Here is a 57,671-nt window from a genome sequence, read left to right on the forward strand (position 1 = left end):
GCCCCCACCCGGGGCTCCGCCCCCGACCCCGATACGTGCGCTCCGCGCCCGTGCCCTCAAACGCCGGGCGGGCTGAAATCAGCCCCGCCGGCGTTTGAGGCGCGGGGGTCCGGGGGCGGAGCCCCCGCGGGGTCCGGGGCGGAGCCCCGGGAGCGGCGACCGGGCGGCTAGCCCGCGTTGGTGTCCACGACCACGGTCCGCTCGGCCGCGGTCTTGCCGCGCAGGGCCTTGCCGAGGGCGCCGGCGATGTCCTGCGGGGTGACCGCGGTCTTGGCGCCGGTGCCGCGGGTGATGGTGATCCCGTCGAAGGTGTTCCCGTAGGTCTCCTTCAGGGCCTCCAGGTCGAATTTCTCGACGAGGTGCCCGTCCACCGCCTGCATGCTGAGGATCTTCGGCAGGGACTTGCTGCCGAAGGCGATGGACTTGCTGCCGACCTTGACGACGGCGTTGGCGGACATCGCGGGCTCGGCGAACTCCTTCATCGCCCGGGTCAGTTCGGCCTCGTCGATGACCGGTGCCTTGGTGGTGACCGGCAGCTCGATCACGGCCGCCTTGCCGGTGGCGACCATGTCGCGGAAGGCCTTGGTGACCTGGTCGGCGGAGGCGTCGGCGTCGAGGGTGGTGCCGGGGGTGCCCGGGACGGCCACGGCCTTGCCCGTGTCGAACTTGATCGTGCCCTCGGTGGCCGTACCGGCGGTGCCGGCCAGCTCCTGGAGCGCGACCTGGAGCTTCTCCTCGTCGACGGGCATCACGGCGTCGGCCGTGCGCTCGTTGCCCAGGAGGGAGCCGATGACGGTGATCGGGTTGTAGTCGCTGCCGGCCGCGTTGCGGACGGTGGTCTGGGTGTCCAGGGTCAGGCCGGCCTTCTCGGGCTTCAGCTCGACCTGCTTGCCGCCGACGCTGAGCTGGAGCGGGGCGGTGGCGCGGGTGCCGAAGGCCGTCTGGAGCTTGGTGACGGCCTCGTCGCGGCTGCCGCTGATGTCGACGTCGAGCACGGTGGTGCCCTTGGGGACGTCGGAGTGGTTCAGGAGCAGCCCGGCGCCGTAGGCCACGCCGACGAGGGCCACCAGGGCGCCGCCGAGGAGGACCAGCTTGGAGCGGCCCTTCTTGGCGGGCTTGGCGGTGGCCTTCTGCTGCGCGGGGACCGGGCGGGGGGACGGGGGCCCCGGCTGGGGCCGGGAGGCCCCGGACACGGGGGGCCGCACCGAGGCCGGTCCGGGGCCGGGCATCTCGGGTCCGGGCCAGCGCGGCGCCTCGTCGGGGTGGGCGCCGACGGGGCCGGTCCCGTAGCCGGGGCCGCCCGTGGGGCCGGCGGGGCCCGTGGGGCCCACGGGGGTGCCGCCGGGCGGGGTGCCGTAGACGGGGAACGCCTCGGTGACGGGGCCGGCGTCGTCCTGGCCGCCGGAGCCGTACGCCGGGAAGCCCTGGGTCGAGCCGACACCGGGGCCGCCGGGGACACCGGGGTGCGGGGCCGCGGGGGCGCCGGGCTGGGCGTAGCCCTGGCCGTAGTCGGAGGCCGGCGGGGCGGGGGTGCGCACGGGCGGGGCGAAGCCCGCGCCGGGTCCGGCCGGAGGCCGGGGGGCGCCCATCCGGGTGCCGGGGGCCGGAGCCGGAGGCCCGGCAGGGCCCGCTCCCGGTCCGGGAACCGGAGCCGCGCCCATGCCCATGCCCGGCGCCGGAGAAGGCGCGGGCGGCGGTGTGGGCGCGGGCGCCGGGGCGGCCGTCTTGCGCGGGGCGAACCAGTTGCTGGCGGGCTCCTCGGCCCCGGCCTGGCCGCCCTGCTCGCGGGCCGGCTCCGGCTCGGCCTGGATCCGCGTCGGCAGGGGCTTCGGCCGCTGCGCGAGCGGCGGCTCGGACGCCCGCCCCGGGCCGTAGGCCGACTCGGGCGTCGGCGCGGGCCCTTGCTGCGCCGTCGGGCCCGCCTCGGGCTCGGCACTCGGCGAGCCCGAGTTGCTGCCCACGGCCTTGCGGACGACCACCGGCGGGATGGGCCGCGAACCCGGGATGTTGATCCGGATCCGGGTCGTCAGGGTGGTCTCGGTCTTGGGCCCGTCGGAATCGGGCGTGGACGGCTTCGAGGTCACAGCGTTCTCCTCCGGGGTGTTCGCCGCAGCGTCCGTGGACGGGTACTGGCCGGTTCCATACGGCGGTGTACCCGAGGGGTAGGCGGCTCCACCGCGCCCCTGGGGCCCGGAGGACGAACTGTCAGTTTCACGACTCAAGGCAGGTTCTCCCGGTTGGCTCCGCCGCCCGTCATACCGTGCGCGGGCAGCTCGGCGGCCCGTCCACCATACTGGCCGCCGCCCGTGCGCAACTGACCCCCGGGAATCAGGGGTTCCTCATCACCCCCGCCGGGCGGCGTGCGAGCGCCCCCCGAGCCCCCCGCGCGCCCCCCTGGGCCGGTCCCCCGACGGGGTCCGACACCACGTCACTTGGCGGGCCGGGCGGCCGAAACCGGTCGATCCAACGGCCCACGCATCGTGGCGCACATCACAGCGAAGACCGTTCCCCCCAAAAGGTATGCGTACATACCGATTCCGGACGAACTGAGCAGGAAGTCCCCCTCGGGGCGCGGAAGGCTGAGCACCACGTACGAGAGGAACCACCCGGCCGCGGCGCCGCCCACCCCGAGCCCGACCCCGAGGGCGATCCGCCCTCCGAGGAACAGCCCGAGGACGGCGAGCAGCCCGAGCACGAGGCCGCCGGGGAACCACAGGTCCACCACCAGCCAGCCGGCGGCGCCGGTCAGCGCGCCCGCGACCAGCAGTCCGAGACAGGCGGCGATCCGCCCGGGCGTCAGCGCCTCGCTCATGCCGCCACCCCCGCGAAGAGGTCGTGCTCGCGCTCGCCCGCCGGTACGCCCGGGTGGCCCGCGACGAGTTCGTAGTACTCCCGGGAGAACAGCGGCTGCGCCAGGTCGTTGGAGAGGGCGAAGAAGGGCCCGTCCACGGCGATCTGGGTGGCGTGGGCGCGCATGGCGGCCGCCTTCGCCGCCACGAGCTCCTCCGGGGCGTCGATCTCGGCGGTGATCCGCTCGTCGGCGACGACCCCGGGCACGTCCTGCGGCGAGGCCAGCCCCGGGAAGGGCGCGTCGGCCCCTGCCGCGCGCAGCTTGGCGAAGCCCTCCTCGACCACCGAGAGGGGCACGCGGTTCCAGTAGACCTTCCCGATCGCGTGTGGCTCGCCGAGGTCGCGCCGGTACGCGGATTCCGCGGCCAGTTCGGCGGCGCGCATGGCGACGCGGTGGGCCTGGATGTGGTCGGGGTGGCCGTAGCCGCCGTCCGGGTCGTAGGTGACGAGCACCTGCGGGCGCACCTCGCGGATCACCTCCACGAGGTACGCGGCGGCCTCGTCCACGTCGGCGGACCAGAAGGCCTCCGGGCGGTGGTTCTGCGGGGCGCCCATCATCCCGGAGTCCCGGAAGCGGCCGGGGCCGCCGAGGAACCGGTGGTCGGTGACGCCCAGTTCGGCCATCGCGGCGGCGAGTTCGCCGACGCGGTGGGGGCCGAGCGCGTCGTCGCGGCCGGCCGCCAGGTGGGCGAGCCCGGGCGGGATGACCTCCCCCTCCTCACCGAGGGTGCAGGTCACCAGGGTGACGTGGGCGCCCTCGGCCGCGTACTTGGCCATGGTGACGCCGTTGTTGATCGACTCGTCGTCCGGGTGCGCGTGCACGAGGAGCAGACGACGGGCGGGAAGACCGTTCATGGGGCCAGCCTAGGGGGTGCCTGGGCGGTCAGGCCGGATCAGGGAGCGGCGGCCGGTGCGTGCGATGGCAAGGCCGAGGAGGGAGTCGACGCGTGGGGGCACCTCCCAGCGGTAGCTGGGGGAGTCGGCGACCGACGAGAACGCGGCCAGCGTGCGTGCCGGCCGCCGCGAGCCCGGCCTGACCGCCCAGGCACCCCCTCCGGAGGCTGGGTCAGAACTTGAGTCCACTGATCATGCTGGCCACGTTGGACGTCAGCTGGCTCAGGGTCGGGGCGATGGTGGAACTCGCCAGGTAGAAACCGAGGAGCACACAGACCACCGCGTGTCCCGCCTTCAGGCCCGACCTGCGGACCAGCAGGAATACGATGATCGCCAGCAGCACCACGGCCGAGATCGAGAGTGCCACGGCGTTTCACCTCCACGTCGAGCGGACATCGGTACGCGTATCAGTGCTCGGCGAGAGTCATACCCACCGTGCGCTACGGATCATAACTTTCCGTGCCAGCGCATCGATCGAAATCCGGCAGCACGAGGGGCGCACGCCGCGCACGGACAGGGTCACGGGGAGGGCCGGCCGGAGGTCTGTACGCCCCTCCGGCCGGCTGTCGGCACCCGCACGGCCGCACGTCACCCAGGCTGCATGCCCCAGATCTCGGGGCAGAAACGGTCAAGTTGCCCCCGTGTAAACGGCATTGAGCCGCATTGAGCGGCATATCCACGGGTGGCGAAAAATAATCGGTCCGTCATTCCTTGGTCAGCGGGGTCGGCGGCGGGCCCGGCGGCGGCTCCGAGGGCGGGACCACCTGCTTCTCCGCCGCGAAGTGGCAGGACGAGGGGTGGGCCGCCGGACCCGACGGGAAGACCGCCGGGACCGCCAGCAACGGCACCTCCACCACGCACCGCTCCTGCGCCTTCCAGCAGCGCGTGCGGAAGGGGCAGCCCGACGGCGGGTTGGCCGGGGAGGGCACGTCGCCGGAGAGGATGATCCGCTCGCGGTGGGCGCGGGCCTCCGGGTCGGGCACCGGCACGGCCGAAAGCAGCGCCTGCGTGTACGGGTGGGTGGGGTGGTCGTAGATCTGGGTGTCCGAGCCGATCTCGACGATCCGGCCCAGGTACATGACCCCGACCCGGTCGGAGATGTGCCGCACGATCGACAGGTCGTGCGCGATGAACACGTACGACAGGTCGAAGTCGTTCTGGAGCCGCTCCAGCAGGTTGATCACCTGGGCCTGGACGGAGACGTCCAGCGCGGAGACCGGCTCGTCGGCGACGATGATCTCGGGCCGCAGGGCCAGGCCGCGGGCGATGCCGATGCGCTGGCGCTGGCCGCCGGAGAACTGGTGCGGATAGCGGTTGATGTATTCGGGGTTGAGGCCGACGACGTCCAGCAGCTCCTGGACCTTGCGCCGCCGGTCGCCCTTCGGGGCGACCTCGGGGTGGATCTCGTACGGCTCCCCGATGATGTCGCCGACCGTCATGCGCGGGTTCAGCGAGGTGTACGGGTCCTGGAACACCATCTGGATGTTGCGGCGCACCGCCTTCAGGGCGCGCCCGGACAGCTTGGTGATGTCCTCGCCCTTGTACGAGATCGCGCCCGCCGTCGGCCGTTCCAGGTTGACCAGCATCTTGGCCACGGTGGACTTCCCGCAGCCGGACTCGCCGACGATGCCGAGCGTTTCGCCGGCGCGCAGGTCGAAGGAGACCCCGTCGACGGCCTTGACCGCGCCGACCTGCTTGCGGAAGACGATGCCCTGGGTCAGCGGGTAGTGCTTGACGAGGTCCTTCACTTCGAGAAGGGACTCAGCCATGGAGGCACTCCTTCCAGAAGTGGCAGGCGCTGGTCCGGGGCACCGGCGACTCGGTCACCTCGTAGAGCGGCGGGACGTCCGTACGGCAGACGGCCTGCCCAATCGGGCAGCGCGGATTGAAGGCGCAGCCGGGCGGGATGGCGAGGAGGTTCGGCGGCAGGCCCTTGATGGCGTACAGCTCCTGGCCCTTCTGGTCGAGCCGCGGGATGGAGTCCAGCAGACCGCGCGTGTACGGGTGCGCGGGCGCCTTGTAGATCTCGTGGACGGGGGCCGCCTCGACGATCCGGCCCGCATACATGACGGCGATCTTGTCGGCCACGTCCGCGACGACGCCCAGGTCGTGGGTGATCAGGATGAGGCCCATGTTGAGCTCCCGCTGGAGCTCGGCCAGCAGGTCCATCACCTGGGCCTGGACGGTGACGTCCAGGGCCGTGGTGGGCTCGTCGGCGATGATCAGCGAGGGCTCCAGGGCCAGCGCCATCGCGATCATGATGCGCTGGCGCATGCCGCCCGAGAACTGGTGCGGGTAGTCCCCCACCCGCTGCTTGGCCGCCGGGATCTTCACCCGGTCCATCAGCTCGACGGCCTTGGCCTTGGCCTCCTTGCGGGAGGTCCCGCGGTGGACCTCGTACATCTCGCCGAGCTGCGCGCCCACGCTCAGCACGGGGTTCAGGGAGGAGAGCGCGTCCTGGAAGATCATGGCCATGTCGGCCCCGCGGATCTTGCGGCGCTCGTCCTCCTTCATCTTCAGCAGGTCCCGGCCCTTGAAGAGGATCTCGCCGCCCGCGATCCGGCCGGGCGGCATGTCGAGGATGCCCATGACCGCCTGCGCGGTCACCGACTTGCCGGAGCCGGACTCGCCGAGCACGGCGAGGGTCTCGCCCTCGTCCACCGAGTAGTCGACGCCGTTGACCGCCTTCGCGACTCCGTCGCGCGTCTTGAATTCCACGTGCAGGTCGCGGACTTCGAGCAGCATGTGCGGGGCTCCTCAGCGCAGCTTGGGGTCGAGGGCGTCGCGCACCGCGTCGCCGAGCATGATGAAGGCGAGCACGGTCAGGCTCAGCGCGCCGGCCGGATAGAGCAGCATGTGCGGGGCGTTGCGGATCTGCGAGGCCGCGTTGGAGATGTCGATGCCCCAGGAGACCGTGGGCGGGCGCAGGCCGACGCCGAGGAAGGACAGGGTGGCCTCCAGGGCGATGTAGGTGCCGAGCGCGATGGTGGCGACGACGATGACGGGGGCGACGGCGTTCGGCGCCACGTGCCGCATCAGCATCCGGCCGTTGCCCGCGCCGAGCGCCCGGGCGGCCTGGACGTAGTCGTTCTGTTTGGCGGTGATCACCGAGCCGCGGGCGATGCGGGCGAGCTGGGGCCAGCCAAGCAGCACGATGAAGCCGACGACGGGCCAGACGGTGGTGCTGGTGACCACGGACAGGAAGACCAGGCCGCCGAGGATGACCGGGATGCCGAAGAAGATGTCGGCGACCCGGGACAGCAGCGCGTCGCCCCAGCCGCCGAAGAAGCCGGCGAGCCCGCCGAGCGCGGAGCCGAGCAGGGCGGCGCCGAGGGTGGCGCAGACTCCGACGGTGATGGAGGCGCGGGCGCCGTAGACGGTACGGGTGTACACGTCGCAGCCCTGGGTGTCGTAGCCGAAGGGGTGGCCGGGGGCGGAGCCCTGCTGGGATTTGGACAGCTCGCAGTGCAGGGGGTCGCCGCTGGCGATGAGCTGGGGCCAGATGGCGATGATCACGAGGAAGAGGATCATCAGCGAGGAGACGATGAAGACGGGGTTGCGCCGCAGCTGGTGCCAGGCGTCGGACCACAGCGAGCGGGCCCGTCCGCCGGAGGCGGCTGATGGATACAGCTCGGAGGGGCCGGGGCCGCCCGGCGCGCCGTGGACCTTCTCGATGCCCTCGACGCTCTCGGCCTCTTCCAGGGCAAGATCCATGGCTCCGCCCTGACCGGTGGGGGACATCGCCTCGCGCGGGCGGGGGCCGACGGGGTCGTAGCCGCCGGGGCCCTCGGAACGCTCGGGACGCTCGGGGTCGGGCTCAGGCATAACGGATCCTCGGGTCCAGGACCGCGTAGAGCAGGTCGACGAGCAGGTTCGCCAGCAGGAAGACGATGACGAGGATGGTCACGAAGCCGACGACCGTGGGCGAGTTGTTGCGCAGGATGCCCTGGTAGAGCTGGTAGCCGACGCCGTGGATGTTGAAGATCCGCTCGGTGACGATCGCGCCGCCCATGAGGGCGCCGATGTCGGTGCCGATGAAGGTGACCACCGGGATCAGGGAGTTGCGCAGCAGGTGGCGGGTGATGACCCGGCGGCGCGGAAGGCCCTTGGCGACGGCGGTGCGGACGTAGTCGGCCTTGACGTTCTCGGCGATGGAGGTCCGCGTGAGCCGGGTGACGTAGGCGAGGGAGACCAGCGCGAGCACGATGCCGGGCAGGATCAGCTCGTTGAAGGGGGCGTCCGGGGAGACCGTGGGACGCACCCAGCCCCATTTGACGCCGAAGACGAACTGCAGCAGGTAGCCCGTCACGAACGTGGGCACCGAGATGACCACGAGCGTGAGCACCAGTACGGAGGTGTCGATGGCCTTGCCGCGGCGCAGGCCGCTGATCACGCCCAGGGTGATGCCGACGAGGATCTCGATGAGGATCGCGACGACGGTCAGGCGCAGGGTGACGGGGAAGGCCGAGGCCATCAGCTCGGTGACCGGCTGGCCGTTGAAGGCGGTCCCGAAGTCGCCCTGGAAGATCTGGCCCATGTAGTGGAGGTACTGCTCCCACAGGGGGCGGTCGAGGTAGAGGTCCTTGCGGATGCGCGCGGCGGTGGCGGGGTCGGGGGCCTTGTCTCCGAAGAGGGCCGCGACCGGGTCGCCGAGCGCGTACACCATGAAGAAGATCAGGAACGTGCTGCCGATGAACACCGGGATCATCTGGAGCAGCCGCCGGATCACATAACGTCCCATGGACTGCTCCAGGATCGATCCGTCGGAGGGGTCAGCTGACCTTGATCTCGTTGTAGACCGGGACGCTGAACTGGTTCAGCGCGACGTCGGAGATCCGCTCGGAGTGCCCGGCGCTGCCGTTCTGGTACCAGAGCGGGATGGAGGGCATCTGCTCGGCGAGGATCTTCTCGGCGTCCTGGAACTTCGCGATGGCCTTGGCGGCGTCACTCTCCTGGTTGGCCTCGTCGACGAGCTTGTCGAAGTCCGGGTTGCTGAACTTGCCGTAGTTGGAGGAGGCGCCCGTGTAGTACAGCGGCTGCAGGAAGTTCTGGATCAGCGGGTAGTCGGCCTGCCAGCCGGAGCGGAAGGGGCCGGTCAGCTTGAAGGCGCTCTGCTGGTTGCGGAAGTCCGCGAAGGTGCCGATGGGGTTGACCGTGCAGACCGGCCCCTCCTTCAGCGCGTTGTTGATGCTGTTGCAGACGGCGTCCATCCAGTCGCGGTGCGAGCCGGTGTCCACGTTGGACGTCAGGGTGACCTTGCCGCCGGGCAGCCCGCCGGCCTCCTGGATGAGCTTCTTGGCCGCCTCGGGATCGAACGTGCAGGCGTCGCCGCAGAGCGTGGCGTTGAAGCCGCCCTTCTCGCCGAGGGCGGGCGAGGTCCAGTCCTTGGCCGGGGTGCGGGTGTCCCGGAAGATCTGCTTGGTGATCTCGTCGCGGTTGATCGCCATCGAGATGCCGCGGCGGACCTTCTCCGTGCCCTCCTTGCTCCACTGGGGGTCGTACAGCGGGAAGGTGAGGGTCTGGATGATGAGGGCCGGCTGGTTGATGTACCGGTCGCCGAGGTCGTTCTGCACGTTCTTCAGCTGCTGCGCCGGCACGTCGTCGACGAGGTCGAGGTTGCCGGAGATCAGGTCGGTGTAGGCGGTGTTGTTGTCCGTGTAGACCTTGAGGTCCACGCCGCCGTTCTGCGCCTTGTCCTCACCGGGGTACGCGTCCCACTTGCGCAGCTTCATGCCGGTGCCCTTGGTGTACGAGTCCACCGTGTACGGGCCGTTGCCGATCGGCTTGGCGAGCCAGCCGGAGTGGTCGGTGAAGAAGGCCTTGGGCAGGGGGGAGAAGGCCTGGTAGCCGAGGGTCTCGGGCCAGGTGGAGAACTTCGACTTCAGGGCGACCGTGAAGGTTTTGGGGTCCTTGACGACCAGGCCGGACATCGTCTTCGACTTGGGCTCGCCGGAGGCCGGGTGCACGTCCGCGTAGCCGACGATGTCCGAGAAGAACGGGGAGTTGTTCTGCTTGTTGCGCACGTCCGCCGCGTAGTTCCATGCGTCCACGAAGGACTGGGCGGTGACCGGCTCGTCGTTGCTGAACTTCCAGCCGTCCTTCAGCGTGATCGTGAAGTTCTGGCTGTCGGTCGTCTCGATCTTCTCCGCGAGGAAGTTGTTCGCCTCGCCGGTCTTGGGGTCGTACCGCTTCAGGCCCCGGAAGAGCATGTCGAGGACCTTGCCGCCCTGCACCTCGTTGGTGTTGGCGGGCTCCAGCGGGTTCTGCGGGTCACCCCACGAGGAGCTGACGATCCCCGCGTCGCCACCGCCTCCGCCGCTGTCGCTTCCGCCGCCGCAGGCCGTCGCCGCGAGGGCGACGACCATTGCACATGCGGCCCACTTGGCGTGGGTGGCTCCGCGCATGGAGTGCCTCCTAGGGATCCCAAGACTCGCTTGGGGTCACTGTCACCCCAAGTGAGGGATCACACACTCCCGGTTGGCCCAATTGCGCCCGCGCGTCACGAGCCTTTCACCCCTCCGAGTGCAAAGGCAGCTCCCAGGTGTCCACCGCGTAGTGCAGGCGCATGCCGTGCGCCTCGTAGAGCGCGAGTGCGCCGGTTTCGTTGGCGGTGTCCACGCCCAGGCCGACGGTGTCGCGGCCGCGGGCCGCGTAGGCGGCGAAGCCGTGGCGCAGCAGGAAGCCTCCGATGCCGCGGCCGCGCAGGTCCTGCCGTACGCCGATGTGGCTCATCCAGCCCATGCTCGTACGGTCGTCCCGGGTGAGCAGCACGGCCACGTCGCCCTCGCCGGGCAGGGAGGCGATCCATACGAGGGACCAGTCGAGCTTGCGGGCGTCGAGGTGGTCGAGCCAGGGCTCGTACGCGCGCTCCACGTGGCCGAAGTGGGCCGCGAAGGTCTCCTCGACCAGGGCGTGGGCCCGGCGGCGGTCGGCCTCGTCGGTGCCGCAGTGGCGCAGGGTGAGTCCGGCGGGAGGGGCCGGGGGGAGGTCGGTGGCCGGGGCGAGGGCGCGGGTCATGACCTGGTAGCGGCGGACGGTGCGGTAGCCGCGCGCGGTGAGCAGGGAGAGGTCGAGGGTGGGTTTGATGTTGAGCTGGAGCCGCAGTCGGCCCTGCGCGGCCCCGGCGGCCAGTTCGCGGGCCCGGGCCTCCATGAGCTCCAGCAGCCGGACGGCGGCCTGCGGGTGGTCGGGCAGGACGTAGTGGTCGCCGTCGACGCGGCCCGGCCCGGAGTCCGTCCAGACGAGGGCGTAGGCCACGAGCCGGCCGTCCTGGAAGGCGAGCCAGGAGTCGGTGGCCAGGTCGACTTCGGGGTGGTTGAGGTCCGCTTCGACGGTGCCGAGGTCGGTTTCGGGACGGCCGATCTCGATCACGTCGACGGCGTTGAGCAGGGCGCAGATGTCGGACGCGTCCCCGGGCCCGGCGGGTCGGACGGTCAGCGGGTACGTTTCTCGCATCCGCTCACTGTCACGGGGCTCGGCCTGTCCGCGCAACTCCCTTTCGGGCAGCGCCTCTCCGTCCGATCTTGAGCCTCGCCGGCGATTGAGGCGCGGGGGCTCGGGGGCGGAGCCCCCGCGACGGCGCCGCACCCGCGGCCCCCGCTCCCCCGCAGGGGAAACGCCAGGGCGCCCGGGCCGGATGGTGATCCGGTCCGGGCGCCCTGGTGACGTACGGCGGGGGTCAGACGGCCAGAACGGCCCTCTCCTCCGCGAAGTGGCACGCCGACTCGTGCGCGGCCGGGGTGTTCACACCCTGGAAGCGCGTCGGGATCGCCAGCAGCGGCTCCTCCGTGGCGCACTTGTCCTGCGCCTTCCAGCAGCGGGTGCGGAAGCGGCAGCCCGACGGCGGGTTGGCCGGGGACGGCACGTCACCGGTGAGGATGATCCGGTCGCGGCCCTCGCGGGCGTCCGGGTCCGGCACCGGCACGGCGGAGAGCAGCGCCTGGGTGTACGGGTGGGTGGGGTGGTCGTAGATCTCGGCGTCGGAGCCGATCTCGGCCATCTTGCCCAGGTACATGACGCCCACGCGGTCCGAGATGTGCCGGACGATCGAGAGGTCGTGCGCGATGAAGAGGTAGGACAGGTTGAACTCGTCCTGGAGCTTCCCCATCAGGTTGATGACCTGCGCCTGCACCGACACGTCGAGCGCGGAGACCGGCTCGTCGCAGATGATGATCTCCGGGTTGAGCGCGAGGCCGCGGGCGATGCCGATGCGCTGGCGCTGGCCGCCGGAGAACTGGTGCGGGTAGCGGTTGATGTACTCCGGGTTGAGGCCCACGACGTCCAGGAGCTCCTGGACCTTGCGGCGCCGGTCGCCCTTGGGAGCCACCTCGGGGTGGATCTCGTACGGCTCGCCGATGATGTCGCCGACCGTCATGCGCGGGTTCAGCGAGGTGTACGGGTCCTGGAACACCATCTGGATGTTGCGGCGGACGGCCTTGAGGGCCTTGCCGGTCAGCTTGGTGATGTCCTGGCCCTTGTAGAAGACCTCGCCGGCCGTGGCCGTCTCCAGGCTCATCAGCAGCTTGGCGACGGTGGACTTGCCACAGCCGGACTCGCCGACGATGCCGAGGGTCTCGCCCTGGTACAGGTCGAAGGAGACCCCGTCGACGGCCTTGACCGCGCCGACCTGCTTCTTGAACAGGATTCCCTGGGTCAGCGGGAAGTGCTTGACCAGGTTGCGCACCTGGAGGATCGGCTCGCCCTTGGGCTTGGTGAGCTCAGCCATGGATCTGCTCCTTCCAGAAGTGGCACGCGCTGCCGCGGCCGGGCAGCTCGGTGCCGTCCTGCTCGGTCACCTGGTGCAGGACGGGAACGTCCGTGCGGCAGATGTCCTGTGCCATGGGGCAGCGCGGGTTGAAGGCGCAGCCCGAGGGGATGTTGAGCAGGTTGGGCGGCAGGCCCTTGATCGCGTAGAGCTCCTGGCCCTTCTGGTCCAGGCGCGGGATCGAGTCGAGCAGGCCGCGGGTGTACGGGTGCGCGGGGCGCTTGTAGATCTCGTGGACCGGGGCGTTCTCGACGATCCGGCCGCCGTACATGACGGCGATCTTGTCCGCGACGTCGGCGACGACGCCGAGGTCGTGGGTGATCAGGATCAGGCCCATGTTCATCTCGCGCTGGAGCTCCGCGAGCAGGTCCATGACCTGGGCCTGGACCGTCACGTCGAGAGCCGTGGTGGGCTCGTCGGCGATGATCAGGTCGGGCTCCAGGGCCATCGCCATGGCGATCATGATGCGCTGGCGCATACCGCCGGAGAACTGGTGCGGGTAGTCGCCCACGCGCGCCTTGGCGGCGGGGATCTTCACCCGGTCCATGAGCTCGACGGCCTTGGCCGTGGCGTCCTTCTTGGAGAGCCCGCGGTGCACGCGGAACATCTCGCCGAGCTGGGCGCCGACGGTGTGCACCGGGTTCAGCGAGGACAGCGCGTCCTGGAAGATCATGGCGATCTTCTGGCCGCGGACCTTGCGGAACTCCTCGGCGGGGAGCTTGAGCAGGTCGGTGCCCTGGAACAGGATCTCGCCGGACGGGATCTTGCCCGGGGGCATGTCGAGGATGCCCATGATGGCCTGCGCCGTCACGGACTTGCCCGAGCCGGACTCGCCGAGGACGGCGAGGGTCTCGCCGGCGTTCACGGAGTACGAGACACCGTTGACGGCCTTGGCGACACCGTCGCGGGTGTGGAACTCGACGTGCAGGTCGCGCACTTCGAGCAGGGGGGTCCCCTCCGGCGCCGAACGGGGCGCGGGGACGTTCGAGGTCTTGTCGATGATGGTCAACGTACGCCCTTCCTCAGCGCAGCTTCGGGTCGAGGGCGTCGCGCACCGCGTCGCCGACCATGATGAACGCGAGCACGGTGATGCTCAGCGCGGCGGCCGGGAAGAGGAGCACGTGAGGTGCCTGGAGCCAGCGGTCCTTGGCGTCGCTGACCATCAGGCCCCAGGAGATCTCCGGCGACTGGACGCCGATGCCGAGGAACGACAGGGCCGCCTCGGCGGAGATGTACACACCGAGGCTGATCGCGCCGACCACGATGACGGGGGCGACGGCGTTCGGCAGGATGTGCCGCAGGGTGATGCGCAGCGTGCCGGCGCCGAGGGCGCGGGCGGCCATCACGTAGTCGTTGTTCTTGTTCTGCAGCACCGAGGACCGCATGATGCGGAAGATCTGCGGCCAGCCGAGGGTGGCCAGCACGACCGCGACCGTCCAAGCGTTGCCCTTGCCGAGGCCCGACATGATCAGCATGCCGCCGAGGAGCAGCGGGATGGCGAAGAAGATCTCGGTGAAGCGGGACAGGATGCTGTCCACGAAGCCTCCGGCCCAGCCGGCCAGCAGGCCGAGCAGACCGCCGACGACCAGCACCAGGGTGGTGGTGACGACACCGACGATGACCGAGTTCTGGGCGGCCCAGATGGTGCGGGTGTAGACGTCGCAGCCCTGGATGTCGAAGCCGAACCAGTGGTCGCCGCTCGGCGGCTTCAGGGAGTCCTGCAGCGTGCAGGCGCCGGCCGTGAACGGGCTCCCGTCGGTGAACCATCCGGGGACGGCCGACAGGACCAGCAGGAACAGCACCACTGCGGCGCCGATCAGGAAGATGGGGTTGCGGCGCAGGTCCGAGACGGCGTCCGACCAGAGGCTGGCCTCGCGGTCCTTCTTGGGCTTCTTGCCCGCGCCCTTGGCGACCGTGCCGCTCGCGGAGGGAGCTCCGGCGGTCTGGGTGTCGGTCAACTCATCACCCACCGTAGTTGTGTCACGCATAGCGGATCCTCGGGTCGAGCACGGCGTAGAGCATGTCCACGATCAGGTTGGCGACGAGATACACGATGATCAGGAGCGAGACGACGCCCACGATCACGGTGCCTTCCTTGCGGTAGACCGATTCGGCCAGCAGGCCGCCGATCCCGTGGATGTTGAAGATCTTCTCCGTGATGACCGCGCCGCCCATCAGCGAGCCGAGGTCGGCGCCGAGGAAGGTGACGATCGGGATGAGCGCGTTGCGCAGCGCGTGGTTCACGACGACGCGGCGGCGCGGCAGGCCCTTGGCGGTCGCGGTGCGCACGTAGTCGGACCGCATCGTCTCCATGAGGCTGGTACGGGTCAGTCGTGCCACGTACGCCAGCGAGGTGGAGGCGAGCACCAGCGCCGGGATGAGGTACGCGATGAGCCCGTCGTTCTCGTTGAAGGAGACCGGGAACCAGTCGATGCCCCACTCGGTCTTCAACTTCACGCCGAGGGCCAGCTGGAGCACGAAGCCGCTGACGAAGACGGGGATGGAGATGACCAGCAGCGTCGAGAGGAGTACGAGCTGGTCGAGGAACTTGCCGCGGCGCAGCGCGGCCATGATGCCGGCCACCACGCCGACGACGGCCTCGATCAGGAAGGACATGAGGGCGAGGTTCACCGTGTACGGGAAGGCTTCGGTGATCTTGTCCCAGACGGAGCGTCCGGTCAGGGTCTCGCCGAAGTTCCCCTGGAACAGATTGGAGATGTAGTTCCAGTACTGCAGCAGGAAGGAGTCGTCGAGGTGGTACTTCTCGCGCAGCATCGCCGCGACGATCGGGTCTGCCTTCTTCTCGCCGGCCAGTGCCTGAATCGGGTCACCGGGGAGCTTGAAGGACAGCCAGTAGATGAGGAACGTGGCACCGATCAGAACAGGGATCGCCTGTATGAGTCGGCGGATGAGGTAGCGGCCCATCAGACCTCCAACAGAAGAGCAGGGGTAAGGGGCAGACAGGCGGAATGATGTCTTCCGCCTGTCCGCCCCCGGATTCCCTTGGTGAAGAGGGGTGTTAGTTGAGCTCGACCTTGGCCAGGTCCATGCGGCCCTGGGCGTCGACCTCGACGTTCTTCACGGTCTTGGAGTAGGCCGAAGAAGACATGTAGGTGAAGACCGGGATGTACGGCAGGTCCTTGACGAGGATGTCGTCGGCCTGCTGGTACAGCTTCTGGCCCGCAGCCGCGTCCGGGGCCTTGTCGGCCTCGGAGAGGAGCTTCTCGAAGTCCTCGTTCACGTAGTGCCCGTAGTTGGAGCCGTTCTCGATCGCGACCTTCGAGAAGATCGGACGGAGGTAGTTCTCCATGGCCGGGTAGTCCATGACCCAGCCCATACGGAAGGCGCCCTTGTACTTCGAGGCACCCAGGTCGTCCAGCATCTCGCCGAACTTGGTGAACGGCTTGGCGGTGACCTCGATGCCGAGGTTCGTCTTCAGCTGGTTCGCGACGGCCTCGATCCACTCCTTGTGGCCGCCGTCGGCGTTGTAGCCGAGCTCGATCTTGTTGCCGGGGACGCCGCCCGCCTGGGTGAAGAGTTCCTTCGCCTTGGTCGGGTTGTACGTGCCGGCCTCGCCGAGCGCACCCTTGCGGTAGCCCGGGATGATCGGGCTGACGAAGTCGTCGGCCGGCTTACGGGTGTTGTTGAAGATCGTCTTGGTGATCGCGTCCCGGTCGATGGCCATCGAGATGGCCTTGCGGATCTCGACCTTGCCGAACGCCTCGGGGTTCTGCGCGAGCGGCAGGCCGATGTAGCCGACGCCGGACTCGGGCTTGTAGATGTAGCGGTCGCCGAACTCCTGCGAGACGCTGGCCATCGCGGAGACGGGGAGCTTGTCCGTGATCTGGATGGTGTCGGCGCGAAGGTCGTTGTACGCCGTGTCCAGGTTGTCGTAGATCCGGAAGGTGACGCCCTCGAGCTTGGCGCGACCCTCGGCCGGGTACTTGTCGTACCGCTTGACCTTGATCTGCTTGTTGTGCTCCCAGGCGCCGTCCATCTGGAAGGGGCCGTTGCCGATCGGCTTCTCGCCGAAGGCCTTCGGGTCCGCCTCGAACGCCTTCGGCAGCGGGTAGAAGGCGTTGTAGCCGAGCATCGTCTTGAACTGCGAGAAGGCTTCCTTCAGCGTGACGGTGAAGGTCATCTCGTCGACGATCTTGAGGCCCTTGAGCTCCTTGGCCGTGGGCTTCTTGTCCTTGCCCGGGGCCAGCTCGTCGGCGCCCTCGATCTTCGAGAAGAACGGCATGCCCTCGGCCGCGTTCTCCTGGTTGGCGCCCCAGTTCCAGGCACGGACGAACGACTGCGCGTCGAGCTTCTCGCCGTTGTGGAAGGTGAAGCCGTCCTTGACCTTGATGGTCCAGGTCTTCGAGTCGGTCGTGGTGATCGACTCGGCGGCCGCCAGCTGGACGTCGTTGGTCTTGTTGTCGTACGAGACCAGCGCGGTGAAGACCGCGTTCAGGACCTCGGCGCCCTCGGACTCGGCGGTGTTCTGGCCCACCAGTCCGTGCTGGGGCTCACCGAGCTGCACGGTGATGTTGCCGCCGCCGCTCTTGGCGTCGTCCTTGCCGGTACCACAAGCCGTGGCCGCCATCGCCACGATGACGGCACCCACGACCCACTTGGCGCTCGTTGCTCCGCGCATGGGTAACTGCCTCCTCAGGAGTCACTGTCGATACGTGAAGGGCCCGGCGCCCGCTGACACCCCTGACAGCGAATTCCGGCCCCATCGTGTGTGCTCGTGAGTCGGCGCTCCCCACAGCGCGTGACCCATTGACCCGAGCTCAATGGAGCCATCCTCAGGGACGCCCAGACCGTAAACCACACTTAAGTGGTCTCGTTTTCACAACATCACCGCATGTCGAAAACCCGAAATCCGGACAAACGGATAGGAGACAGACACGTGCGAAACGGACGGTTAGCTCACCTTCCGGAGTGTCACGGTCGGTATGCGGACACCAGAACGCAATAATCCGCTTGACAAAAGCGAACAGCCCCTCCCGTCACGGACTCCGTGACGGGAGGGGCTGCTGCGTTCTGTGATGATCCGGCCAACCCGGCCGCCGCCCTAGCGGCGACTGGGAGGGAACCGGGTACTACTTGGCGGACTTGGCGCGCGACGCGGTGCGCGAGCGCTCCTTCTGGTCCAGGACGACCTTGCGGATGCGGACGGCCTCCGGGGTCACCTCGACGCACTCGTCGTCGCGGCAGAACTCCAGGGACTGCTCCAGGGAGAGCCTGCGCGGCGGCACCACGTTCTCGGTGTTGTCCGCGGAAGCCGCACGCATGTTGGTGAGCTTCTTCTCCTTGGTGATGTTCACGTCCATGTCGTCGGCGCGCGAGTTCTCGCCGACGATCATGCCCTCGTACACCTCGGTGCCGGGCTCGGTGAACAGGACGCCGCGCTCCTGCAGGTTGATCATCGCGAACGGCGTGACCGAACCGGAGCGGTCGGCGACCAGCGAACCGTTGTTACGGGTGACCAGCTGGCCGAACCACGGCTCGTGGCCCTCGTGGATCGAGTGGGCGATACCCGTACCGCGGGTGTTCGTCAGGAACTCCGTACGGAAGCCGATGAGGCCGCGGGACGGGACGACGAACTCCATGCGGACCCAGCCGGAGCCGTGGTTCGACATGTTGTCCATGCGGCCCTTGCGGACGCCCATGAGCTGCGTGACCGCGCCCATGTGCTCCTCGGGGACGTCGACCGTCATGCGCTCGACCGGCTCGTGCACCTTGCCGTCGATCTCCTGCGTGACCACCTGCGGCTTGCCGATGGTCAGCTCGAAGCCCTCGCGGCGCATCTGCTCGACCAGGATGGCGAGCGCGAGCTCACCACGGCCCTGGACCTCCCAGGCGTCCGGGCGCTCGGTGTCGAGCACGCGGAGCGAGACGTTACCGATCAGCTCGCGGTCGAGGCGGTCCTTGACCTGGCGCGCGGTGACCTTGCGGTCCTTGACGGCGGACTTGGCGTCCGCGCCCTTGCCCGTGCCGCCGCGGCCGACCATCGGGGAGGTGTTCGTACCGATGGTCATGGAGATCGCCGGCTCGTCCACCGAGATCAGCGGCAGGGCGATCGGGTTCTCCGGGTCGGCCAGGGTCTCGCCGATCATGATGTCGGGGAAACCGGCGACCGCGCAGATGTCACCCGGGCCCGCCACCTCGGCCGGCTTGCGGGTGAGCGCCTCGGTCATCATCAGCTCGGTGATGCGGACGTTCGACATCGTGCCGTCACGCTTGATCCAGGTGACGGTCTGGCCCTTGCGCAGCTCGCCCTGCTCGACGCGGACCAGGGCGATGCGGCCCAGGAAGTTGTCGGCGTCCAGGTTGGTGACGTGGGCCTGCAGCGGCGCCTCGTCGTCGTACACCGGGGCCGGCACGTGGGCCAGGATGGTGGAGAAGAACGGCTCCAGGCTGTCGCTGTCCGCGGGGACGGTGCCGTCCTCCGGCTTGGTCAGCGAGGCGACGCCGTCACGGCCACAGGCGTAGACGATCGGGAACTCGATCTGCTCCTCGGTGGCGTCCAGGTCCAGGAAGAGGTCGTACGTGTCGTTGACGACCTCGTCGATCCGGGAGTCCGGGCGGTCCGTCTTGTTGATGCAGAGGATGACCGGCATGTTCGCCTGCAGGGCCTTGCGCAGGACGAAGCGGGTCTGGGGCAGCGGACCCTCGGAGGCGTCCACCAGCAGAACGACGGCGTCCACCATCGACAGACCGCGCTCGACCTCACCACCGAAGTCGGCGTGGCCGGGGGTGTCGATGATGTTGATCGTGATGGGCGCCCCGCCGTCCTTGGGGTGGTACTTCACCGCCGTGTTCTTGGCGAGGATCGTGATGCCCTTCTCACGCTCCAGGTCGTTCGAGTCCATCATGCGGTCGTCGAGGTGCTGGTGGGCGGCGAAGGCACCGGCCTGCTTGAGCATGGCATCGACGATGGTCGTCTTGCCATGGTCGACGTGGGCGACGATGGCGACGTTACGGATGTCGTGGCGCGTGGGCACTTCGGCGCTTCTCCCGGGATAGTGGATGGCGTCGCGTACGGTCCGGCACGCTCGCCTCGGCCGGGCGAAAACCTGCCACGGCCTTACCCCATGGTACGTCGCGCAGCGGGAACCGCCTGCCGGGGGGTCTGTCAAGAGGCCGGACGAATGAGTGCGGGCCCGTGCGGGGTGGGGTGCACGGGCCCGATCCTGCGGGAGATTCATGTGGGCCAATGGGTACCCACGACCCTGCCCGCCGGAGCTCCGGCGGGCAAGGGACTTGAGTCACATCTGAGGTTTTGAATCCTCCCCGTCCGGAGGGAAGGGGATTCCTGACTCACGCCGCCTGACGCCCACGGCGGGACACCAGGTCTTCCACGATCAACGCCAGCCGGGTTGAAACCAGCCCGGGCTACACGTTGCGTAATCTAACACGAGCGGTGCGTAGCGACGCCACTACTTCTTCTTGTCCTTGGCGGTCGGCGGCTTCTTCCAGCCGATGTCCTGGTAGCGGGGGGCGCCGAGGCCGAAGGCGCCCGCGTTGGCCAGGGCCGGCTTGACCGCCACCAGCTCCGGGCGCTGGTAGAGCGGGACCGAGCCCGCGGCGGCCCAGATCCGGGCGTCCGCCTTGCGCATCAGCTCCCGGGACTGCTTCTCGTCCAGCTCGCCGACCGCCTGGTCGAAGAGCTGGTCGATGTGGTCGGTGCCGACCCGGGTGTAGTTCTGTTCGACGAGGAGCGAGCCGTCCGCGGCCGGCTCCGGCTTGGCGAAGATCGGCCGGGCGTCGGTGGCGGGGTAGGCGGTCGCCGGCCAGGAGTAGAGGGCCAGGTCGTACTGGCCCGAGGCGATGTGGTCCTTGAAGAAGCTCTCGTCGGCCACCTTGGTGATCTCGGTGCTGACGCCGACCTTGTGGAGCATCTGGGCGATCCGCTCGCCGACGCTGCGCAGGGCCTCCGAACCGGGGCCCGCCGGGAGGACGAAGCGCAGGCTGAGCGCCTTGCCGTCCTTGGCGAGCATGGAGCCCGAGGTGCGGACGGCCTGCTTGGCCGGGGGCGCGGAGGGCTTGGCGGGGTCGGCCCCGTCGCCGTCGCGGGCCGGGCTGCGCTTGCCGTCGTCCACGGAGCCCGCGGCGCCCACCGCGCCCGCGGCGGCGGCCTGGGCCAGCAGGGAGGCCTGCTGCCGGGCCGCGAAGGGGGCGGGGGCCAGCACCGGGGAGGGCAGGCCCTGGGCCGCCCTCACAGCGAAGGCGTCGGCGTCGACGATCTCGCCGTCGGGGCCGTTCACCGGGATCCCGGCCAGGACCCCGTCGCCGCTGTGCCCCTCGGGGCCCTCGGGGCGGCTGCCGTGCGTGCCGCCGTGGTCGCCGTTGCGCTCGTCGTCCTGGCCCACGATGTAGAGGCCGTCGTTGCCGGTGCCCGGGCCGGACGGGGTCTTCGCGTCGTCCTGCGCGCCCTCCGCGCTCTCCGGGCCGGCCTTGGCTCCCGGCGGCTCGGTCAGCTTGCCGCCGCGGCGCCAGCCCGCGTCCGCGAGGAGGGCCTGGGCCGCCTGGGTGTCCTGGCCGCCGAGGGCGTCGCTGTTGTCGGCGTACGCCTGCTGCCCGGCCAGCGCGAGGTGGCTGCCGACCGGCTTCGCGGGGAGGCCGAGCGGCTTCAGGACGATCTCGGCCAGCGCCTTGCGGTCCAGGGCCCGGGCCACCGCGCGGCGCACCCGCTCGTCGGACAGCGGGCCGGAGGCCCCGTTCATGGCGAGCTGGGTGTAGGCCGGCTCCAGGGACTTGCGCACGGTGAAGGTCCGCAGGGCGTCCTGCTCGGCGGCGTACCGTTTCACCGCGTCGGTGTGCTTCTGCCGGGTCTCTTTCTCGGCGGTGGCCTTGGCCTCGTCCGCCCCGAAGGCGACGGCCCAGGACAGCGTGGCCTGCGCCGGGGTCATCGCGGCGCCCGGACCGTGCGCCGGGGCCCCGCCCGAGCCCGATCCGCCCTTGCGTGCCGCGTCCCGGCGGGCCAGCGCGATCCGGTCGGCGCCCGCGCGGTCGATCTCCGCCAGATCGAGCTTCCCGGCCGCCAGCGCGGCCGGGCGCTCGGCCCGCGGCACCGCCGTCAGCACCATCGTGTCCAGCTTGGCCGGCTGGCCCCACCAGCGCGGATTGCGGGTCAGGGCGGCGGTTCCGCCCTTCTTGTCGATCGCTCCGAGGCCGAAGGGCCCGGCGGTGACCTTGAGGGCTCCGCGGGCCCCCTCGTTGAAGGCGTCCGGGGTGCCCATGACCTGCTTGGGGTAGAGCGGGGTGAAGAGCGAGCGCCAGTCCGCGTACGGCTTGGCGAAGGTGATCTTGACCTCCAGGTCGGTCTTGCCCCGCTCGATCTTCTCGATGCGCTCGTAACCGGCGTTGCGGGCCGTCCAGTACGCCGAGTCCTTGCCGTTCAGGGCCCGCCACTGGGCGACGAAGTCGGCCGCGCCGACCTCCCGGCCGTCGCTCCACACCGCCTGCTGGTTCAGCTTGTACAGGACGACCTGCTTGGGCTCCCGCTCGACGACCTCGGCCTTCTCCAGGTAGTCGGGATTGGCCACCGGCCGTCCCTTGGCGTCCAGCACGAACAGCTGTGGCAGCACGGCCCCGGCGATCCGGTTGGTGGTGCCGTCCGCGTCGGCCTGGAAGGTGTTCAAGGTCTCCGGCAGGCTGTCCACCGCCCAGCGCAGCACACCCCCGTCGGCGACCTGGTCGCGGGCCGTCGTCGCGATGTCCTGGCCGGCGGCTACCGGGCCGCCCTCGTCCTCACCCGCGCCGCAGCCCGTGAGGAGCGGCAGTGCGAGGACTCCCGAGGTCAGGAGCGCCAAGGACCTGCGCCTTCTCTGGGACATGGGTGGTACCTCCGGGGCGGGGCGTGGGGGAAGCATGATCACGTTCGGCGGTATATGGAGCTGATCACACCGGTTGCCGGAACCCACTGAAAACGACGCGCGGCCACACCCCCCGCAGCCGCCCCGCGCCACGCCGCCAACCCCACCCGTGCGGACCAATCCCACTTGCGCGCCGGAGGGCGTTCCCCCGGGAGAGGGATGAGAATGGGGGGCAGGGAGGGGCGCACGTTTCACGCCTGCGCGCCTGCAATCGCTGCACGTCCCTTCACACGGGGGACGGGAAGCGCGACACTCGCAGGCGCACATGAGCGTTGCCACCGCACCCGCGGAAGTGAGGGCAAATCATGTCCCTGCAAGACGATCTGAGCGCCGTACGGCGCAACCTGGACGAGCTGACGCGCAAGGTCGAGCAGCTGGAACAGCAGGCCAAGCGCCAGAAGCCGGGCCCGGCCACGGCGCCGGACCCGTCCCGGATGGTGACCATCCCGGACACCCCCTACGACAACGCGCTGTGGACGGACACCGACGACGAGGGCCTGGGCGCACGCGACCGCCGAGCTCCCTGACCCCGGCAGCCGCCCCCGCGCAGCCATCCGACGCCGCTGAACCCATCTGGCCCGGCCTCGGGCGATCCTTCGCCCCCGGCCGGGCCTCCTGGGCCACCCCTCATCACTCCACCCGGAGTCCCCTTTGGCCACAGGCACACAACCACCCCAGCAGCGGCCCGGCGGCGTCCACGACGCCTCCCGGGCCGCGATCGCTGCCCGGCACCTGCGGACCGACCGGTGGTGGCTGGCCCCCGCCGGCACCACGGCCGGGCTGCTCGCCTTCATCGTCTACTCGACCTGGCGGGCCTTCGCGAACGCCGACTACTACGCCGCCCCGTACGTCTCGCCCTTCTACTCCCCGTGCCTCGCGGAGAACTGCGTGGAGATGCGCGGCGGCCCCAACTGGGACCTCTTCGGCAGCTGGTGGGGCCTCTCCCCCGCCCTGCTGATCCTGATCTTCCCGCTCGGCTTCCGCCTCACCTGCTACTACTACCGCAAGGCCTACTACCGGGGCTTCTGGGCCTCGCCGCCCGCCTGCGCCGTCGCCGAGCCGCACACCGCGTACAGCGGCGAGACCCGCTTCCCGCTGGTCTTCCAGAACATGCACCGGTACTTCTTCTACGCGGCGGTCCCGGTCGCGGGCATCCTCACCTACGACACGGTGCTGACCTTCCGCGACGAGCACTACGAGTGGGGCCACATGGGCCTCGGGACGCTGCTGTTCCTCGTCAACATCGCGCTGATCTGGGCCTACACGCTGTCCTGCCACTCCTGCCGGCACATCATGGGCGGCCGGCTCAAGCACTTCTCGAAGCACCCGGTGCGCTACCGGCTGTGGGGCTGGGTCAGCCGGCTCAACACCCGCCACATGCAGCTGGCGTGGGCCTCCCTGATCAGCGTCGCCCTGTGCGACTTCTACGTGTACCTGATCGCCAGCGGCGCCTTCACCGACCCGAGGATCTTCTAAATGGCTCAAGTGGAACGGCAGCAGTGGGACGTGGTGGTGGTCGGCGCGGGCGGCGCCGGGCTGCGGGCCGCGATCGAGGCCCGCGAGCGCGGCGCACGTACGGCCGTGATCTGCAAGTCCCTCTTCGGCAAGGCCCACACGGTGATGGCGGAGGGCGGGATCGCCGCCTCCATGGGCAACGTCAACGAGGGCGACAACTGGCAGGTGCACTTCCGCGACACCATGCGCGGGGGCAAGTTCCTCAACCAGTGGCGGATGGCGGAGCTGCACGCGAAGGAGGCCCCGGACCGGGTCTGGGAGCTGGAGACCTGGGGCGCGCTCTTCGACCGCACGCCGGACGGGAGGATCTCGCAGCGCAACTTCGGCGGGCACGAGTATCCGCGCCTCGCGCACGTGGGCGACCGTACGGGCCTGGAGCTGATCCGCACCCTCCAGCAGAAGATCGTCCAGCTCCAGCAGGAGGACTTCAAGGAGTACGGGGACTACGAGGCCCGCCTCAAGGTCTTCCAGGAGTGCACGGTCACCCGGGTCTTGAAGGACGGGCAGAGGGTCTCGGGGACCTTCTGCTACGAGCGCGAGTCCGGCCGCTTCTTCGTCCTGGAGGCCCCGGCGGTGGTCCTGGCCACGGGCGGGATCGGCAAGTCCTTCAAGACCACCTCCAACTCCTGGGAGTACACCGGCGACGGCCACGCGCTGGCCCTGCTCGCGGGCGCGCCCCTGCTGAACATGGAGTTCGTGCAGTTCCACCCGACGGGGATGGTCTGGCCCCCTTCCGTGAAGGGCATCCTCGTCACGGAATCGGTCCGCGGTGACGGCGGCGTGCTGCGCAACTCCGAGGGCAAGCGCTTCATGTTCGACTACGTCCCCGACGTGTTCAAGGAGAAGTACGCCGAGTCGGAGGAGGAGGGCGACCGCTGGTACGAGGACCCGGACCACAACCGGCGCCCGCCCGAGCTGCTGCCGCGCGACGAAGTGGCCCGGGCCATCAACTCCGAGGTCAAGGCCGGCCGCGGGTCCCCGCACGGCGGGGTCTTCCTGGACGTGTCCACGCGCATGCCGGCGGAGCGGATCAAGCGTCGGCTGCCGTCCATGTACCACCAGTTCAAGGAGCTGGCGGACGTGGACATCACCGCCGAGCCGATGGAGGTCGGCCCGACCTGCCACTACGTGATGGGCGGGATCGCGGTCGACTCGGACACCGCGGCCACGGTCGGCGTCCCGGGGCTCTTCGCCGCGGGCGAGGTCGCGGGCGGGATGCACGGCTCGAACCGCCTCGGCGGGAACTCCCTCTCCGACCTGCTGGTCTTCGGGCGGCGGGCCGGCCTGCACGCGGCGGAGTACGCCTCCGGGGCCGGCGGGCGCCCGGCGGTCACCCAGTCCGAGATCGACGCGGCGGCGGCCGAAGCCCTGGCCCCCTTCCACGCCGAGGACGGCGCGGAGAACCCGTACACGCTCCACCAGGAGCTCCAGACGACCATGAACGACCTGGTCGGCATCATCCGCCGCGAGGGCGAGATGGCCGAGGCCCTGGAGAAGCTGGCGGGCCTGCGCGTACGGGCCGCACGCGCCGGGGTCGAGGGGCACCGGCAGTTCAACCCGGGCTGGCACCTGGCGCTGGACCTGCGGAACATGCTGCTGGTCAGCGAGTGCGTGGCCCGCGCGGCCCTGGAGCGCACCGAGAGCCGGGGCGGGCACACCCGCGAGGACTGCCCGGCGATGGAGCGCGACTGGCGCCCGGTGAACCTGCTGTGCCGCCCGGTCGACCCGCCCCCGGCGGACCCGGCGGCCGACCGGATCGCCCTGGTCCGCACCCGTACCGACCCCATCCGCCCGGACCTGCTCGCGCTGTTCGAGAAGGAAGAGCTGGTCAAGTACCTCGCCGAAGAGGAGCTCTTCTAGTGACTACCTACGACGCACGCTTCCGGATCTGGCGGGGCGACGCCGAGGGCGGGGAACTGCGGGACTTCACAGTCGAGGTGCACGACGGGGAGGTGGTCCTGGACATCGTCCACCGGCTCCAGGCCACCCAGGCCTCCGACCTCGCGGTCCGCTGGAACTGCAAGGCGGGCAAGTGCGGCTCGTGCAGCGCGGAGGTCAACGGGCGGCCGCGGCTGATGTGCATGACGCGCATGTCGACGTTCACGCGCGAGGAAACGATCACGGTGACCCCGCTGCGCGCCTTCCCGGTCGTCCGGGACCTGGTCACGGACGTGTCCTTCAACTACCAGAAGGCGCGGGAGGTCCCGGCCTTCGTCCCGCCGGAGGGGGTGGCCCCGGGCGCGTACCGGATGCAGCAGATGGACGTGGAGCGCTCGCAGGAGTTCCGCAAGTGCATCGAGTGCTTCCTGTGCCAGGACACCTGCCATGTGGTGCGCGACCACGAGGAGAACAAGACCGCCTTCGCGGGTCCGCGCTTCCTGATGCGGGTGGCGGAGCTGGACATGCACCCGCTGGACGCGGCGGCGGAGGCGGGCCTGGACCGCAAGCGCACGGCCCAGGAGGAGCACGGGCTGGGCTACTGCAACATCACCAAGTGCTGTACGGAGGTCTGCCCCGAGGGCATCAAGATCACCGACAACGCGCTGATCCCGCTGAAGGAGCGGGCGGTGGACCGCAAGTACGACCCGCTGGTGTGGCTCGGAAGTAGGATCCGGCGGCGTTCCGACACCCAGTAGTACGGACGCGGTTCACAATGCCCCCTGAGGGAATGCCGGTTGACGTGACGTCAGGGGGCTGCGCGTGCAGACGGGGGATGTGCTGGCCGACCGGTACCGCCTGGACCGGCGGCTCGGGCACGGCGGCATGGGCGAGGTCTGGCTCGGGCACGACCTGAAGCTGGACCGGTCCGTGGCGGTGAAGGGGCTGCTGGACACGGCGACCCACCACGAGGTGGTCGCCCGCTTCCGGCGCGAGGCCACCATCGGGGCCCGGCTCCAGCACCCGGGGATCACGGTGGTGCACGACGTGGGGCAGCACGACGGGCGGCTCTTCATCGTCATGGAGCTCCTGGCGGGCGAGGACCTGCGGTCACTGCTGGCCCGCGAGCGCGGCGGGCTGCCGGTCGACACCGCGCTCGGGCTGACGGCCCAGGCGGCGGAGGCCCTGGCCGCCGCACACGAGCAGAACGTGGTGCACCGGGACTTGAAACCGGCCAACCTCTTCCTGCTGCCCGGGGGACGGGTCAAGATCTGTGATTTCGGCATCGCGCGGTCCTCCGACGCGACGCTGGGCCTGACGCCCCCGGGCGAGCCGTTCGGCTCACCCGCATTCATGGCCCCGGAGCAGGTGCGGGGCGAAAGCGTGGACGCCCGGTCCGATCTGTACGCACTGGGGTGCGTGCTGTACGCCCTGCTGAGCGGGCAGCCGCCGTTCGGGACGGCCGGTCCGGCGTACGTACTGATGCACCGGCACCTCATGGAGGCACCGCGCCCGCTGGGCGTTTCGCCCGGGCTGAACCGGCTGGTGCTGGCACTGCTGGCGAAGGACCCGGCGGACCGGCCGGAGTCGGCGGAGCTGGTGGCCAAGGCACTGCGGGGGCTGGTGGGGGCGGGCCACGCGGCTCCCGGGGCCGGGGCCGCCGGGGCCGTCACGTCTGATGCGGCCGACACGGACACCGCAGCTCATGCGGGCGCCCGCTCCGTTGCGACTCCCGAAGTGCCTCAGTCCTACGAGGCGTTCCTACGGGAACTGGTGCTGGAGGCCGTGGAGACGGCGGGTGCCGTCCCGGACCATGGGGAATCGCGCACGGAGGCCTTGGCGGTCGCCGCGGACGCCGCGGCGCGCTTCGACGCCGGCCTCGCGCGCCGGCTGCTGGCCGATGCCGAGCTCTGCGCCTGGAAGGACGGCGAGGGCGCCGGGGCCCGGGTAGCCGAGCACCTGACCCTGCTGGCCCGGGAGACCTCCACGCACGCCCCGGCGCGCACGGAACGGGTGCTCACGGATGCCGTGCAAGCGCTGTTCACGGTGTCGCCCCGCCGGCACCGGGAGCAGCCGCTGCGCTGGGTCGTGCAGGAGCTGGCGTGGGTCGCTCCGGAGCGCGCTGCCCAACTGGCGCCGCGCCTCTTCGCCGGGCGGGAGCAGGCGGAGGGCGACCGCGTCTGGGCCCGCATCGTGCTCACCACCGCCCGCACCGACCTCGGGCTCGCCGAGCGGTACCTGGACCGGATCGCCGACGCCGGGCGGCGCGCGGTGACCGAGGCGGAGATCGCCGGGGTGATCGCGGCCGAGGACCCGGCTGCCGGGCTCCGCCGTGCCGAGCGCATCCATCACGCGGATGCGCACGCCTTGGCCCTGCTCCTCGTGGCGCAGGCCCACGAGGACGTCATCGATGCGGAGGAGTCGGAGCGGGCCTTCGTACGGGCGGAGCAGACACTGACGTGGACGCAGACGCAGAAGCGGGCTGCGGTCCTGCGGGAGACCGCGGCCGGGCTCGCCGAGCGCGGACAGCCGATGGAGGCCGAGCGGCTGCGCAAGCAGGCGGAGAACGTGCGCACGCTGGGTCTCGAACGTTCCGGGGACTCGGAGATCGACGCGGTCACGGCCGCACTGGCCGGGGCCGGCCGACGGATCACCCGCCGGGGCATGTGGCCCTTCCTGGACCTGGCGACGGCTCGGGAGCGGGCTGCCGCGGTCCGGGCCACCCGCGCGACGGGCTCCGAGCGGGCGTACGCGCTGGCCCGGATCGCCCGGCAGTGCGCGGAGGGCAGGCCCTGGCTCCCGGAGCTGAGGACGGATCCCGGGATCGCGCCGGATCACCCCTGGGTGACGGCCCCGGGGGCCGCGGCCCGCACGAACTCCCGGCGCCGGTGGAAGACGGAGGTGACACCGACGTCGCTCCGCCTGGCCGGGGACGGTGTCGCATGGGCGGCGGGGGACGAGGTGGGCTCCGTACGGGCCGACGACGGGGCGCACCGCTGGACGGCGGCCGGCGACGCGGGGGTGCCGGTGCCACCGCCGGCCGGGCCGACGTCCGTGGCCTGCGCGGCGGACGCCGAGAGGAGGGCCGTCTTCGTCGCCGTGGAGCGGCGGGAAGGGCCGGGCGTACGGCTGCTCGCCCGGGAGCCATTGGACGGCCGGGTGCGCTGGTGGCGGGACCTGCCCGGGGAGACGGCCACGGACGCGCCGGACCCCGCGCGGTTCACGGTGGCCGGGGGCCTGGTGCTCTACGCGGGCCGGCAGGCGGTGACAGCTCTCGACGCGGCCACCGGGGAGGAGGCCTGGCGGCGTCCGGGCCCGTACGGCGACGCACCGGCGATGACTCCGGGCCCGGACTGCCTCGTCCTGGCGGACCGGGAACGGCTGACGGGCCTGCATCTGCGGACCGGCGCCCTCCTGTGGCCGCGCGGCGGAGCGGACCACGCCGCTCCGAGGTTGCCCGTCGGCCCCGTCCACGTGCTGGACGGAAGCGTGCTGCGCGCGCTGCACCAGGGCACGGGGCTGCCCCTGTGGAGCGTCGAGCTGGGTGTCCCCGCCCCGGGCGTCCTCACCGTGGACGGGGTGGTGTACGCGGCCGGGGCGGATCCGCGGACGCGCGCCAACTCGGTGGTCGCCCTCCACGCGGAGTCGGGCCGGGAGCTGTGGCGACGACAGGTCACGGGGAAGGTCGACTCCCCTGACTGCGTGCTCGAACTGCTCGGCACCCGCGCGGGGCTGCTCTACGTGAAGTCCGCGGTGGGCGACTCCGGTGTGTTCGTTGCCCGTTCCGGGCCCCCGTTCCTGATTGCCCTGTACCTCGACACCGGAAGCTTGCGCTGGTACTGGTCCCGTCGCGGTATCAGCCGCTGCTCCGCCCTCCTCTACGGGAACCGTGTCGTACTGGCCCGGCCCGAGCTCGCCTCCATCACCGTGCCCTGAGCCCGGGCGCGGGCGCCGCCGGGTGCGCGGCTCCGGGTGCGCCGGGCAGAAACCACCCATAATCTCCCAAATGTGATTCCGCCGAGAAGCAGGCCGCGCCGCAGGACGCAGAGGCAGACCCCCGCCGAGATATCCGTACGGGCCGCGCTCGCGCTCGCCGCCGCGCTGCTGGCGCTCGGCGGTTGGGGCGTGGCCCAGGCGCCGCACGCGCGGGCCGAGGATCCCGTCACCCTTTCGCAGCAGGGGCAGATCACCGACCGGGTCGGGGCGCTCGGCGACCGGACCGGGGCCGTCACCGCCGCGCTCGACAAGCTGTACGCCGACCGGAAGATCCAGCTCTTCGTCGCGTACGTACGCGACTTCTCCGGGCGCTCCGCCCAGAGCTGGGCCGACGCCACCGCCGAGAAGAACGGCCTCGGCCAGAACGACGTCCTGCTGGCCGTGGCGACCGGGGCCCGGCAGTACGCCTATTCGGCCGCCCTCGACTCCGGTTTCACCGAGCAGCAGCTCGCGGCCGTCGCCCGGACCGCCGTCGAGCCGGCCCTGAAGCAGAACGACTGGGCGGGCGCCGCCATCGGCGCGGCCAACGGCTACAACGCGGTGCTCGGCGGACAGCCCGTACCCGTGCCCGCCATCACCCCCGGCCCGGCCGACCCTGGTGGCGGGGCGAGCGGCGAGAACGGGGCCGGTGACTTCGTGCTGCCGGTGGTCGCGGTCGGCGCGGCCGGGGCGCTCGGGGTGTACGCGTACAACCGCCGCAAGCGCAAGGACGCCCGCGGCGGCGGGCGCGGTACGACGACCGGCCCGGGCTGGCCCGAAGGGGCTCCGGACCGGCTCCCGCTGCCGGAGCTGGACGCCAGGGCCAAGGCCCTGCTGGTGGAGACCGACGACTCCGTCCGTACGAGCACCGAGGAACTCGGCTTCGCGTCCGCGCAGTTCGGCGAGGAGGCGGTGGTCCCGTTCACCGAGGCCGTGGAGCACGCGAAGGGCGAGCTGACGCAGGCCTTCCGGCTGCGCCAGCAGCTCGACGACGCCTACCCGGAGGACGACGCGACCCGGCGCCGGATGCTGGACGAGATCGTCGCCCGGTGCACGGAGGCGAACCGGCGGCTGGACGCGGAGTCGGCGGACTTCGACCGGCTGCGGGACCTGGAGAAGAACGCCCCGCAGGCCCTGGCGACCGTGGAGCAGCACTTCCGGGCGCTGACCGGGCGGACCACGACGGCCGAGGCGACCCTGACCGCGCTGGCGCAGCGGTACGCGGACTCCGCGTCCGCGCCGGTCGCCTCCAACCCCGAACAGGCCAAGGACCGGCTGCTGTTCGCCACCACCCACCTCGGCGAGGCCCGCGCGGCCGTGGACGGCGGCGACAACGGCAGGGCGGCCGTGCACGTACGGGCCGCCGAGGGCGCGGTGGACCAGGCCTCGACCCTGGTCGATGCGGTCGAGCGGCGGGCGCAGGAGCTGGCGGAGGCGGCCGGCAAGCTGCCGGGCGCCCTGAACGAGACGGAGACCGACCTCGCCGACGCGCGCGGTCTGCTGAGCGGCACGTCGGCGGAGGTGTCCACGGCCGATCTACGGGGCCGGATCGGCCGGGCGGAGGCGGTACTGGCCGACGTACGGCAGGAGGAGGCGGCCGGCCGCTACGACCCGATCGACGCCCTGCGGCGCGTGGAGGAGGCCGACGCGGCCCTCGACGAGGCCCTGGCGGGGGCGCGGGAGCGGGAGTCGGGCCGGCAGCGGGCGGCGGCCCTGCTCGACCAGGCCACCCTCTCGGCGCGCAGCGCGATCGGCGCGGCCACGGACTACATCACCACGAGCCGGGGCGCGGTCGGCAGCCAGGCCCGTACCCGGCTGGCGGAGGCGCAGCGGCACCTGGAGCGGTCGGTGTCGCTGACCGGATCCGACCCGGCGGGCGCGCTGGCGGAGGCGCAGCAGGCGGACGCGCTCGCGCGGCAGGCGCAGCAGCTGGCGGAACAGGACGTACGGGGTTACCAGGACCCGTACGGCGGCGGGCGCTCCGCCGGCGGCGGCCGGGGCGGGGCGGTGCTCGGCGGGATCATCCTCGGCGAGATCCTGCGCGGCGGAGGGGGCGGCTTCGGCGGGGGCTTCGGCGGAGGAGGCGGGGGCGGGGGCGGGGGCTTCGGCGGAGGAGGCGGGCCGGGATCCTTCGGCGGCGGCGGAACCCGCGGCCGGATGGGCGGCGGCGGCCGCTTCTGACCTTCAGCGCGTACCCAGATCCCTCACCAGGTCACCAGGTCACCAGGAGAGACCCACCATGAGCAAGCAGACCATCCTCGGCCGCGTCACCCAGCTCGCCAAGGCCAACATCAACGCCCTGCTCGACCAGGCGGAGGACCCGCAGAAGATGCTGGACCAGCTGATCCGTGACTACACGAACAACATCTCGGAGGCGGAGCAGGCGGTCGCGACGACGATCGGCAACCTGCGGATGCTGGAGGCGGACCACAAGGAGGACGTGGAGGCGGCCGCGGAGTGGGGCGGCAAGGCGTTGGCGGCGAGCAGGAAGGCCGACGAACTGCGGGCTGCGGGCTCGGCGGCGGACGCGGACAAGTTCGACAACCTGGCGAAGGTGGCGCTGGGCCGGCAGATGCAGTCGGAGAAGGAGGCGCAGACGGCCGAGCCGACCATCGCCGCCCAGACGGAGGTCGTCGACAAGCTGAAGTCGGGCCTGGGCTCGATGAAGACGAAGCTGACGGAACTCCAGGCGAAGCGGGACGAGCTGGTCGCGCGGGCGAAGACGGCGCAGGCGCAGAACACGATGCTGGACGCGGTGAAGAACATCGACGTCATGGACCCGACGAGCGACCTGAACCGCTTCGAGGAGAAGGTCCGCCGCGAGGAGGCGATGGCGCTGGGCAAGCAGGAGCTGGCCGCCTCTTCCCTGGACGCGCAGTTCGAGTCCCTGGAGGACCTGGGCAAGACCTCGGAAATCGAGGCCAGGCTCGCTGCCCTCAAGCGAGGCCGAGCCGCCTGACCCTCCGGGGGCCCGGGCTCCGCCCGAACCCGCGCCTCGATCGCCGGCGAGGCTGAAATTGCGCGGACGGCAGCAGCCAAATCCAGCCCCGCCGGCGATTGAGGCGCCGCCGGAGGCACATCCAGCCCCGCCGGCGATTGAGGCGCCGCCGGAGGCACATCCAGCCCCGCCGGCGTTTGAGGCGCGGGGTGCGGGGCGGAGCCCCTGGGGGCACCTCCCAGCGGTAGCTTGGGGACAGCGGCGCTCAGCCGTACATGTTCAGCAGCTGCTCCGCCGAAAGCTCCGAGACCGCCTCCGCCGTGGCCCCCGGCAAGGGAAGCTCGAACCAGACCGTCTTCCCCCGGTGGGTGCGCCTCGTGCCCCAGCCCGCCGACAGGAGTCCGACCAGCTGCAGCCCCCGCCCGCCCTCGTCCGTGTCCCGGGCGCGCCGGCGCCTCGGCTGGACCAGGTTCGCGTCCCACACCTCGCACACCAGCGTCCGGTCCAGGAGCAGGCGGAGCCTGATCTCGCCCTCCCCGTACCGCAGCGCGTTCGTCACCAGCTCGCTGACCAGCAGTTCCGTGGTGTCCAGCAGCCCCTCCAGGCCCCACGCCGGCAGCTTGGCCCGCGCCAGCTCCCGCGCCCGGCCCACCGAGCGGGCCTCGCGCGGCAGCTGCCAGTCGCCGACGGCGTCCACCGGCAGGCCCTGCACCCGCGCCATCAGCAGCGCGATGTCGTCCTCCCCGTGCCGCGTGTCCAGCGTGTTCAGCACGTGGTCGCACACGTCCTCCAGCGGCCGGACCGGGTCCGCGAGCGCCGCCCGGAGCCCGCGCAGGCCCTCCTCCAGCGGGTGGTCGCGGGACTCGACCAGCCCGTCGGTGTACAGGGCCAGCAGCGCCCCCTCCGGCAGTTCCACCTCGACCTCCTCGAACGGCTCCCCGCCCACCCCCAGCGGCATCCCGGGCGGCACCTCCAGCAGCAGCGCCGGCCGGTGCGCGCCGCCGTCGTCCGCGGGTTCCACCAGGACCGGCGGCATGTGGCCCGCGTTGGCGATCGTGCAGCGCCGCGTCACCGGGTCGTAGACGGCGTACACGCAGGTGGCGAGGTACACCTCCGAGCGGTCCGCGTCCCGCGAGTGCAGGGCCGCCCGCGAGGCCTGCTGGGATCCGCCGGGCGCGCCGAGGCCACGGGCGATCTCGTCCAGCGCGGTCAGCACCTCCGCCGGTTCGAGGTCCAGCAGCGCCAGGGTCCGTACGGCGGTCCGCAGTTCGCCCATCGCGACGGCGGCCCGCAGCCCCCGCCCCATCACGTCGCCGACGACCAGCGCCGTGCGGTGCCCGGGCAGCTCGATGACGTCGAACCAGTCCCCGCCGACCTCGGTGGCCGCGTTCCCCGGCAGGTACCGGCAGGCGATGTCCAGGCCGGCGGCCTCCGGGTCGCCGGGCGGCAGCAGGCTGCGCTGGAGGATCAGCGCCCGCTCGTGCTCGCGCCGGTACAGCCGCGCGTTGTCGATGCAGACGGCGGCCCGTGCGGCCAGCTCGACCGCGACCGCCCGGTCCCGTTCGCCGAAGGGCTCGCTGCCCTTCGTACGGGAGAACTGCGCGAGCCCGACCACCGTGTCGTGGGCGACCAGCGGTACGACCAGCGTGGACTGGACGAGCCCCTCCGGTCCGCCGCCCTCGATCAGCCGCGGCCGCGCCGTCCGCAGCGCGAGCGCGCCGGGCGACGCCGCCGGAAAGCGGTGGATGTCCCCTACGGAGACCAGCGCGCCCGGTCCCGACAGCGGGGCGTCCGAGACGGCCGAGGCGAAGGCGACCCTGCGCAGCGGCGCGGAGGGGGCCCGTCCGGGACCCTGCCCGGGCAGCGAGGGCACCCCCGGGCCCTGCGGCCGGGCGGGCCGGTCGTCGTCGCCGAGCAGCAGCCCCTGGTAGAGGTCGACGGCGGCCAGGTCGCAGAAGCCCGGGACGGTGACGTCGAGGAGTTCGCGGGCGGTGGTCTCCAGGTCCAGGGAGTTGCCGATGCGGTGTCCTGCCTCGTTGAGGAGGGCGAGGTTGCGGCGGACCCCGGCGGCCTCGCGGGCGGCGAGGTGGCGGCGGGTGACGTCGGTGCCGATGCCGGCGATGCCCACGGGGCGGCCGGTGCCGCCGTGCACGCGGTAGAGGTTGATGGACCAGTGGCGGTCCTCGCGGCTGCCGGGGGTGGCTCCGGTGATCCGCAGGTCGGTGACGGAGTCCCCGGTCTCCAGCACGCGGCGCAGGGCCTCGGCCATCCGGTCGGCCTCGTGCGGCGGCAGGTAGTCGTGGACCGTCCGGCCCCGGTGCTCCTCGGCGGCTCCCCCGAAGACGGTGGCGAAGCGGCGGTTGGCCCGCTGCACGGTGAGGTCCGTACCGAAGAGCAGGAAGCCGAAGGGAGATTGGCCGAATATGGCCTGTGACGCCGCCAGATCGGATTCGATGCGGCGCAGTGCGCGTACGTCGACGACGACGCACAGCGCGGCCCGCTCGGCGGTTTCGGTCTGGGTGGGCATCACATAGATCTCGGCCACGCCGTGCGCGCCGTTCCCGCCGGGGATCCGGAAGGGGATCAGGCCCGTCCACTCCTTGCCGTCGAGGATCTCGGCGACTCTGCGGTGGGCGTCGGCGCGCAGCTCGGGCGGCATGAAGGCGTCGACCGGATCGCGCCCCACCGCCTGCGCGGCCGTCAGTCCGAACAGGTCCTCGGCGCGCAGACTCCACTGGTCGATGAGGCCGTCGGGCCCGATCGAGAACGATGCGACCTTTATGTAGTCATATATCGAGCCAGGCGGACTGCTGTGCCACAAGGAGTCGTGCCATGTCTCCCGAGGCACGTCGGCCTGATGTGCCTGCGCAGGTATCTCGCTCACGCGACCGTCCCCTCCAGCTCACCGCAACCGGACCGGCCATGACCGCAGTATTCAGCACCACGGCCCCTGACGGCACGGCGTTCACGATCACAAAAAGGTCCCGTTAGTTTTTAGCCACCTCGTGTGATGGACGGCCACCCTTCCCCTTGTTACTCACCAGGAAGTGCCAACTCGAACCACACAGTCTTGCCCGACTTCCCGTGCCGGGTCCCCCAGCGCTGCGAGGAGACGGCGACGAGGTGCAGTCCGCGGCCGCCCTCGTCGCTGGGCTGCGCGACGCGCTCGCGGGGCGGATCCGGAAGCGGATCGGAAACTTCCACGAGCAGCGCGGCACGGCCCGCCACGTCGTCGGCGGCTGGATTCCGCCGTTCCAGCCGGACCCCGATGGGGCCGGAGGCGTACCGCAGGGAGTTGGTGACGAGCTCGCTGACCAGCAGGACGGTCACATCGCCGACGGAGTCCAGGCCCCAGGCCCTGAGGGTGCCGCGCACGGCGTGTCGGGCGGTGCGGACGGCACCGGGCTCGGCGGGGAAGGCCCACTCGGCGCATTCACCGTCTGTGTCGATCACGCCGATCACTTCCCGGGCCAGCAGCGACCCCAGTCCGGTTCGTCTGTAACGAAAGGGGGACGAGATAGGGATTAATAGCGACATACCCGATATTCGGGGCGTCGTACCACTCGATCCCCCACGCACCGGCGCACTGTGGCGCAGACGGCCTACAGCGCGAGCGTCACGCGCCCCCGGCGCCGACCCCGTCGGCCGCATCGGCCCCGCCGGCCACTTCGGCCACACCGATCCCTTCGCCGCCGTCACCCTGTTCGACCACGCCGACCACGCCGACCGCGCCGAGCGCACCGGCGCGCAGCCGGCGTCCGGCCTCGGCGACCGCGGGCCGGTCCTGGTCGAGCCAGTCCACCGACTCCAGGTCCTCGGGCGCGAGCCAGCGCAGCTCGTCGTGGTCCTCCAGCGGCGCGGGCACGCCGGACAGCAGCCGGGCGGTCCACACGTGCAGCACGAGGCCGGGCTTGAGGGGCCACTCCCCCGGGATCCGCTCCAGCGGCTCGGTCTCGACGCCGAGCTCCTCGCGCAGTTCACGCACCAGCGCCTCGGGGACGGATTCACCCGGCTCGGCCTTGCCGCCCGGCAGTTCCCAGCGCCCGGCCAGCTCAGGGGGTGCGCTGCGGCGGGCGGCCAGCAGGCGCCCCTCATGACAAAGGGCTCCGCCCACGACCACTCGTACCGTCATGGGCGGAGCCTATGTCAACGCTGATGCTCAGTTCATCGTGGCGGTCTGACCGATCCGCTCGACCCAGTAGAGCTGCTTGTGTCCTCTGTCGTCGAGGCTGTCGACGACCTTCTGGGCCTCGGCCCGGGTGGCGTACCGGCCCACCCGGTAGCGGTTGCCGTTGTCGTCCTGACGTATGACCAGCCACGGGAGCAGGGCACCGCTGTCGTTCATCGCGTTTCACCCTCCGCCGACGTACCTGCCCGGGAAACCGCATTGCGCATATGCCCGAGCTTACGCCCGACCTTTACGCAGCGGATACGGTTTTTCACGAAGAGGTACCTCGGGGGCGTACGCATCCGGCCATGTGTACGAGTGGGCCGTGCGCGCCGGTTCAGATCCGGCGTACGGAGGGCATCGGAAGGATCACCGCGCCGCCCTCGGGGGCCTTGCGGCAGACGTCCCCGCAGGTGGCGTCGAGGGAGCAGCAGAGGGAGCAGATCGGGCCCGACTGGACGGGGCAGTCGGCGATGTCGGGAAGCTCGTAGGCCGTCTCGCAGACGGAGCAGACGTGGGTGGCGGTGACGTCCTCGACCGCGGCATCCGGGCCGTTCACCCCGTTCGGGCGCGCCAGGTAGTACTTCCCCCTGGTCATCCAGGCGATCAACGGACACAGGAGGAGGGCGAGTCCGGCCGCGATGAAGGTGGAGAAGGCCTCGGCGTAGGTGCCGAACAGCCCGAAGAAGGCGAGGATCGAGACGGTGGAGGCGATCACCATCGCGCCGAAACCCGCCGGGTTGACGGCGTACAGGTAGGCGCGCTTGAACTCGATGTAGGGCGGGCTGAGTCCGAGCCGCTTGTTGATCACGAGATCGGCGGCGACCGCGGCGATCCAGGCGATGCCGACGTTCGAGTAGAAGCCCAGCAGCTTGCCGAGCATCGCGAACATGTTCAGTTCCATCAGCGTCAGCGCGATGCCGAGGTTGAGGAAGATGTACCAGACCCGGCCCGGGTGGCGGTGGGTGATCCGGGAGAAGAAGTTCGACCAGGACAGCGAGCCGCTGTAGGCGTTGGTCACGTTGATCTTGATCTGCGAGACGATCACGAAGAGCGCGGCGGCCGGCAGCGCGAGGCCTCCGAGCCACGGGCGCAGGGCCTCGATCTGCGGGGCGATCGGCTCCAGGGCGTGCGTCTTGCCCACCGCCTCCAGGGCCACGAAGGCGAGGAAGGCGCCGCCGAGCTGCTTGGCGGCGCCGATGATCACCCAGCCGGGGCCGGCGGCGAGCACGGCGAGGTTCCATCTGCGGCTGTTGGCCGGGGTCTTGGCGGGCATGAAGCGCAGGTAGTCGGCCTGCTCCCCGATCTGCGCGATGAGGGAGAGCGCGATTCCGGTGCCGAAGCCGAAGCCGATCCACGAGAACCCGGACCCGGCGCCCTCGGTTCCGCCGAAGTCGGCGAAGGCGCCCCAGGCGTCGGGGGCCTCGAAGGCCAGGACGAGGAAGGGCAGCACGAGCCCGATCAGCCAGATCGGCTGGGTCCAGGCCTGGACCTTGGCGAGGGCGCCCATGCCTTTGAACACGATCGGGATCACGACGAGGGTCGTCAGCAGGTACCCGATCTCCAGCGGCAGCCCGACGGCCTGGTGCATGGCCTGGGCCATGATCGAGCCTTCGAGCGCGAAGAAGATGAAGGTGAAGGAGGCGTAGATCAGGGACGTGAGCGTCGACCCGAAGTACCCGAAGCCGGCGCCGCGCGTCACCAGATCCATGTCCAGCCCGTACGTGGCGCACGCGCGGGCGATGGGGATGCCGGTCAGGAAGATGACCGCGGCGGCGGCCAGGATGGCGGCGGCGCCGCTGGTGAAGCCGTAGGCGAAGACGATGGAGGCGCCGATGGCGAAGTCGGCGAGGTAGGCGATGCCGCCGAGGGCGGTGCCGGCGACGGTGCCGGGGCCCCAGCGGCGGAAGCTGTGGGGTGCGTATCTGAGGGAGTAGTCCTCGCGGCTCTCGTCGGCGGCGAGCCGGGCGTAGCGGCGGGCCGCCTGTGTCGGGGCGGGGGTGGTGGCGGTATCGGTCATACCGCCGGAAGGTAGGCCCACCTTGTGACGCCCCGTCACCCATGCGCATTGCCCGGCGGTTACACCCCCGCCCCCCGCGTCACGCGAACGTTAAAACCCCCGCTCCCCCTGTCCGTGGGGCTCCGCCCCAGACCCTCCCCCAGACTCCGTCCGGGGGGACCCCCAGCGCCTCGAACGCCGGCGGGGCTGGTTTTGGCCCGCCTGGGTGCGCAAGTGCGGCTACAAGACCGGGGCTCCGCCCCGCACCCCGCTCCTCAAACGCCGGAGGGGCTGGATGTGGCCTGCCTCGGCCTGCAAGTGCGCGTAGCACAACCCTGCGCCATCCAGCCCCGCCGGCGTTTGAGGCGCCGCCGGAGCCAAATCCAGCCTCGCCGGCGCTTGAGGCGCGGGGTCTGGGGCGGAGCCCCAGCAGCGGCGCCGCACCCGGCCTGTCCAGCCCCGCCGGCGATTGAGGCGCGGGGTGCGGGGCGGGGCCCCGGCGGCAACCGCGGTCAGCGGACCGGCAAGTGGTACGAGAGGCGGTAGCGGTCCGCCGGGACCACCACGTCGGCGGTTTCAACGGCGCGGCCAGACGCGAAGTACGTGCGGCCGATCACCAGCACCACATGCCCCGGCACCCCTCCCAGCAGCACCAGTTCCTCCGCCAGGCCCGGTCTCGCGCCGACCTCCTCCACCACGTTGTCCACGACGACGTCGATCGCGGCCATCCGGTCGACCACCCCGGAGCCCCCCAGCGGCCCCTCCTCCGGCAGCATCACCGGGGTCCTGCCGGTCACGGCGAGCGGCTCCCAGGAGGTCGACAGCATCATCGCCTCCCCCGCGTCGCGGAAGACGTACCGGGTCCGCATCACCCGCTCCCCCGGCTCGATCCCCAGCCGCTTCGCGATCTCCGCCGGCGCGCCCCGCTGCTCGCTGCTCGACTCCCACGTGCCGCGCGCGCCCGACTCCGCCTGCTCCTGCCGGAACGGCGTCGACGTGCCGCCCGTGCGGTAGCCGGAGCGGGCGACCCGCCGCGGCACCAGCTGTTCCCGTACGTACGTACCCGACCCGGACCGGCCCTCGACCAGCCCCTCCGCCATGAGGACCTTGCGCGCCTCCAGCGCCACGGTGTCGGAGACCCCGTACTCCTCGCGGATGCGGGCCTGCGAGGGGAGCCGGGCGTGCGGGGGCAGGGAACCGTCGACGATCTTCCGTCGGAGATCCCCGGCCACGCGCAGATAGGCCGGCTGCTCACCGAAAGTCACTGGCCACTCCCATCAGGTTGACAGACAGCTACACCCTGGCAACCGACGGTTGTACACCGCAAGCAAGGGCCAAAGTTTCACCCGAAGTGATGAAGCCAGGTCACTCAAACCCGTTACCGCGCGTTACCCCGTCGACGTCACGCCGACTCGGTGGAGGGGCCTCCGCGTCCGGGCCCGCCGCCCGGTCCGCCCGGCCCGCCGGGCGACTCCTGCAGCCATTCCGGAATCGTCGTCGCCAGCCCGTACGCTCCGCGCAGCGACTTCTCCGTCTGCAGCGACATCGCGCCCACGGCCAGGTCCCACTGCCTGTCGAACTCCGCCGGCGTCCGCGCCTGCGAGGCCTTCACCCACAGCTTGCGCGCCGCCTCGATCTCCTTCAGCGTGGCCTGCGCCGCCGCGTCCATGCCCGGCCGGCCCTTGTGCCCCTCCAGCACCTTCGCCTCGTCGCCCAGCGCGCCGTAGACCCTCCGCGCCCAGTCCTGGTACTCCGGGAGCGCGTCCTCCAGATCCGCGTCCGGCGAGCGGCTCACGAGGAACTCGAGCGCGTTCGCCGCCTTCAGGAACTCCACCTGCGCGGGCGCCAGGCTCGACTCGTCCCGGCGCAGGCTGCCGCGCTGCTCCTCGTCGGTCGTCGCGATCACGCACAGCAGCCGCCGGTCCCCTTGCCGCCAGGTCTCGCGGGAAGGCCCGAAGTAGAACATGTCGGCGGTGTCGGGCAGCGCCCAGGTGTCCATCGCGTAGGCGTCCTGGGCCTTCCAGCAGGCGTCCTCGGTGTTGCGGTCCGCCTCCTCCGAGCCGGGGGCGCCCTCCAGGCCCACCGGTGCGGAGTGGGTGACCTCGCCGTGGTGCGGCTGGGCACAGTCGATCGTGTAGATCAGGGGGCGGTTGTCCATCATGTCCCCGCCCGGGACGTTGAAGCAGTCCCCCTTGCGCAGGTCCTCCATGTCCGTCAGCTCGCCCTCGGCCTCGATCGTTTCGCCGATCCGGTCGAGCCGTTCGCCGAGGGCCGTCGCGACCGCGCCGGCGGTCAGGACCAGTACGCCGGTCATCGCCACGGACACCGCCAGGCCCACGATCGCCAGCGCCTTGCCCCACTGCCGCTTGTTCGCGATCTGTACGAGGGCCACGATCCCGAAGACGATGCCCAGCGGCGGGAGGCACAGCAGGCCGACGAGGAGCGAGGCGAGCGCGAAGCCGTTGAGCGCCGACGGATGTTGCCCGTACCCGTAGCCGGGCGGCGGTGCCCACGTCTGCTGCGGGGAGGGCGGGGGCCAGGAGTGGCCCGGTCCGGTGGGAGGACTCGGCGGGGTGGTCACGGGGCGAGGGACTCCATCACAGGGGGGCGCGAACGAATGCGCGAATAGTACGCAGCGGGGGCGACCGCCCTGTCGGTCGCCCCCGCCTGTTCATCGCGGCTCGGCCCTGCGCTCGGCCGTGCCCTCGGCCGTGCCCTCGGCCGTGTGCTCAGCCCTTGTGCTCGGCCCTGCGCTCAGTCCTTGCCCCGTTGCCCGGTCCGGTTCCCCGGTCCGGACGGTTCGTCAGAACTGGAGCGCCCAGGAGTCGATCTTCCCGGTGTCGATGTTCGCGTTGTCGTTCACCCGGAGCTTCCACACCCCGTTGGCCACCTCGGAGGAGGCGTTGACCGTGACGGTCTTGATGATGTTGTCCGCGCTGCCGCCGGTGCGGTTGTGCAGGTTGTACAGGGTGCCGTCGGGCGCGACCAGGTCGACCTTGAGGTCACCGATGTAGGTGTGCTTGATGTCGACCGAGACGCTCAGCGACGCCGGGGCGTTGCCGGAGACCCCGCTGACGGTGACCGGGGATTCGACGGTCGCGTTGTCGTTGATCGCGTAGTCGGCGGTGTTCTCGAAGCGCTTCCCGGGCGGGGTGGTGCCGCCGGTGCCGACGTAGAGGAGCCGGTTCGGGGAGCCGGTGCCGGGGCTGGTCACCACGTTCGGGGTGGCCGCGTTCACGAGGCCGTCCCGGACCTGGGCCGGGGTGCTCGACGGGTTCTGCGACAGGTACAGCGCGGCCGCGCCCACGACGTGCGGCGTGGCCATCGAGGTACCGGAGATGGTGTTGGTGGCGGTGTCGCCCGTACCCCACGAGGAGGTGATGGAGGAGCCCGGCGCGAAGATGTCCAGGATCGAGCCGTAGTTGGAGTAGCTGGCCTTCGCGTCGGTGTTGGTGGTGGCGCCGACCGTGATGGCCTCGGCGACGCGCGCCGGGGACTTGGTGGAGGCGTCGGTGGACTCGTTGCCCGCGGCGACCCCGTAGGTGATGCCGGAGGCTATGGAGTTGCGTACGGCGGTGTCGAGCGCGGAGTCCGCGCCGCCGCCGAGCGACATGTTGGCCACGGCCGGCTTGACCGCGTTCCGCGTCACCCAGTCGATGCCCGCGACGACCTGGGCGGTCGTACCGGAGCCGTTGTTGTCGAGCACGCGGACGCCGACGATCTTGGCCTTCTTGGCCACGCCGTACGCGCCGCCCGCGACGGTGCCGGCGACGTGCGTGCCGTGGCCGTGGCCGTCCTGGGCGGTGTTGTCGTTGTCGATGGCGTCGTAGCCGTCGGAGGCGCGGCCGCCGAAGTCCTGGTGCGTCTTGCGGACGCCGGTGTCGATGATGTAGGCGGTGACGCCCTCGCCGGCCTGGTCCGGGTAGGTGTAGCTCTGGTTCAGCGGGAGCGCGCGCTGGTCGATGCGGTCCAGGCCCCAGGACGGCGGGTTGGGCTGGGTGGCATCGGCGGCGTCGACGGTGAAGACCCGGTTCTGCACGACCGACTTGACGGCCGGGTCGGCGGCGAGCTTTCTGGCCTGCGCCTCCGAGACCTCGACGGAGTAGCCGTTGAGGGCGGCGCTGTAGGTCCGGTCGATCTTCGCGCCGTACCGCTTGGCGACGGCCTTGCCGCTCTCGGCGGTGGAGCGGGCGGCGGAGTCGTTCAGGGTCACGATGTAGCTGCCGGCGACGGTTCCGGCGGCACCGGCGTTCTCGATGACGCCCTGCGCGCCGTTGTCGGCTGCCGAGGCGGGTAACGCGGCGGCCGCGCCGAGCGCGAGGGCCACGACGGCGGTCGCGCTGATGCCGGCGATCTTCCGGCGGGTGTGACGCATCACGGACATGTGAGGGGTCCTCCTCATAGGTGGTGCGTTGCGGGGGGTTGAGCGGAGCCCGGCGGGCACCCCAGGGCATGAAAAGGCATGCCCATGACAAAGCAGATGGCCCAACAGGCTGTCGCCTCCGAAAGGTTGACCCACGGCCCGCGCCTGCCACAAGAGGACGGCCGACGCGTAACATCCGTGCCATACCCCGGCCATGATTGAGCAAAGGCACTCCGCACATGACGCACGCACTCCCCGGTTATGTCTGCCCAGAGGACGGCACGCGCGCGGACGCCCGCACGGCACCGTGGTGCTGCCCGGTCTGCGCCGGCCCGTGGGACCTCGATTTCACGCCGGATCCGGCCGTGGCGCTGGACCCGTCCGCCGGGCCGAATTCGCTATGGCGGTACGGGGCCGTGCTGCCGCTGCCGGGGGCGTTCTCGGTCTCGCTGGCGGAGGGGCACACTCCGCTGGTGCCGCTGGCAGAGCGGGTTCACGCCAAACTCGACTTCCTGATGCCGACGTTGTCCTTCAAGGACCGGGGCGCGGTGATGCTCGCGGAGCTGGCCCGGCGGCTGGCTCCGGAGCGGGTGGTGGCGGACAGCAGCGGCAACGCGGGGACGTCGGTGGCGGCGTACTGCGCGCGGGCCGGGCTGGATTGTGAAGTTTTCGTGCCCGAGGGCACCTCGGAGAAGAAGACCGAGCAGATGCGGGCGCACGGGGCGGTCGTACGGGTGGTCCCGGGCGGTCGCGAGGCCGCGGCGGAGGCGGCCCGGAAGGCCGCCGACGAGCCGGGGGTGTTCTACGCGAGCCACGTCTTCAACCCGTACTTCCTGCACGGGACGAAGACGTACGTGTACGAGGTGTGGGAGGAGCTCGGCGGCCGGCTGCCGGAGGCCCTGGTCGTCCCGGTGGGCAACGGCACGCTGCTGCTGGGCGCGGCCCTGGCGGTGGAGGAGCTGGCCCGGCGCGGGGTGCGGCCGCCGGCGCTGATCGCGGTGCAGGCGGAGGCGGTGTCGCCGCTGGCCTCCGCCTTCGCGGCGGGCGCGGAGGAGGCGGCGCCGGTGCCCCAGCTCCCGACCCTGGCCGAGGGGATCGCGATCCCGGCGCCGCCGCGGGCGCGGCAGATCCTGGCGGCGGTCCGGAAGTCGGGCGGCACGTTCCTGACGGTGCCGGACGGGCGGCTGCGGGAGGCGCAGCGGGATCTGGCCCGGCGCGGCCTCTTCGTCGAGCCGACGGCCGCGGCGTGCTGGGCGGCGGTCGGCCCTTCCGCCCCCGGCGATCCCCTGCAGGGGCGCACGGCGGTCCTGCCCCTGTGCGGCGCGGGCGCGAAAACGGGCCTGGCCTGACGGCCCGCCGTCCAAGACCTGGGGCTCCGCCCCAGACCCCGCGCCTCAAACGCCGGCGGGGCTATCTATAGCCCCGCCGGCGGAGCCCCGGGCACAGCTCGATCCCGACGTACATGTCGGAAATCCGCGAGCCCTCGCACCCTCGGTCTGCTGAACTGGCCCCATGGCCACCAACCTTGACCTCGCCGCCGCCCTCACCGCCAAGGCCCGCGCCTTCGCGGACCGGCACAGCCCCGCCGCCCCCCTCCCCCTCGCCAACGCCTGGGACGTCGCCAGTGCCCGTGTCGTCGAGGCCGCCGGTGCCCCCGCCGTCGCCACCACCAGCGCCGGCGTCGCCTGGTCGCTCGGCTCGCCCGACGGTGACGTCCTGGCCCGCGACCGGGCCCTGGACCTCGTCGCCCGCGTGGCCGCCGCCGTCTCCGTCCCCGTGACCGCCGACATCGAGGGCGGCTTCGGCGCCGACCCCGCCGGCGTCGGGGAGACCGTCGCGGGGGTGCTGGCCGCCGGCGCCGTCGGCATCAACATCGAGGACGGCGGCCGCACTCCCGCCGAGTTCGCCGAGCGCGTGGCCGCCGCCCGCGCCGCGGCGACCGCCGCCGGGGTGCCGCTGTTCATCAACGCCCGCGTCGACACGTACCTCCGGGGCCTCGGCGACCCCGCCACCCGCCTCGACGAGACCCTCGCCCGCGCCGCCGCCTACCTCCGCGCCGGAGCCACCGGCGTCTTCGTGCCCGGCGTCACCGACCCCGCCACCATCACCGAGCTCGCCAAGGGCATCGACGCCCCGCTCAACATCCTCGTCGGCCCCGGCGCCCCCAGCGTCGCCGAGCTCGGCACCCTCGGCGTCGCCCGCGTCAGCCTCGGCTCCTGGGTCGCCGAAGCCGCGTACGCCGTGGTCCGCCGCGCCACCGAGGAGCTGCTCGCCGCCGGCACCTACGGGTCCCTCGCCGACTCCCTCCCGTACGGGGAGCTGAACAGCCTGCTGAAGGGCTGAGAGCCGAGGGCTGAGATATCCAGAAGCCTGCATAGGCCAACGACCCCTAGGATCCGGCCATGCGCACATCAACCGCCGCGGGGAGCGGGACCAAGCCCGCCGGCGCCCCGCCCCGCCGGATCACCGGGACCGTCTGGACCGCCCTGGCACTCGTCTACGTCGTCTGGGGCTCGACCTACCTCGGCATCCGGATCGTCGTCGAGACCATGCCTCCCTTCCTCTCCGCCGGAGCCCGCTTCATCACCGCCGGCCTGCTCCTGGCCGCCGCCGTCGCCTGGCGGTACGGCCCGGCCGCACTCAAGGTCACCCGTGCGCAGCTCGGCTCGGCGGTCCTGGTCGGCCTGCTGCTGATCCTCGGCGGCAACGGCCTGGTCGTCCTCGCCGAGACCTCGGTGCCGTCCGGGCTCGCCGCGCTGCTGGTCGCCGCGGTGCCGATGTGGGTGGTGGTGCTGCGCGCGACCACCGGCGACCGGCCGCCCCGGCGCACCCTGGGCGGGGTGCTGGTCGGCCTGGCCGGGCTCGCGGTGCTGACCAGCCCGGGGCTCAGCGGTGCCGTGCGGCTGTCGGGGGTGCTGCTGGTGGTGGCGGCCTCGGTGCTGTGGTCGCTGGGCTCCTTCTCGGCGTCGAGGCTGGACCTGCCGGGCAATCCGTTCGCCGGGAGCGCGTACCAGATGCTCGCGGGCGGGGTGGCCGGCGTGGTCGTCGGCCTGCTGCGCGGCGAGCACCGCGGCCTGGACCCGGCGGCCTTCTCCACCGCCTCCTGGCTGGCGCTCGGCTACCTGGTGCTCTTCGGCTCGCTCGTCGGTTTCACGGCGTACGTGTGGCTGCTCCAGGCGGCGCCGCTGTCGCTGGTGTCCACGTACGCGTACGTCAATCCGGTCGTGGCGGTGGCGCTCGGTGCGCTCATCCTCGACGAGGCCCTGACCTGGCCGATCGTGCTCGGCGGGGCGATCGTGGTGGCGGCGGTGGGCGTGATCGTCAGCACGGAGCGCAAGACTTAGGCGCAGAGGGGGGCCAGTGGTCAGCCCCGGGCCGCCCGCTCGTACAGCGCCTTCGCCCGCTCGTCGAACAGCGCGGCCGTGGAGTCCACGTCCGTGTCCCCGCCGCTCAGCACCCCGATCAGCCGCCCGGGCCGGTCGGGCCCGCCCCGGTCGGCGATCCAGGGGCTGCCGCTGGTGCCCGTCCAGAATCCGGCGCAGCTGATGTAGAGCATGTCGGGGTCATCGTCGTCGTGGCGGGTCTGCGTCGTGCAGGAGACGGGCTTGTTCTGCGGATTGTGCTCGGACTCCGGGTAGCCGACGACGGTCACGTCCCGCTCGTACCCGGAGGTCCAGTCCGGTTTCGGGGCCTCGGCCCGCCCGCCCACGGCCTCCTGGACGCTGCGCCCGTCGGAGTCGGGCGCGATGGTGAGGAAGGCGAAGTCGGCGGTGTCGTCGCCCCACCGCGTCCAGCGGTCGTCCACGTGGATCGAGCGGACCTTCCACACCCCGAGGGGCTGGCTGCCGGAGCCCTCCCCGGAGAAGGCGGGGGCGAAGGCGAGCTCGCCGATGGCCAGGCCGTCGTGGGCGACCTCGCCCGGCAGCCCGTCCTCCCCGGCGGGGGCCACGCAGTGCGCGGCGGTGGCGACGACGTTGCCCTCGGGGCTGTCGACGACACTCGCCGTGCACCAGTGCTCCCCGTTGGCCATGAGTACGCCGACGGTGGGGAAGGGGTGCACCGGCCGGTCGCCCGGCGTCTTGAGGAACGCGACGGCGAAGAGCGCCGCGATCCCCGCGACGGCGGCCGCCGACGCCCCCTTCACCACCGGGGTCATCGCACGCCGGGGTCGGGGGTCGGTCCGGACATCACCTTGCTGATCCACTCCAGAGCGCCCTCCCTCATGCCGCGCACGTAGGACTTCCCGTTGTGCTCACCATCCTGGATCACCTGCAGCGTGGTGTGCACGGGACCCTTGCCGTACTCCTTCATGAACTTCTCGGCCTTGTCGCGGCCGCTCTCCGCGGTGCCGATCTGGAAGTTGATGTAGACGTCCGGACCGCCCTCCTCGATCAGCTTCGAGGCGAGCTTCTCGGGGTTGTTCTCGTCCATGGCCTGCGTGTTCCCGTTCCAGAGCGGGGAATCGGGGACGATGTCGACCCCGCTCGCGATGGCGGCCTTGAAGCGGTCGGGGTACTTCAGGAGGTGCTTGAAGGCGCCGAATCCGCCCGCCGACGAGCCCATGAAGGCCCACCCGTCGCGGGAGGTGAAGGTCCGGAAATTGGCCTTCGCGAAATCCGGGATGTCATCGGCCATCCAGGTGCCCATCTTGGGCTGGCCGGGGATGTCCGAGGCGTCGAAGTGGTGCTTGGTGTCGGCGTTGTGCACCGGCATGATCAGGATGAAGGGCAGGCTCGTACCGGCCTTCGCCCCGTCGCTGACGGCCTTCTGGAGGCCGAGGCCGGGGCCCGTTCCCCAGTAGTTCGTGGGGTAGCCGCGGCCGCCGGGCAGGGAGATCAGGACCGGGAAGGCGCTCTTGGCGTACTTCGGTTCGTCGTACTCCTTGGGCACCCACACCCACACGTCGCCCGTGAACCCGGACTTCTTGCCGGTCAGCGTGGTCTTCGCGATCTGCGTGCCGTCCGGCAGCCGGCTGGTGCGGACGAATTCGGCCTGCGGGCCGGTGGGCATCAGCACGCCCGGCCGGACGTCGGAGGCCTTGGAGGCCTTCTCCTGGACCTTCTCGAAGGAGACAGGATCCCCTATGTCCGAGAAGAGCCCGTATTTGTACGCGACTGCGCCGCCGCCCGCCACGAGGGTGAGCGCGAGCCCACCGCCGATCAGCGTCCTGCGCAGGCGCTTGGGGCGACGGCTGCCCTTGGTCATGGGGCTGCCGTCGCCTTGCTGGTCATGCTGCACGGATTTGTCCCGTTCCTTCTCCGGCGCTCGGTACGGAGCGCGGGCCGGACCGATCGGTCCCCCTTACACCCTTTACAGAGGTATGAACGACGGGATGGGTTGCCTGGGACGGGAGTGACGTGGCGAGTGCCACGCGCCGTGCGGGCCGGCGGGGTACGGGCGTACGGGCGTACGGGTGTCAGCCGGCGGTGTCGGGCTTGGGAGCCTTGAGCACCTTGCTGATCCACTCCAGGGAGCCTTCCTTCATGCCCCGGACGTAGTGCCAGCCGTTGTGCTCGCCGTTCTGGATGTCGCGGATGGTCGTCTTGACGGGGCCCTTGCCGTACGTCTGCACGAACTTCGTCATCCGCTCCTTCCCGCTCTCCTTGGTGCCTATCTGGAAGTTGATGTAGACCTCGGGGCCCTTGGCGTCGATCAGCTTCTGGGCGAGCTTCTCGGGGTTGTTCGCGTCCATCTCCGCCTGGTGGCCCTTCCAGAGCGGGGAGTCCGGGACGATCTCGCCGCCGCTGGCTATCACGGCCTTGAACCGGTCGGGGTACTGGAGGACCGTCTTCATGCCGACGAAGGCGCCGGAGGAGGAGCCCATGAAGGCCCAGCCGTCACGGGACTTGTACGTACGGAAGTTGGCCTTGGTGAAGGCCGGGATGTCCTCGGCGATCCAGGTGCCCATCTTGGGCTGGCCGGGTATGTCGGCGCCGTCGTAGTAGTACTTGTTGTCCGGGTTGAGCACCGGCATGACCACGATGAAGGGGAGGCTGGTGCCCGCCTGGACGCCCTCGCTGATGGCCTTCTGGACGCCGAGGCTGCGGTCGGCCCAGTAGTTGCTGGGGAAGCCGTTGCCGCCGGGGAGCGCGATGAGCACCGGGAAGCCGCTCTTGGCGTACTTCGGGTCGTCGTACTCCTTGGGCGCCCACACCCATACGTCGCCCTCGAAGCCGGACTTCGCGCCCGCGAGGCGGGTCTTGGCGATGATCGTGCCGTCGTCGAGCTTGGCGGTCTGCTTGAAGTCGGACTTCGGCCCGGTCGGCATCAGCACGTCCGGATCCCCGGAGGGCTTGGGGGCCTCGCTCGGGGTGGTCTTCTTGTCCGCGACGGGGGGCGGGGTGGCCGCGCCGAAGCTCACCTTCTCGCCGTTGCCGGAGAACCAGTCGAGCTTCCAGGCCGCGAAACCGCCGCCGCCGAGCAGGAGCGCGAAGGCGACGGCCGCGCTGATCCATATCGCGCGGCGGGACCGCTTGGGCTGCGGCGGCTGCGGCGGCTGCCGGTACTGCTGCTGCTCCCGGTACGGCTCCTGGTACTGGGGATCCTGCGGGTACCGCTCCGACTGGTCCTGGTACGACGGCTGATCAGGCCGCGGGCTCTGCGGGTACTGGTGCACGAACTTCGCTCCGAACGGTCACGACTGCCCCCGAGGGCAGAACGACTGGGCATCCCCTAGTCCTGATGTACGAATACCCCGGAGAGTTCCAAATCCCGGCAAAAACATGACAGATATCTCAAGGGAACTGCGGGCTAACGCTGGGCGTCGAGCGCCTCCGCGCAGCGACCCAGCAGCTGGATGAACAACTCCCGCTCCTCCCCGCTGAACGCGGCGGCCAGCGCCCGCTCCACCCGCACCGCCCCGGCGTCCGCCAACTCCAGCGCCGCGCGCCCCTCGACCGTGAGCCGGGTCTCCAGCACGTTGCGGTGCCACTCGTGCGGGGTCCGCTCGATGAAACCGCGTTCCTGGAGGTTCTTCAGCACGGTGTTCATGGTCGGCGGCGTCACCCCGCACAGCCGGGCGAGCGCGGCGGCGGAGATGCCCGGCTTCTCGGCCAGCCAGAGCAGGGCCGCGTACTGCGGAACCGTTACTGCGGCCGGCTTGCACGCGGCGTTCTTCGCCGCGAGGAGCGCCTGCTCGGCGCGCTTCAGATGAGAGCCGATGCGCTCCTCGGGGGCCATGGAGGTCATTCCCGCATCCTACGGCCTCTTGCATGCATTAGAGCTCTAACATACATTCGCCTACACCTACTCAGTAGAGGACACCTGATGAAGCTTCTGGCCACCACCCTGACCACCGCCCTGGCCGGGGCCCTCACCCTGGGTGCGACGCCGGCCCAGGCAACCGATACCCGGGCAGATGCCTGGATATCCACCGCCTTCTCCATACCCGGCGCGAAGGTCTACCCCGAGGGCATAGCCGCGGACCCCCGTACGCGCACGGTCTACGTCGGCTCGTACGCGGACGGCACCGTCTACCGGGCCCGCCCCGGCCGCTCCGAGGCGGAGGTCTTCCTGCCCTCCGGCACCGACGGCCGGCGCACGGCGAACGGCCTGCGCGTCGATGCCCGGGGCCGCCTGTGGGTGACGGACTCCACCGCCGGCGTCTCGGTCTACGACACGCGGACCGGAGCCCGGCTGGCCCGCTTCGAGGTGGCCGGGACCGCCCCGCGCTTCGTCAACGACCTGACCGTCACCCCGGACGGCACCGCGTACCTGACGGACAGCGTCCGCGGGGTGGTCTACCGCGCGACCCCGGCCCAGCTGGCCGCCGGCGGCGGCACCCTGGCCGAGGCCTACGACCTCACCGCGGTCCTGCGCCCGCGGCCCGAGGGCACCTTCACCCTCAACGGGATCGTCTCGGACCGGGCGGGCCGCTACCTGCTCACCGTCGACATGACGGGCGGCGACCTCTACCGCGTCGACCTCCGCACCGGCGCCATCGTCCGCGTGGCCCTCTCCGGCCCCGGCCTGAAGGCCGCTGACCTGAAGGCCGCCGACGGCCTCGACCTCTCCCCCGACGGGACCCTGCGCGTCGCGCACAACACCACCAACACGCTGACCCGCTGGCACCTCGCGGCAGACGGCACCCGCGCCCGCCTGGTCCACTCGGTCACGGACCCGTCCCTGCAGATCCCCACGACCCTCGCCCACACCCCGGGCCGCACGCTGGTGGTCCGCTCGCAGTTCGACAAGGGCGGCCCCATGGGACCGGGCGGCGGCGCCCCCACCACCTTCACCGTCGCCGCGGTCCGCGGCCTCTGATCCTCAGAAACGGGAGTACAGCAGCCGGTTCGGAGAGCCGGCGCCGGGGACGAGGACCGCGCCCGCCGTCGCGTTGGCCACCACCGCGTCCCTGACCTGGACCGGGGTCGCGGCCGGGTGGGCCGACAGGTACAGCGCGGCGGCGCCGGCCACGTGCGGGGCGGCCATCGAGGTGCCGGAGAGGGTGTTCGTCGCGGCGTTGCCCGTGTACCAGTCCGAGGTGATGCCGACGCCCGGGGCGAAGAGGTCGAGGCACGAACCGTAGTTGGAGAAGGCGGCGCGGGCGTCCCAGCGGAGGGTCGCGCCGACGGTGATGGCCGACGGGGTGCGGCCGGGCGAATAGCTGCAGGCGTTCGCGGAGGAGTTGCCCGCCGCGATCGCGTAGGTGACCCCGGAGGAGATGGACCGGGCGACCGCGCCGTCCAGGGCCGAGCTGGCCCCGCCGCCGAGGCTCATGTTGGCGACGGCGGGCCTGGCCGCGTTCGCCGACACCCAGTCCACGCCGGCGATCACCCCGGCGGTCGTGCCGGAGCCGCTGCAGTTCAGCACCCGCACGGACACGAGGGAGGCGCGCTTCGCGACGCCGTAGGTGGTCCCGCCCACCGTCCCGGCGACGTGCGTACCGTGCCCGTTGCAGTCCTGGCCGCTGCCCCCGAAGGCGTCGAAGCCGGCGCGCGCCCGGCCGCCGAAGTCGGTGTGGGTGGTGCGGATGCCGGTGTCGATGACGTACGCGGTCACGTTCGCGGCCGTCGAGTCGTAGGTGTACGTCTGCGACAGCGGCAGGGCCCGCTGGTCGATCCGGTCGAGGCCCCACGGCGCGTCCGCCTGCGTGTCCGAGGCCCGCACCTCCGCGTCCTGCTCCACGTACGCGACGCGCGGGTCGGCGGCCAGCTCGGCGGCCTGGTCCTGCGACGCCCGGATCGAGAAGCCGCGCAGGGCGCTCCGGTAGACGTGCCCGACCTCCCCGCCCGCGCCGGTGGCCATGGCCTGCGCCGGGGCCGTGTCCTCCCCGTCCTTGAGGACGACGATCCAGCTGTCCGGGACGGCGGTCGCGGCGGGAGCGAGCCGCAGATCACCGGGCGGCGGGGTGGCGCCCTGCGCGGCGGTGGTCGCGGCGAGCTGGAGGCCGGCCACGAGGAGGGCGGCGGACAGCACTGCGCCGAGGCGGTTTCTCATCGGGTGCACCTGATCTTTCGTCGGCCCGTCGGGGCACGTACGGCTTACAGGTGCCGATGCTGAGCGATCCCACCCCACCACCCCGCCGCCCCACGACCCGCCTCGGCCGACTGGGGGCACAAGTCACCACGTCCGAGGGCGGAGCGGCTGCCGAGGTCATCGGCTCTCCGACACGAGCTGCGGGCCGCTACCGTAAAGCCATGACCGCACTGCCCGACTGGATGCGCCCGCCGCGCGCGGAAGGCTGGTTCGCGGAGGACTTGGACCGCCTCCCCGAGGCACCCCGCCACACCGAGCTGATCGACGGAGCCCTCGTCTTCATGATGTCGCCCCAGAGGTGGTGGCATGGCCACCTCGTCACCATGCTCACGGTCGCCCTCATGGAGCAGGCTCCCGCCGACACCAGAGTCGGCCGCGAGATGACCGTCAAGCTCGACCCGCGCAACCGGCCCGAACCGGACCTACTGGTGACGACGGCCGACTTCGACGGTGACCGCACCTGGTTCGCTCCCGAAGACGTCCAGCTCGTCATCGAGGTCGTCTCTCCCGAGTCCGCCCATCGCGATCGCACAGTAAAGCTCCGCAAGTACGCGGAGGCCGGCATCCCGCACTACTGGTGCGTCGAGGACGAGGACGGGGCACCCGTCGTCCACGTCTACGAACTCGACGAACCCACCGGCGCCTACGCGCCCGCCGGCATCTTCCGCGGCACCCTCCAGCGCCCGGTGCCCTTCGAGATCAGCCTGGACCTCGACAAGCTCACACCGCCCCGAAGCGGCTGACGGCCGGCACGGGAACGCGGAAGGGGTCGGACTCGGCTCGGCAGAGTCCGACCCTTCCCGCAAAGCGCGACTACACGTCGAAGCGGAATGTCTGCTGAGGCAGAGAAATCCATGGCACACCGGTGGGACCTGCACCGAGACTGCGCAGGTGAGCGACTCCTCCCCCTGTCCCTGCTGCGGGCACCGCGTGCTCGACGACATGCCCGGCTCGTACGAGATCTGCCCGGTCTGCTCCTGGGAGGACGACGGGGTCCAGTTCCGCCGGCCGACCATGGACGGCGGCGCGAACAAGATCTCCCTGATCGAGGCCCAGCAGCACTACCAGGCCTTCGGCGCCTGCGACCAGCGCCGCCTACCGTTCGTCCGCCCGCCGGCCGCGGACGAGCCGCTCGACCCCGCCTGGCGCCCCCCAGGAGGTGAGCGACCCACGCTGTGGCCCAGCCCTCATCGGGCTGCTGGAGAGCGACAACCCGACCGTCCGCGAATGGGCCGCCGTGGCCCTGGCGAGCCTGGAGATCGACGGCGCGGTCGAGCCCCTGCGCCGCGCCTACCGCACCTGCCTGGAACGGGCCACCCCGCCGGACTGGACCGAGCCCGACGGCATCCGCTGGGCCCTGACGGAACTCGGCGCCCGCACCCCCGTAGTCCCCTCGCTGACCGCCCACCTACGCACCGATACCCCGGCGGACAGCCCCGGCTGGCCCTCCGCCCACTTCACGGCGATCATCAACGACCTGACCGACCACGCCCAGCTGACCCTCTACTCCCAGTTCTGGCGGGTGGACGCCGGCCGTACGTACTGCGTCTCCGGCACGGGCCTCGACTGGCAGCTGGACTGGAGTGCGCCCTGGGACCACCTGGTCGAAGAGTCCCGCGCCTGGTCCCTCCTGGAAGCCACCGGAGCGCCGATCGGCGAGGACATCCTCGTCGCCCCCGCCTGGATCGACCGCACCGACCTGTACCCGGAGAGGTGACCGATGCGGTCCCGGCACCGTCCCCGCACGGGCGGTCAGTAGTGGTACCGAGCCGCAAGGATGATGATCTCCTTCTCCGTCACCAGGTAGACGAGACGGTGCTCGTCGTCGATCCGCCGCGACCACACGCCGGGCAGGTGGTACTTCAAAGGTTCGGGCTTGCCGATTCCTGAGAACGGGTCACGTCTGACGTCCTCGATGAGCTTGTTGATCCGGGCGAGCATCTTGCGGTCGTTCTTGAGCCAGGACGTGTAGTCCTCCCAGCCCTGGTCCTCGAAGACAAGCCTCACGCGGCACCCGCACCCGCGTCCGCCGAGTCCGGATCGATCAGCTCGCGCTCCGACACGTTGATGTTTGCCAGGGCGTTCTCGTACGCCTTGAGCAGCCGGCGGGCGTTCGCCGGAGAGCGCAGCAGGTAAGAGCCCTCGCGCAGGGCCGCGTAGTCCTCGGCCGAGACGAGCACGGCGTTGCCGTGCTTCGAGACGATCTCGATGGCCTCGTGGTTCTCGTTGACCTTCTTGATCAGCGGAAAGAGTTCCTTGCGGGCTTCGCTCGCGGTTATGGACATGACCTGACCTCTTCCCTCAAGTGGTACCTAATAACGTACCACTCTCGTCGCCTCCCGGCCGGGTCGAACGACTGATGATTGGTCAGATATCCCAGCACCGTCCCAGCACGGGCAACAACGACGGCCCGCCTCTTCACCTGAATGCCCCTGCCACGTTGACCCCCATCCGCCTCGGCCATCGCATGGAGTGGGGAACACGAGCCCGCGCGGGGCCACCGGAAGGCAGGAAGAGGCGCTATGTACGTTCGCAGCATCTATGCAACGGGTGATCCGGCCGAGCTCGACGGGGTCGCCGAGGCTCTCCGGACCGACGGGCGGGCGCTGCTGTCGACGCAGCCGGGCTTTCGCGGGATGGGTCTGTTCGCCGACCGCGAGCTCGGCAAGCTCCTGGTGGGATCGTGGTGGGAGGACGAGGCCTCCCGGCAGGCCAGCTACGAGAACCTGAGCAAGCGGCGGGCCGAGATGATGGCGCCCTTCGCGAAGACCGTGACGGTGGACAACTGGGAAGCGGCGGTCGCCCGTCGCGCAGAGGAACTCGGGCCCGGCGCGGGGTTCCGGCTGGTCCGCATGGACGTCGAGCCGGCCGACATCGACCTGCTGGTGGACACGTTCCGCGACACCTCACTGCCCAAGATCCAGAAGATCCCCGGACTGGCCGGCATCTCCCTGCTCATCGACCGCGATCGAGGCAGAGCCGCTGTCGGCGCGCTCTATACCGACCGCGACGCCCTCGTGGCATCCCGCGGCGCCGTCGCGGCGGTCCGCGGAGAGACCGCGACGAAGGCCCACATGACCACCCGCAGCCTGGAGGAATTCGAGGTGGTCCTCGCCACGGCGGTCCCCCACGCCTGACCCTGCGCCCCTCGCGCGCCGGGCCACTCGGACTGACATCCGATTCCAAGTCAGCACGAGGAGGTCAGCACGGAAATACAGAAGGGGTCGCACTCATCAGAGTCCGACCCCTTCCGAAGGCTACGACTACACGTTGAATAACCGACCGCGTTGAGCGAGCTCCACCTCCGTACGGGTTTCCGCACCAGCGCCTGGAACTGCGGAAGTCGTGCCCACCTGAGCCGGAGGCCGGCACGCTCCAAGAACCCCGTAGCGATCCATTACGGTCCATGCGCAGGCGGCAAACACCGACAGCACGGCGGAGAGGCAGGCGGACTCTAGTCCGAGGCTCTGGAACCCGAGCGCGACACCGGAACAGACCGAAAACGCCAGGAGCAGCACGCCGGCCGCTCGCCAGGATTTGAAGGTCCTCCCTCCCTCCAGGACATCAACCACCGCGTCATCGTCACCGACCAAGCTCAGCGGCTCTTGGCGAGCCAGGGCATTCATCAGGCCGACGACCCTGCTCGCCAGGGCCGCCAGCTGACGCCGGTCTGCCAGCACGGAATCAATCGCCTCAGCGAACGCGCGATCAAGAATCGTCGCCTGGGCGACATCCCTCGCACGCCCCTGAGCACATCGCGGCAGCCCGAACCGCGCGTAACACACCAGTGCCCTTCGCAGCCTCCTCACACACCGCACGAGGTCAACTGTGCTCGTGGTTCGCGGCTGCCGATGGTGAGTGCCGCAGGCGAGCAGTACATCGACCGCGGCGCGATATAGGTTCGCCTCCGCAGAGCCACGGCGCATCGCGATGTCGGACAACCGGATATGCAGCACCACGAGCCACTGAAGCGACCAGCTGGGCAGGAACACCCACAGAAGAGCCTGTAGGTGCGACTCGGCTGCGGCTGCAAGCATGAGCCCCAATGCCAACGCCGTCAGCGCCATAAGCGCCAGCACCCATGACGACCACCATGCGCCGCGCTCCGCCAATCGCCACCTCATCAGCACCGCGCGCAGCCAACGGTCGGGCGGCTGGACGCCGAGGCACAGAAGAGACGCCTGCGACTTCTGTACCAGTTCCTCGACGTGCCGCCGGGCCCGTCGATGTGGCGCGTGGAACCGCCGCAGCCACGCCCCCGGACGATGCACAGGGAATGCAAGCAGCGGGACGTCGGCTAGCAGCCTCCCGCCGATACAGACCGCGGCCACACTGAAGATTGACGCGTATAGCGGCGCCAAGACGATCACGCCTGTGACCTCACGAACAGTAAGAAGGGGATGAACTGCTCCCGGATCTCTGTCCCCGAAATTAGCCACCCAATCGGCAGCTCATCCCAACGAGTGCACGCAACCCAGATTGTGTACACATGGCACACTCGGTACCCTTGAGGCATGACTCAGCCGCTGCCCATAGAGTCCATCCGCGACGTACGCGCTCACTTGGCCGAAGTCGTCGAACGGGCCGACCGCGACGACATGCCCACTGTCATCACCCGTCGCGGCAAGCAGGTCGCCGCCGTGGTCTCGATCGAGGTGCTGCGCAAGTACCAGGAGTGGGAAGAGCGCGAGATCAACCGCATCATCGACGAGCGCATGGCGAGTTCGGCCGCGGGCGTCCCGATCGAGGACGTGATGAGGGAGACGCTGGCACGCAGTGAGTGACTATCGCACGGTGTTCCGCCCCGAGGCCCAGGCCGAGCTGCGCAAGATCCCGCGTGACATGGCGCTTCGCATCCTGGCCAAACTGACAGAGCTGGAGAGCGACCCCTTCGGCTTCAACACCACCGCACTCGTATCCCAGCCTGAGCGCCGCCGCCTACGGGTCGGCGACTACCGTGTCGTCTACACGATCGACAACG

The 57,671-nt window shown here is 71.0% G+C and carries 48 protein-coding genes and 2 pseudogenes (1 of these 50 running past the window's edge); 17 read left to right on the top strand and 33 right to left on the bottom strand.

Annotated features, from left to right (window positions below; genetic code table 11):
* Positions 1 to 167 precede the first annotated feature (167 nt).
* The 17 genes from ACFWBN_RS29750 to ACFWBN_RS29830 all read right to left on the bottom strand — a co-directional run bounded on the left by ACFWBN_RS29750 (position 168) and on the right by ACFWBN_RS29830 (position 22,338).
* Positions 168 to 2,084, bottom strand: a complete 1,917-nt coding sequence (locus ACFWBN_RS29750) for a hypothetical protein (protein WP_385181459.1) — start codon at positions 2,082 to 2,084, stop codon at positions 168 to 170.
* A 344-nt stretch (positions 2,085 to 2,428) separates the two neighbouring features.
* Positions 2,429 to 2,812 (bottom strand): DUF6113 family protein, encoded by a 384-nt coding sequence (locus ACFWBN_RS29755; RefSeq protein WP_385181462.1) that lies wholly within the window; start codon positions 2,810 to 2,812, stop codon positions 2,429 to 2,431.
* Complete coding sequence (gene mshB, locus ACFWBN_RS29760) at positions 2,809 to 3,705, bottom strand: N-acetyl-1-D-myo-inositol-2-amino-2-deoxy-alpha-D-glucopyranoside deacetylase (protein WP_385181464.1); 897 nt, start codon at positions 3,703 to 3,705, stop codon at positions 2,809 to 2,811. The genes ACFWBN_RS29755 and mshB overlap by 4 nt, the downstream gene beginning before the upstream one ends.
* A 211-nt stretch (positions 3,706 to 3,916) precedes the next feature.
* Positions 3,917 to 4,111, bottom strand: coding sequence for a hypothetical protein (locus ACFWBN_RS29765; RefSeq protein WP_385181467.1), 195 nt, complete (start codon positions 4,109 to 4,111; stop codon positions 3,917 to 3,919).
* Between the two features lie 337 nt (positions 4,112 to 4,448).
* On the bottom strand, positions 4,449 to 5,513 hold the full coding sequence (locus tag ACFWBN_RS29770) for an ABC transporter ATP-binding protein (RefSeq protein ID WP_385181470.1): 1,065 nt from the start codon (positions 5,511 to 5,513) through the stop codon (positions 4,449 to 4,451).
* Positions 5,506 to 6,489, bottom strand: coding sequence for an ABC transporter ATP-binding protein (locus tag ACFWBN_RS29775; protein WP_385181473.1), 984 nt, complete (start codon positions 6,487 to 6,489; stop codon positions 5,506 to 5,508). The genes ACFWBN_RS29770 and ACFWBN_RS29775 overlap by 8 nt, the downstream gene beginning before the upstream one ends.
* 12 nt (positions 6,490 to 6,501) lie before the next feature.
* A complete protein-coding gene (locus tag ACFWBN_RS29780) occupies positions 6,502 to 7,569 on the bottom strand; it encodes an ABC transporter permease (protein WP_385181475.1) in 1,068 nt (355 codons plus the stop codon).
* Complete coding sequence (locus tag ACFWBN_RS29785; RefSeq protein WP_385181479.1) at positions 7,562 to 8,485, bottom strand: ABC transporter permease; 924 nt, start codon at positions 8,483 to 8,485, stop codon at positions 7,562 to 7,564. Before ACFWBN_RS29785 ends, ACFWBN_RS29780 begins: the two co-directional genes overlap by 8 nt.
* Positions 8,486 to 8,516: 31 nt before the next feature.
* On the bottom strand, positions 8,517 to 10,148 hold the full coding sequence (locus tag ACFWBN_RS29790) for an ABC transporter substrate-binding protein (RefSeq protein ID WP_385181482.1): 1,632 nt from the start codon (positions 10,146 to 10,148) through the stop codon (positions 8,517 to 8,519).
* A 106-nt stretch (positions 10,149 to 10,254) separates the two neighbouring features.
* A complete protein-coding gene (locus ACFWBN_RS29795) occupies positions 10,255 to 11,199 on the bottom strand; it encodes a GNAT family N-acetyltransferase (RefSeq protein ID WP_385181485.1) in 945 nt (314 codons plus the stop codon).
* Between the two features lie 223 nt (positions 11,200 to 11,422).
* Positions 11,423 to 12,469, bottom strand: a complete 1,047-nt coding sequence (locus ACFWBN_RS29800) for an ABC transporter ATP-binding protein (protein WP_385181488.1) — start codon at positions 12,467 to 12,469, stop codon at positions 11,423 to 11,425.
* Positions 12,462 to 13,517 (bottom strand): ABC transporter ATP-binding protein, encoded by a 1,056-nt coding sequence (locus ACFWBN_RS29805; RefSeq protein ID WP_385181491.1) that lies wholly within the window; start codon positions 13,515 to 13,517, stop codon positions 12,462 to 12,464. The genes ACFWBN_RS29800 and ACFWBN_RS29805 overlap by 8 nt, the downstream gene beginning before the upstream one ends.
* Positions 13,518 to 13,530: 13 nt before the next feature.
* Positions 13,531 to 14,496, bottom strand: a complete 966-nt coding sequence (locus ACFWBN_RS29810) for an ABC transporter permease (protein WP_385181494.1) — start codon at positions 14,494 to 14,496, stop codon at positions 13,531 to 13,533.
* Positions 14,489 to 15,433 carry an ABC transporter permease gene (locus ACFWBN_RS29815; RefSeq protein ID WP_385181497.1) on the bottom strand — a complete coding sequence of 315 codons (945 nt, stop codon included), beginning with the start codon at positions 15,431 to 15,433 and terminating at the stop codon, positions 14,489 to 14,491. Before ACFWBN_RS29815 ends, ACFWBN_RS29810 begins: the two co-directional genes overlap by 8 nt.
* Positions 15,434 to 15,527: 94 nt before the next feature.
* A complete protein-coding gene (locus ACFWBN_RS29820; protein WP_385181500.1) occupies positions 15,528 to 17,147 on the bottom strand; it encodes an ABC transporter substrate-binding protein in 1,620 nt (539 codons plus the stop codon).
* Between the two features lie 451 nt (positions 17,148 to 17,598).
* Positions 17,599 to 19,503, bottom strand: coding sequence for a translational GTPase TypA (typA, locus tag ACFWBN_RS29825; protein ID WP_385181503.1), 1,905 nt, complete (start codon positions 19,501 to 19,503; stop codon positions 17,599 to 17,601).
* Positions 19,504 to 19,938: 435 nt separating this feature from the next.
* Complete coding sequence (locus ACFWBN_RS29830) at positions 19,939 to 22,338, bottom strand: ABC transporter family substrate-binding protein (protein WP_385181506.1); 2,400 nt, start codon at positions 22,336 to 22,338, stop codon at positions 19,939 to 19,941.
* Positions 22,339 to 22,682: 344 nt separating this feature from the next.
* Here ACFWBN_RS29830 and ACFWBN_RS29835 point away from each other — a divergent pair, with 344 nt between their 5' ends.
* From ACFWBN_RS29835 to ACFWBN_RS29865, 7 genes are all read left to right on the top strand, one after another.
* The gene (locus ACFWBN_RS29835) at positions 22,683 to 22,904 is read left to right on the top strand and encodes a hypothetical protein (RefSeq protein WP_385181509.1); all 222 of its coding nucleotides are present in this window, start codon (positions 22,683 to 22,685) and stop codon (positions 22,902 to 22,904) included.
* A gap of 124 nt (positions 22,905 to 23,028) precedes the next feature.
* Positions 23,029 to 23,853 (top strand): hypothetical protein, encoded by an 825-nt coding sequence (locus tag ACFWBN_RS29840; protein WP_385181512.1) that lies wholly within the window; start codon positions 23,029 to 23,031, stop codon positions 23,851 to 23,853.
* Entirely contained in the window at positions 23,854 to 25,752 is a 1,899-nt protein-coding gene (locus ACFWBN_RS29845) for a fumarate reductase/succinate dehydrogenase flavoprotein subunit (protein WP_385181515.1), read from the top strand. It begins immediately after the preceding gene.
* Positions 25,752 to 26,528 (top strand): succinate dehydrogenase/fumarate reductase iron-sulfur subunit, encoded by a 777-nt coding sequence (locus ACFWBN_RS29850; protein WP_385181518.1) that lies wholly within the window; start codon positions 25,752 to 25,754, stop codon positions 26,526 to 26,528. The genes ACFWBN_RS29845 and ACFWBN_RS29850 overlap by 1 nt, the downstream gene beginning before the upstream one ends.
* Before the next feature lie 64 nt (positions 26,529 to 26,592).
* Positions 26,593 to 29,706 carry a protein kinase gene (locus ACFWBN_RS29855; RefSeq protein WP_385181521.1) on the top strand — a complete coding sequence of 1,038 codons (3,114 nt, stop codon included), beginning with the start codon at positions 26,593 to 26,595 and terminating at the stop codon, positions 29,704 to 29,706.
* Between the two features lie 129 nt (positions 29,707 to 29,835).
* The gene (locus tag ACFWBN_RS29860) at positions 29,836 to 31,926 is read left to right on the top strand and encodes a TPM domain-containing protein (RefSeq protein WP_385181612.1); all 2,091 of its coding nucleotides are present in this window, start codon (positions 29,836 to 29,838) and stop codon (positions 31,924 to 31,926) included.
* Positions 31,927 to 31,984: 58 nt separating this feature from the next.
* Positions 31,985 to 32,704 (top strand): PspA/IM30 family protein, encoded by a 720-nt coding sequence (locus ACFWBN_RS29865; protein WP_385181524.1) that lies wholly within the window; start codon positions 31,985 to 31,987, stop codon positions 32,702 to 32,704.
* A 244-nt stretch (positions 32,705 to 32,948) separates the two neighbouring features.
* Here ACFWBN_RS29865 and ACFWBN_RS29870 read toward each other — a convergent pair whose 3' ends face one another.
* From ACFWBN_RS29870 to ACFWBN_RS29905, 8 genes and pseudogenes are all read right to left on the bottom strand, one after another.
* Positions 32,949 to 35,504 carry a SpoIIE family protein phosphatase gene (locus ACFWBN_RS29870; RefSeq protein ID WP_385181615.1) on the bottom strand — a complete coding sequence of 852 codons (2,556 nt, stop codon included), beginning with the start codon at positions 35,502 to 35,504 and terminating at the stop codon, positions 32,949 to 32,951.
* Positions 35,505 to 35,716: 212 nt separating this feature from the next.
* Positions 35,717 to 36,145, bottom strand: a complete 429-nt coding sequence (locus ACFWBN_RS29875; protein ID WP_385181528.1) for an ATP-binding protein — start codon at positions 36,143 to 36,145, stop codon at positions 35,717 to 35,719.
* A gap of 283 nt (positions 36,146 to 36,428) precedes the next feature.
* A pseudogene (locus ACFWBN_RS29880) lies at positions 36,429 to 36,815 on the bottom strand ((deoxy)nucleoside triphosphate pyrophosphohydrolase); the annotation flags it as partial.
* Positions 36,816 to 36,842: 27 nt separating this feature from the next.
* A complete protein-coding gene (locus ACFWBN_RS29885) occupies positions 36,843 to 37,028 on the bottom strand; it encodes an SPOR domain-containing protein (protein WP_030029543.1) in 186 nt (61 codons plus the stop codon).
* Positions 37,029 to 37,188: 160 nt separating this feature from the next.
* Positions 37,189 to 38,871, bottom strand: coding sequence for a purine-cytosine permease family protein (locus ACFWBN_RS29890; protein WP_385181530.1), 1,683 nt, complete (start codon positions 38,869 to 38,871; stop codon positions 37,189 to 37,191).
* Between the two features lie 491 nt (positions 38,872 to 39,362).
* A complete protein-coding gene (locus ACFWBN_RS29895) occupies positions 39,363 to 40,115 on the bottom strand; it encodes a GntR family transcriptional regulator (RefSeq protein ID WP_385181533.1) in 753 nt (250 codons plus the stop codon).
* 137 nt (positions 40,116 to 40,252) lie between these two features.
* Positions 40,253 to 41,431 carry a septum formation family protein gene (locus tag ACFWBN_RS29900; RefSeq protein WP_385181536.1) on the bottom strand — a complete coding sequence of 393 codons (1,179 nt, stop codon included), beginning with the start codon at positions 41,429 to 41,431 and terminating at the stop codon, positions 40,253 to 40,255.
* A 222-nt stretch (positions 41,432 to 41,653) separates the two neighbouring features.
* Positions 41,654 to 43,234, bottom strand: a complete 1,581-nt coding sequence (locus ACFWBN_RS29905) for a S8 family peptidase (protein WP_385181539.1) — start codon at positions 43,232 to 43,234, stop codon at positions 41,654 to 41,656.
* Positions 43,235 to 43,452: 218 nt separating this feature from the next.
* Between ACFWBN_RS29905 and ACFWBN_RS29910 the strand changes: the two genes are divergently transcribed.
* The 3 genes from ACFWBN_RS29910 (at position 43,453) to ACFWBN_RS29920 (ending at position 46,557) form a co-directional block, all read left to right on the top strand.
* Positions 43,453 to 44,562, top strand: coding sequence for a pyridoxal-phosphate dependent enzyme (locus ACFWBN_RS29910; protein ID WP_385181542.1), 1,110 nt, complete (start codon positions 43,453 to 43,455; stop codon positions 44,560 to 44,562).
* A gap of 163 nt (positions 44,563 to 44,725) precedes the next feature.
* On the top strand, positions 44,726 to 45,556 hold the full coding sequence (locus ACFWBN_RS29915) for an isocitrate lyase/phosphoenolpyruvate mutase family protein (RefSeq protein ID WP_385181545.1): 831 nt from the start codon (positions 44,726 to 44,728) through the stop codon (positions 45,554 to 45,556).
* 59 nt (positions 45,557 to 45,615) lie between these two features.
* Entirely contained in the window at positions 45,616 to 46,557 is a 942-nt protein-coding gene (locus tag ACFWBN_RS29920; RefSeq protein WP_385181548.1) for an EamA family transporter, read from the top strand.
* Positions 46,558 to 46,577: 20 nt separating this feature from the next.
* Here the strand turns inward: ACFWBN_RS29920 and ACFWBN_RS29925 are convergent, their stop codons facing one another.
* From ACFWBN_RS29925 to ACFWBN_RS29940, 4 genes are all read right to left on the bottom strand, one after another.
* Entirely contained in the window at positions 46,578 to 47,369 is a 792-nt protein-coding gene (locus ACFWBN_RS29925) for a trypsin-like serine peptidase (protein WP_385181551.1), read from the bottom strand.
* A complete protein-coding gene (locus ACFWBN_RS29930) occupies positions 47,366 to 48,451 on the bottom strand; it encodes an alpha/beta hydrolase (protein ID WP_385181554.1) in 1,086 nt (361 codons plus the stop codon). The genes ACFWBN_RS29925 and ACFWBN_RS29930 overlap by 4 nt, the downstream gene beginning before the upstream one ends.
* Before the next feature lie 178 nt (positions 48,452 to 48,629).
* Positions 48,630 to 49,829, bottom strand: a complete 1,200-nt coding sequence (locus tag ACFWBN_RS29935) for an alpha/beta hydrolase-fold protein (RefSeq protein WP_385181557.1) — start codon at positions 49,827 to 49,829, stop codon at positions 48,630 to 48,632.
* Between the two features lie 134 nt (positions 49,830 to 49,963).
* Positions 49,964 to 50,401 carry a MarR family winged helix-turn-helix transcriptional regulator gene (locus tag ACFWBN_RS29940; RefSeq protein ID WP_385181560.1) on the bottom strand — a complete coding sequence of 146 codons (438 nt, stop codon included), beginning with the start codon at positions 50,399 to 50,401 and terminating at the stop codon, positions 49,964 to 49,966.
* 78 nt (positions 50,402 to 50,479) lie between these two features.
* On the opposite strand from ACFWBN_RS29940, the gene ACFWBN_RS29945 reads away from it, so the two are divergent.
* The gene (locus ACFWBN_RS29945) at positions 50,480 to 51,475 is read left to right on the top strand and encodes an SMP-30/gluconolactonase/LRE family protein (RefSeq protein WP_385181563.1); all 996 of its coding nucleotides are present in this window, start codon (positions 50,480 to 50,482) and stop codon (positions 51,473 to 51,475) included.
* 3 nt (positions 51,476 to 51,478) lie between these two features.
* On the opposite strand, the gene ACFWBN_RS29950 is transcribed toward ACFWBN_RS29945, so the two are convergent.
* A complete protein-coding gene (locus tag ACFWBN_RS29950; RefSeq protein WP_385181566.1) occupies positions 51,479 to 52,651 on the bottom strand; it encodes a S8 family peptidase in 1,173 nt (390 codons plus the stop codon).
* A gap of 200 nt (positions 52,652 to 52,851) precedes the next feature.
* Between ACFWBN_RS29950 and ACFWBN_RS29955 the strand changes: the two genes are divergently transcribed.
* The 3 genes and pseudogenes from ACFWBN_RS29955 to ACFWBN_RS29965 all read left to right on the top strand — a co-directional run bounded on the left by ACFWBN_RS29955 (position 52,852) and on the right by ACFWBN_RS29965 (position 54,407).
* Positions 52,852 to 53,433: a Uma2 family endonuclease gene (locus ACFWBN_RS29955; RefSeq protein WP_385181569.1), complete on the top strand. Its 582-nt coding sequence runs from the start codon at positions 52,852 to 52,854 to the stop codon at positions 53,431 to 53,433.
* Positions 53,434 to 53,632: 199 nt separating this feature from the next.
* Positions 53,633 to 53,758, top strand: a pseudogene (locus tag ACFWBN_RS29960) (CPCC family cysteine-rich protein); the annotation flags it as partial.
* A gap of 91 nt (positions 53,759 to 53,849) precedes the next feature.
* Positions 53,850 to 54,407, top strand: coding sequence for a HEAT repeat domain-containing protein (locus tag ACFWBN_RS29965; protein ID WP_385181572.1), 558 nt, complete (start codon positions 53,850 to 53,852; stop codon positions 54,405 to 54,407).
* Between the two features lie 35 nt (positions 54,408 to 54,442).
* Here ACFWBN_RS29965 and ACFWBN_RS29970 read toward each other — a convergent pair whose 3' ends face one another.
* Both ACFWBN_RS29970 and ACFWBN_RS29975 read right to left on the bottom strand, forming a co-directional pair.
* Positions 54,443 to 54,697 carry a Txe/YoeB family addiction module toxin gene (locus tag ACFWBN_RS29970; protein WP_385181575.1) on the bottom strand — a complete coding sequence of 85 codons (255 nt, stop codon included), beginning with the start codon at positions 54,695 to 54,697 and terminating at the stop codon, positions 54,443 to 54,445.
* A complete protein-coding gene (locus tag ACFWBN_RS29975) occupies positions 54,694 to 54,975 on the bottom strand; it encodes a type II toxin-antitoxin system Phd/YefM family antitoxin (RefSeq protein WP_385181578.1) in 282 nt (93 codons plus the stop codon). The genes ACFWBN_RS29970 and ACFWBN_RS29975 overlap by 4 nt, the downstream gene beginning before the upstream one ends.
* 237 nt (positions 54,976 to 55,212) lie before the next feature.
* On the opposite strand from ACFWBN_RS29975, the gene ACFWBN_RS29980 reads away from it, so the two are divergent.
* A complete protein-coding gene (locus tag ACFWBN_RS29980) occupies positions 55,213 to 55,827 on the top strand; it encodes an antibiotic biosynthesis monooxygenase (protein WP_385181580.1) in 615 nt (204 codons plus the stop codon).
* A gap of 126 nt (positions 55,828 to 55,953) precedes the next feature.
* Here ACFWBN_RS29980 and ACFWBN_RS29985 read toward each other — a convergent pair whose 3' ends face one another.
* A complete protein-coding gene (locus ACFWBN_RS29985) occupies positions 55,954 to 57,060 on the bottom strand; it encodes a hypothetical protein (RefSeq protein ID WP_385181583.1) in 1,107 nt (368 codons plus the stop codon).
* Positions 57,061 to 57,204: 144 nt separating this feature from the next.
* Between ACFWBN_RS29985 and ACFWBN_RS29990 the strand changes: the two genes are divergently transcribed.
* Positions 57,205 to 57,474: a type II toxin-antitoxin system Phd/YefM family antitoxin gene (locus tag ACFWBN_RS29990; protein ID WP_385181585.1), complete on the top strand. Its 270-nt coding sequence runs from the start codon at positions 57,205 to 57,207 to the stop codon at positions 57,472 to 57,474.
* Positions 57,467 to 57,671 carry the 5' portion of a type II toxin-antitoxin system RelE/ParE family toxin gene (locus tag ACFWBN_RS29995; protein ID WP_030207783.1) on the top strand. The gene runs 59 nt beyond the window's last position, so 205 of the gene's 264 nt are visible here — the first part of the coding sequence; its start codon is at positions 57,467 to 57,469; its stop codon lies beyond the right edge, outside the window. The genes ACFWBN_RS29990 and ACFWBN_RS29995 overlap by 8 nt, the downstream gene beginning before the upstream one ends.

The sequence above is a fragment of the Streptomyces sp. NPDC059989 genome, from assembly GCF_042736975.1.
Lineage (GTDB): Bacteria > Actinomycetota > Actinomycetes > Streptomycetales > Streptomycetaceae > Streptomyces.

Coding starts and splice junctions, on each gene's coding strand:
- ACFWBN_RS29755 (WP_385181462.1), bottom strand. CDS start 2,812: ATGAGCGAGGCGCTGACGCCCGGGCGGATCGCCGCCTGTCTCGGACTG.
- mshB (WP_385181464.1), bottom strand. CDS start 3,705: ATGAACGGTCTTCCCGCCCGTCGTCTGCTCCTCGTGCACGCGCACCCG.
- ACFWBN_RS29770 (WP_385181470.1), bottom strand. CDS start 5,513: ATGGCTGAGTCCCTTCTCGAAGTGAAGGACCTCGTCAAGCACTACCCG.
- ACFWBN_RS29775 (WP_385181473.1), bottom strand. CDS start 6,489: ATGCTGCTCGAAGTCCGCGACCTGCACGTGGAATTCAAGACGCGCGAC.
- ACFWBN_RS29780 (WP_385181475.1), bottom strand. CDS start 7,569: ATGCCTGAGCCCGACCCCGAGCGTCCCGAGCGTTCCGAGGGCCCCGGC.
- ACFWBN_RS29785 (WP_385181479.1), bottom strand. CDS start 8,485: ATGGGACGTTATGTGATCCGGCGGCTGCTCCAGATGATCCCGGTGTTC.
- ACFWBN_RS29790 (WP_385181482.1), bottom strand. CDS start 10,148: ATGCGCGGAGCCACCCACGCCAAGTGGGCCGCATGTGCAATGGTCGTC.
- ACFWBN_RS29795 (WP_385181485.1), bottom strand. CDS start 11,199: ATGCGAGAAACGTACCCGCTGACCGTCCGACCCGCCGGGCCCGGGGAC.
- ACFWBN_RS29800 (WP_385181488.1), bottom strand. CDS start 12,469: ATGGCTGAGCTCACCAAGCCCAAGGGCGAGCCGATCCTCCAGGTGCGC.
- ACFWBN_RS29810 (WP_385181494.1), bottom strand. CDS start 14,496: ATGCGTGACACAACTACGGTGGGTGATGAGTTGACCGACACCCAGACC.
- ACFWBN_RS29815 (WP_385181497.1), bottom strand. CDS start 15,433: ATGGGCCGCTACCTCATCCGCCGACTCATACAGGCGATCCCTGTTCTG.
- ACFWBN_RS29820 (WP_385181500.1), bottom strand. CDS start 17,147: ATGCGCGGAGCAACGAGCGCCAAGTGGGTCGTGGGTGCCGTCATCGTG.
- ACFWBN_RS29830 (WP_385181506.1), bottom strand. CDS start 22,338: ATGTCCCAGAGAAGGCGCAGGTCCTTGGCGCTCCTGACCTCGGGAGTC.
- ACFWBN_RS29835 (WP_385181509.1), top strand. CDS start 22,683: ATGTCCCTGCAAGACGATCTGAGCGCCGTACGGCGCAACCTGGACGAG.
- ACFWBN_RS29845 (WP_385181515.1), top strand. CDS start 23,854: ATGGCTCAAGTGGAACGGCAGCAGTGGGACGTGGTGGTGGTCGGCGCG.
- ACFWBN_RS29865 (WP_385181524.1), top strand. CDS start 31,985: ATGAGCAAGCAGACCATCCTCGGCCGCGTCACCCAGCTCGCCAAGGCC.
- ACFWBN_RS29885 (WP_030029543.1), bottom strand. CDS start 37,028: ATGAACGACAGCGGTGCCCTGCTCCCGTGGCTGGTCATACGTCAGGAC.
- ACFWBN_RS29890 (WP_385181530.1), bottom strand. CDS start 38,871: ATGACCGATACCGCCACCACCCCCGCCCCGACACAGGCGGCCCGCCGC.
- ACFWBN_RS29905 (WP_385181539.1), bottom strand. CDS start 43,234: ATGTCCGTGATGCGTCACACCCGCCGGAAGATCGCCGGCATCAGCGCG.
- ACFWBN_RS29910 (WP_385181542.1), top strand. CDS start 43,453: ATGACGCACGCACTCCCCGGTTATGTCTGCCCAGAGGACGGCACGCGC.
- ACFWBN_RS29915 (WP_385181545.1), top strand. CDS start 44,726: ATGGCCACCAACCTTGACCTCGCCGCCGCCCTCACCGCCAAGGCCCGC.
- ACFWBN_RS29920 (WP_385181548.1), top strand. CDS start 45,616: ATGCGCACATCAACCGCCGCGGGGAGCGGGACCAAGCCCGCCGGCGCC.
- ACFWBN_RS29925 (WP_385181551.1), bottom strand. CDS start 47,369: ATGACCCCGGTGGTGAAGGGGGCGTCGGCGGCCGCCGTCGCGGGGATC.
- ACFWBN_RS29940 (WP_385181560.1), bottom strand. CDS start 50,401: ATGACCTCCATGGCCCCCGAGGAGCGCATCGGCTCTCATCTGAAGCGC.
- ACFWBN_RS29945 (WP_385181563.1), top strand. CDS start 50,480: ATGAAGCTTCTGGCCACCACCCTGACCACCGCCCTGGCCGGGGCCCTC.
- ACFWBN_RS29950 (WP_385181566.1), bottom strand. CDS start 52,651: ATGAGAAACCGCCTCGGCGCAGTGCTGTCCGCCGCCCTCCTCGTGGCC.
- ACFWBN_RS29955 (WP_385181569.1), top strand. CDS start 52,852: ATGACCGCACTGCCCGACTGGATGCGCCCGCCGCGCGCGGAAGGCTGG.
- ACFWBN_RS29975 (WP_385181578.1), bottom strand. CDS start 54,975: ATGTCCATAACCGCGAGCGAAGCCCGCAAGGAACTCTTTCCGCTGATC.
- ACFWBN_RS29980 (WP_385181580.1), top strand. CDS start 55,213: ATGTACGTTCGCAGCATCTATGCAACGGGTGATCCGGCCGAGCTCGAC.
- ACFWBN_RS29990 (WP_385181585.1), top strand. CDS start 57,205: ATGACTCAGCCGCTGCCCATAGAGTCCATCCGCGACGTACGCGCTCAC.